The organism is Collinsella aerofaciens (genome assembly GCF_040915545.1).
Classification (GTDB): domain Bacteria; phylum Actinomycetota; class Coriobacteriia; order Coriobacteriales; family Coriobacteriaceae; genus Collinsella; species Collinsella aerofaciens_BE.
The window spans coordinates 1-57671 of sequence record NZ_JBCPDH010000011.1 but is presented as its reverse complement, the minus strand read 5'-3'; the positions used below and the strand labels follow the sequence as shown (position 1 = coordinate 57671).

The 57671-nt window shown below is 60.6% G+C and carries 40 protein-coding genes (1 of these 40 running past the window's edge); 10 read left to right on the top strand and 30 right to left on the bottom strand.

Annotated features, from left to right (window positions below; translation table 11 throughout):
• On the top strand, positions 1 to 1975 hold the 3' portion of the coding sequence (gene mgtA / locus AB5202_RS05295; protein WP_368143668.1) for a magnesium-translocating P-type ATPase. It extends 794 nt beyond the left edge of the window; only the last 1975 of its 2769 coding nucleotides appear in the window; its start codon lies off the left edge, out of view; it ends in the stop codon at positions 1973 to 1975.
• Between the two features lie 187 nt (positions 1976 to 2162).
• Here mgtA and AB5202_RS05290 read toward each other — a convergent pair whose 3' ends face one another.
• On the bottom strand, positions 2163 to 3698 hold the full coding sequence (locus tag AB5202_RS05290) for a helix-turn-helix transcriptional regulator (RefSeq protein WP_368147488.1): 1536 nt from the start codon (positions 3696 to 3698) through the stop codon (positions 2163 to 2165).
• A 385-nt stretch (positions 3699 to 4083) separates the two neighbouring features.
• On the opposite strand from AB5202_RS05290, the gene AB5202_RS05285 reads away from it, so the two are divergent.
• From AB5202_RS05285 to AB5202_RS05270, 4 genes are all read left to right on the top strand, one after another.
• Complete coding sequence (locus AB5202_RS05285; RefSeq protein WP_368143670.1) at positions 4084 to 4821, top strand: DUF4428 domain-containing protein; 738 nt, start codon at positions 4084 to 4086, stop codon at positions 4819 to 4821.
• Positions 4822 to 4845: 24 nt separating this feature from the next.
• Entirely contained in the window at positions 4846 to 6168 is a 1323-nt protein-coding gene (locus AB5202_RS05280; protein WP_368143671.1) for a hypothetical protein, read from the top strand.
• Positions 6169 to 6216: 48 nt separating this feature from the next.
• The gene (locus AB5202_RS05275; RefSeq protein WP_368143672.1) at positions 6217 to 7458 is read left to right on the top strand and encodes an SPFH domain-containing protein; all 1242 of its coding nucleotides are present in this window, start codon (positions 6217 to 6219) and stop codon (positions 7456 to 7458) included.
• An 82-nt stretch (positions 7459 to 7540) separates the two neighbouring features.
• Positions 7541 to 8383 carry a hypothetical protein gene (locus AB5202_RS05270; protein WP_368143673.1) on the top strand — a complete coding sequence of 281 codons (843 nt, stop codon included), beginning with the start codon at positions 7541 to 7543 and terminating at the stop codon, positions 8381 to 8383.
• A 111-nt stretch (positions 8384 to 8494) separates the two neighbouring features.
• Here AB5202_RS05270 and AB5202_RS05265 read toward each other — a convergent pair whose 3' ends face one another.
• The 4 genes from AB5202_RS05265 to AB5202_RS05250 all read right to left on the bottom strand — a co-directional run bounded on the left by AB5202_RS05265 (position 8495) and on the right by AB5202_RS05250 (position 14064).
• On the bottom strand, positions 8495 to 9115 hold the full coding sequence (locus tag AB5202_RS05265) for a response regulator (protein ID WP_195919558.1): 621 nt from the start codon (positions 9113 to 9115) through the stop codon (positions 8495 to 8497).
• A complete protein-coding gene (locus AB5202_RS05260) occupies positions 9112 to 10605 on the bottom strand; it encodes a sensor histidine kinase (RefSeq protein WP_368143697.1) in 1494 nt (497 codons plus the stop codon). Before AB5202_RS05260 ends, AB5202_RS05265 begins: the two co-directional genes overlap by 4 nt.
• Positions 10606 to 10607: 2 nt before the next feature.
• Entirely contained in the window at positions 10608 to 12407 is a 1800-nt protein-coding gene (locus AB5202_RS05255) for a histidine kinase N-terminal 7TM domain-containing protein (protein WP_368143674.1), read from the bottom strand.
• A 226-nt stretch (positions 12408 to 12633) separates the two neighbouring features.
• A complete protein-coding gene (locus tag AB5202_RS05250) occupies positions 12634 to 14064 on the bottom strand; it encodes a 6-phospho-beta-glucosidase (RefSeq protein WP_368143675.1) in 1431 nt (476 codons plus the stop codon).
• Between the two features lie 465 nt (positions 14065 to 14529).
• On the opposite strand from AB5202_RS05250, the gene AB5202_RS05245 reads away from it, so the two are divergent.
• Complete coding sequence (locus AB5202_RS05245; protein ID WP_368143676.1) at positions 14530 to 15636, top strand: ATP-binding protein; 1107 nt, start codon at positions 14530 to 14532, stop codon at positions 15634 to 15636.
• A 196-nt stretch (positions 15637 to 15832) separates the two neighbouring features.
• Here the strand turns inward: AB5202_RS05245 and AB5202_RS05240 are convergent, their stop codons facing one another.
• From AB5202_RS05240 to AB5202_RS05205, 8 genes are all read right to left on the bottom strand, one after another.
• Positions 15833 to 16477: a DUF4867 family protein gene (locus tag AB5202_RS05240; protein WP_368143677.1), complete on the bottom strand. Its 645-nt coding sequence runs from the start codon at positions 16475 to 16477 to the stop codon at positions 15833 to 15835.
• A 135-nt stretch (positions 16478 to 16612) separates the two neighbouring features.
• Complete coding sequence (locus AB5202_RS05235; RefSeq protein ID WP_099432485.1) at positions 16613 to 17101, bottom strand: S-ribosylhomocysteine lyase; 489 nt, start codon at positions 17099 to 17101, stop codon at positions 16613 to 16615.
• Positions 17102 to 17303: 202 nt separating this feature from the next.
• Positions 17304 to 18314: a LacI family DNA-binding transcriptional regulator gene (locus tag AB5202_RS05230; protein ID WP_368143678.1), complete on the bottom strand. Its 1011-nt coding sequence runs from the start codon at positions 18312 to 18314 to the stop codon at positions 17304 to 17306.
• Positions 18315 to 18496: 182 nt separating this feature from the next.
• Positions 18497 to 19915, bottom strand: a complete 1419-nt coding sequence (locus AB5202_RS05225) for a 6-phospho-beta-glucosidase (RefSeq protein WP_040360109.1) — start codon at positions 19913 to 19915, stop codon at positions 18497 to 18499.
• A 146-nt stretch (positions 19916 to 20061) separates the two neighbouring features.
• Complete coding sequence (locus tag AB5202_RS05220) at positions 20062 to 21510, bottom strand: PTS transporter subunit EIIC (protein WP_138374337.1); 1449 nt, start codon at positions 21508 to 21510, stop codon at positions 20062 to 20064.
• A gap of 70 nt (positions 21511 to 21580) precedes the next feature.
• The gene (locus AB5202_RS05215; protein WP_229030469.1) at positions 21581 to 22420 is read right to left on the bottom strand and encodes a PRD domain-containing protein; all 840 of its coding nucleotides are present in this window, start codon (positions 22418 to 22420) and stop codon (positions 21581 to 21583) included.
• Positions 22421 to 22661: 241 nt separating this feature from the next.
• The gene (locus tag AB5202_RS05210) at positions 22662 to 23636 is read right to left on the bottom strand and encodes a nucleoside hydrolase (RefSeq protein WP_368143679.1); all 975 of its coding nucleotides are present in this window, start codon (positions 23634 to 23636) and stop codon (positions 22662 to 22664) included.
• 4 nt (positions 23637 to 23640) lie between these two features.
• The gene (locus AB5202_RS05205) at positions 23641 to 24636 is read right to left on the bottom strand and encodes a ribokinase (RefSeq protein WP_368143680.1); all 996 of its coding nucleotides are present in this window, start codon (positions 24634 to 24636) and stop codon (positions 23641 to 23643) included.
• A gap of 186 nt (positions 24637 to 24822) precedes the next feature.
• Here AB5202_RS05205 and AB5202_RS05200 point away from each other — a divergent pair, with 186 nt between their 5' ends.
• Positions 24823 to 27039 carry an acyltransferase family protein gene (locus tag AB5202_RS05200; protein ID WP_368143682.1) on the top strand — a complete coding sequence of 739 codons (2217 nt, stop codon included), beginning with the start codon at positions 24823 to 24825 and terminating at the stop codon, positions 27037 to 27039.
• Positions 27040 to 27583: 544 nt separating this feature from the next.
• Here the strand turns inward: AB5202_RS05200 and AB5202_RS05195 are convergent.
• From AB5202_RS05195 to trhA, 8 genes are all read right to left on the bottom strand, one after another.
• Entirely contained in the window at positions 27584 to 28780 is a 1197-nt protein-coding gene (locus AB5202_RS05195; protein ID WP_055252163.1) for an Nramp family divalent metal transporter, read from the bottom strand.
• Positions 28781 to 28854: 74 nt separating this feature from the next.
• Entirely contained in the window at positions 28855 to 30699 is a 1845-nt protein-coding gene (locus AB5202_RS05190) for a magnesium transporter (RefSeq protein ID WP_368143684.1), read from the bottom strand.
• A 328-nt stretch (positions 30700 to 31027) separates the two neighbouring features.
• Positions 31028 to 32434, bottom strand: a complete 1407-nt coding sequence (locus tag AB5202_RS05185) for a polysaccharide deacetylase family protein (protein ID WP_226812408.1) — start codon at positions 32432 to 32434, stop codon at positions 31028 to 31030.
• Positions 32435 to 32506: 72 nt separating this feature from the next.
• On the bottom strand, positions 32507 to 33262 hold the full coding sequence (locus tag AB5202_RS05180; protein ID WP_342996702.1) for a PRC-barrel domain-containing protein: 756 nt from the start codon (positions 33260 to 33262) through the stop codon (positions 32507 to 32509).
• Positions 33262 to 33651: a YtxH domain-containing protein gene (locus AB5202_RS05175; protein ID WP_035136593.1), complete on the bottom strand. Its 390-nt coding sequence runs from the start codon at positions 33649 to 33651 to the stop codon at positions 33262 to 33264. The genes AB5202_RS05180 and AB5202_RS05175 overlap by 1 nt, the downstream gene beginning before the upstream one ends.
• Positions 33652 to 33787: 136 nt before the next feature.
• Positions 33788 to 34621, bottom strand: a complete 834-nt coding sequence (locus AB5202_RS05170; protein ID WP_368143685.1) for a cyanophycin synthetase family protein — start codon at positions 34619 to 34621, stop codon at positions 33788 to 33790.
• A gap of 24 nt (positions 34622 to 34645) precedes the next feature.
• Complete coding sequence (locus tag AB5202_RS05165) at positions 34646 to 36019, bottom strand: hemolysin family protein (protein WP_055285343.1); 1374 nt, start codon at positions 36017 to 36019, stop codon at positions 34646 to 34648.
• 110 nt (positions 36020 to 36129) lie between these two features.
• Positions 36130 to 36813 carry a PAQR family membrane homeostasis protein TrhA gene (gene trhA / locus AB5202_RS05160; RefSeq protein WP_172676303.1) on the bottom strand — a complete coding sequence of 228 codons (684 nt, stop codon included), beginning with the start codon at positions 36811 to 36813 and terminating at the stop codon, positions 36130 to 36132.
• 186 nt (positions 36814 to 36999) lie between these two features.
• On the opposite strand from trhA, the gene AB5202_RS05155 reads away from it, so the two are divergent.
• The gene (locus AB5202_RS05155; RefSeq protein ID WP_368143687.1) at positions 37000 to 37965 is read left to right on the top strand and encodes an alpha/beta hydrolase; all 966 of its coding nucleotides are present in this window, start codon (positions 37000 to 37002) and stop codon (positions 37963 to 37965) included.
• 164 nt (positions 37966 to 38129) lie between these two features.
• Here the strand turns inward: AB5202_RS05155 and AB5202_RS05150 are convergent, their stop codons facing one another.
• From AB5202_RS05150 to AB5202_RS05115, 8 genes are all read right to left on the bottom strand, one after another.
• Entirely contained in the window at positions 38130 to 39335 is a 1206-nt protein-coding gene (locus tag AB5202_RS05150) for a DUF362 domain-containing protein (protein ID WP_368143688.1), read from the bottom strand.
• 332 nt (positions 39336 to 39667) lie between these two features.
• A complete protein-coding gene (locus AB5202_RS05145; protein WP_368143690.1) occupies positions 39668 to 40312 on the bottom strand; it encodes a class I SAM-dependent methyltransferase in 645 nt (214 codons plus the stop codon).
• Between the two features lie 119 nt (positions 40313 to 40431).
• Entirely contained in the window at positions 40432 to 40992 is a 561-nt protein-coding gene (locus AB5202_RS05140; RefSeq protein WP_368143691.1) for an FtsX-like permease family protein, read from the bottom strand.
• Positions 40993 to 41382: 390 nt separating this feature from the next.
• The gene (locus tag AB5202_RS05135) at positions 41383 to 43098 is read right to left on the bottom strand and encodes an ABC transporter permease (protein WP_368143693.1); all 1716 of its coding nucleotides are present in this window, start codon (positions 43096 to 43098) and stop codon (positions 41383 to 41385) included.
• 8 nt (positions 43099 to 43106) lie between these two features.
• Positions 43107 to 43820 carry an ABC transporter ATP-binding protein gene (locus tag AB5202_RS05130; protein ID WP_271731181.1) on the bottom strand — a complete coding sequence of 238 codons (714 nt, stop codon included), beginning with the start codon at positions 43818 to 43820 and terminating at the stop codon, positions 43107 to 43109.
• 127 nt (positions 43821 to 43947) lie between these two features.
• Positions 43948 to 45153 carry an ABC transporter permease gene (locus AB5202_RS05125; RefSeq protein WP_271731179.1) on the bottom strand — a complete coding sequence of 402 codons (1206 nt, stop codon included), beginning with the start codon at positions 45151 to 45153 and terminating at the stop codon, positions 43948 to 43950.
• Positions 45140 to 46327: an ABC transporter permease gene (locus AB5202_RS05120; RefSeq protein ID WP_368143694.1), complete on the bottom strand. Its 1188-nt coding sequence runs from the start codon at positions 46325 to 46327 to the stop codon at positions 45140 to 45142. Before AB5202_RS05120 ends, AB5202_RS05125 begins: the two co-directional genes overlap by 14 nt.
• A 9-nt stretch (positions 46328 to 46336) precedes the next feature.
• Positions 46337 to 47275, bottom strand: a complete 939-nt coding sequence (locus tag AB5202_RS05115; RefSeq protein WP_152067463.1) for an ABC transporter ATP-binding protein — start codon at positions 47273 to 47275, stop codon at positions 46337 to 46339.
• A gap of 199 nt (positions 47276 to 47474) precedes the next feature.
• Here AB5202_RS05115 and AB5202_RS05110 point away from each other — a divergent pair, with 199 nt between their 5' ends.
• Entirely contained in the window at positions 47475 to 48620 is a 1146-nt protein-coding gene (locus AB5202_RS05110) for a sensor histidine kinase (protein ID WP_368143695.1), read from the top strand.
• Positions 48617 to 49246 carry a response regulator gene (locus AB5202_RS05105; RefSeq protein WP_148332880.1) on the top strand — a complete coding sequence of 210 codons (630 nt, stop codon included), beginning with the start codon at positions 48617 to 48619 and terminating at the stop codon, positions 49244 to 49246. The genes AB5202_RS05110 and AB5202_RS05105 overlap by 4 nt, the downstream gene beginning before the upstream one ends.
• Positions 49247 to 49823: 577 nt before the next feature.
• Here the strand turns inward: AB5202_RS05105 and AB5202_RS05100 are convergent.
• Positions 49824 to 57197 (bottom strand): Spy0128 family protein, encoded by a 7374-nt coding sequence (locus AB5202_RS05100; protein ID WP_368143696.1) that lies wholly within the window; start codon positions 57195 to 57197, stop codon positions 49824 to 49826.
• Positions 57198 to 57671 lie beyond the last annotated feature (474 nt).

Sequence of the window (57671 nt, the reverse complement as noted above, 5' to 3'; positions counted from 1 at the left end):
CAAGATGCTCAACGGGCGCGGCGAAAAAAGCGCGTTTGACCGCGGCGTCTCGAGCGTCTCCATGCTGCTGGTGCGCCTGATGCTCGTTATGGCGCCGGCCGTCTTTGCCATCAACGCCGCCACCAAGGGCAACGTCATCGACGCGCTGCTGTTCGCCACGAGCGTGGCCGTGGGCATCACGCCGCAGATGCTTCCCGTCATCGTGACCACGAGCCTGTCGCAGGGCGCCAAGGACCTCGCCCGTCGCCAGGTTATCGTCAAGGAGCTGCCGGCGATTCAAAACCTCGGAGCGATGGACGTCCTGTGCTGCGACAAGACCGGCACCCTCACCGAAGACCGCATCGTGCTCGAGCGCTATCTCAGCACCGACGGCAACGAAGACGCACGTGTGCTGCGCCATGCGTTTTTGAACAGCTTCTTCCAGACCGGCCTCAAGAACCTTATCGACCTGGCCGTAATCGACCGTGCCGATGTGACACCCTCGACCGTCGCACCCGATTCCATGCTGGGCCAGAGCCTGCGCGACCGCTATACCAAGGTCGACGAGGTGCCCTTCGATTTCTCGCGCCGTCGCCTGAGCGTAGTTGTAGCCGACGCCCAGGGCAAAACCCAGATGGTTACCAAGGGAGCTGCCGAGGAAATGCTCGAGATCTGCTCCTTTGTCGAGATCGATGGCATCGCTCAGCCGCTCACCGACGAGAAGCTCGCCCAGATTCGCAAGCAGATCGCCGGACTTAACGCCGAGGGCCTACGCGTAATTGCCGTGGCGCAGAAGACCAATCCGCGCTGCGTGGGCGAGTTTGGCATCGCCGACGAGTGCGACATGGTGCTGATGGGCTTTTTGGCCTTCCTCGATCCGCCCAAAGCAAGTGCCGCGGGCGCCGTCGCCACCCTCGAGGCCAAGGGCGTGGCGGTCAAGGTCCTAACCGGCGACAACGACCGCGTCGCCGCCACCGTCTGCGAGCAGATTGGTATCGATGCGAGCAACGTCTTGCTCGGCTCCGAGATCGATGCGCTCGATGACGCCGAACTTGCCGAGCGCGCCGAGAAAACCCACCTCTTCGCCAAGCTCTCGCCGCTGCAGAAGGCGCGCCTGGTACGTGTCATGCGCGAGATGCTCGGCCACACCGTGGGCTTTATGGGCGACGGCATCAACGACGCCGCCGCCATGCGTGCGAGCGATTGCGGCATCTCGGTCGATTCAGCCGTCGATATTGCCAAGGAATCCGCCGATATCATCTTGCTTCAGAAGGACCTGGGCGTGCTCGAGCGCGGCATCATCGAAGGCCGCCGCACCTACGGCAACCTGCTCAAGTACCTCAAGACCACGGTGAGCTCCAACTTTGGCAATGTGCTGTCCGTGACCGTCGCGAGCCTGTTCTTGCCGTTTTTGCCCATGAGCGCCCTGCAGCTGGTACTGCTGTCGCTGGTCTACGAGATCGTGTGCATCGCACTGCCGTGGGACACCGTCGATGACGCCTGGACTGCCCGCCCGCGTGCCTGGGACGCCGCGTCCATCAAGGGCTTTATGCTCGAGCTGGGCCCCGTGAGCTCGCTGTTTGACATCGTGACCTTCGCCGCGCTCTTCTTTGTCGTGTGCCCCGCCGCCGTGGACGCAAGCTGGTCCGAGCTTGCCGCCGCGGGCGACGTCGCGGGTATGGCGACCTTTGCTGCGCTCTTCCAGAGCAGCTGGTTTGTCGAGTCCATGTGGTCGCAGACACTCGTGGTCCACATGTTGCGCTCCCCGCATCTGCCGAGCCCGCGCGACCACGCCGCGCCCGCATTGTGCGTTCTTACCGTGCTGGGCCTGGCGCTCGTCACCTGTCTGCCGGCAAGCCCCATCGCCGATGCACTGGGCCTCATGCCGCTGCCGACGAGCTTCTTCGCGCTGCTCATCGGCATCGTCTCTGCCTACATCGCGCTCACCCAGCTGGCAAAGCGCCGCTACATTGCCCGCCACGGCGAGCTGCTGTAGCAAGTAGACGGAAAACACCCTGCCAGCTGCCGTTGCCACTACCACAGCTGCCAGCGCCCCTGCCGCTGCCGTTGCCTCTGCCGCCGCCGCAATCTATCCCCTCAGCAATTGCGGTGAAATAGTTCCTGTTTAAAGCCTCGTGACTTTAATTTAGGGACTATTCCACCGCAACTTATTGGAGGATTAGCTAGTCCTTGGGCGTCCAGGACCAGAAGAAGTTGATAAGGGCTACACGCGAGGCGGTACCGGCCTTTTTGTTGATCGAGGAAATGTGGCGGTAGAGCGTGGAGCGCGAAAGAAAGAGCGTTGTGGCGATGTCCTGAACGCTCTGGTCCGAAACGACCAAGACCTCAAGAATATCGCGCTCGCGCTCTGTAAGCCCAAAGGTGGCGACGAAAGCATCGAGGCGTTCATCGGACGTGAGCTCCGCTGCCTCCACGGGCTCGGGGTCGGAGCATGTGGGCGCAAGATCCCCACCAAGATCGTCGGTGGCAAGCGGCAGTCCGTCCCGCATCGCGGCATCATCGGCTCGTTGCCCCAACTGCCCCAGCAGCGTAATCGCAATGCCCACAAACATCACGAGCGCCGCACCGACCGCAGCCAGCACATTTTGACTCGAGATAATCGCCACTGCCGGCGCCGTCACGAACATCGAGCACACGTTGTTGACGACGCGACCCATGCACGGCCAAAAATATGACCAGCGCGCATAGAGCGAGACGGCGGCATATTTTGTGGTAAAGAACACCACGAAAAAGCCCGAGCCCAGATAAAAGATGATCGTGGCAGCAAGCTCGTTGCCGCCATTGCCATCGACGATGAGCACAAAGAACGAAAGCGTGGACAGTATGGCGGCACACGTCATGCCGATATTCATATACGAGCGGCCGTGCAGGTCAAATAGTGCGCCAGCGACCAACGAGCTCACGACAAGCAGCAGGCGCGGCCAATCGCCCAAATCGACGGCTCCGACAGCATGCAGGGTCGTGAAGCCCGCGTTGAGAGCGGCGAATACGCTGGAAAGATACGCCGTCGCCACGGTCAGGCGAACTACGGCGCGACGGAATGCCGCCTTTGCCTCGGGATCGTCATGCCACTTGGCGCCATATTCCAGAGCATCTACCGAAAGCCCGGCAGCACTGGGTTCAAAGTTGGGATCGGACTCGTCGCGCAGCTTGGCGCGTCGGGCACCGTGGAGCAACGCCACCTGCGCGATCGCACAGACGACCAGAACAGCCTGCTGAGGAATGCCGACAGGCATCACCATGTGGTTGAGAACCTGCACCAGAACGCCCATGGCGTAAGAAAGTGCGGCGGCGCGCGCCAAGCAGGGCGTTCGCGCAAAGCGCCTCGCAAAATTTGCATGGGCAGTCGATCCGCAGTAGCCCAGCGCGCAGCACGCCACCAAACCGCCGGCAATTACCACCTCAACCTGAACCGCCATAATCAACAGCAGCAATGCCGCCACCAGCAAAACGCCCGTGACGTCACTCGTTGCGTCGATAGCATGGGGACGGCGATAGTACAGAATGGGACGCACAAAAAAGCCAATCACGCTCGCGCCGATGACAAGGCTCTCATAAATAACGACCTCGTTCGGAGACACGAACTCGGCCATGCGCACATCAAAAAGATACTCGCACGCCAAAAACGTGAAGAAGAACAGCGCCAGGCATATAATCTCCCGAATGCCCCGACGCAAATATGCGGTTGTGTCTCCCATGCCCCTCATGGTTAACCCCCAGCTGCTCAATTGTCTGGAAATCTATTTTAATAAAGAACCAGTCTCAATATCGAAGCCAGGCTCGAAATGTTGCCAATTCGACCCCAGCCGTCCACATCACGCCGCGATTTTGAGCCGCATGGACCAGAAGGGACGCGCGCGATCTCTAGCTCGGCCAGGAGTGTCTCCAACTACCACTCATTTAAGTACGTCCCCAATGAGTGGCCCCGCGACTAGTCGTTTGAGAACGTCCCCAACGACTAGTCAAAAAATGGGCCATGTGTCCCAGTTGTGGAGACTCGTTGAGCCGTCTGGGTATCGTGAAAGATTGCCTGCTCCCCCATCATCAAAAGTGACACACGCTACCAGTTGATGGGAGGCAGCCATGGGCTTCTTTGACAAGATGTTCGAGAAGAAAGAGTGCGCGATTTGCGGTACCGAGCTGGGACTTTTGGGAAAGACCAAGATCAACGAAGGCTACCTGTGCAAAGAGTGCGTCGGCAAGCTCTCCCCCTTCTTTCACGGCTATCGTTCCAGCACCGCGGACGATATCCGCGAGCAACTCGCCTACCGCGAGGTCAATGCCGAGCGCCTGGCGTCGTTCAACCCCACGCGCACGCTCTCTGCCGGGCGCACCAACATCATGCTCGACGAAGACGCGGGCCTGCTGATCATTACCTCGCAGAGCCGCTGGCGCGACGCCAACCCCGACATTATCGAGTTCTCGCAGGTACTCGGCTGCGATATGGATATCGACGAGCATCGCACCGAGATTTATCGCGAGACCAAGGACGGCGAGCGCGAGAGCTACAACCCGCCGCGCTACGACCTGGATTACGACTTTAACTTGACCATCCACGTCAACACGCCGTACTTTACCGAGATCAACCTGCGCGTGAACGACTCCACCATCGATCAGCGCGGTTCCATCGAATACCGCGAGGCCAAGCGCCAGGCAACCGAGGTCCGCGACGCGCTGGTGCAGCTGCGTCAGGAAACGCGCGACAGCGTCGTGGCCGCCAAGGCCCCCAAGACCGCGGTCACCTGCCCCTTCTGCGGAGCCACCACCATTCCCGATGCCAGTGGGCGCTGCGAATACTGTGGCGGCGCCATCGGCGCATAGCCTCCGGCACGGAAAGGACCGATCATGGCCTTCGAGAGCGTTAACTATCAGTGTCCCGCGTGCGGCGGCCCCCTTCACTTTGCCAGTGCCGAGCAAAAGCTCGTCTGCGACTACTGCGATTCGCGTTTTGAAGTCGAAGAAGTCGAGGCCCTCTATCGCGAGCGCCAGGACAAGGCAGATGCCAAAGCCGATGCCGCAGCCGCGGCCCCCAAGCCTGCTGTCGACGATGCCGTGCAGGAGCTGGCTCAAAACGCCGGCTACATCTGCTCGTCGTGCGGCGCCGAGCTCGTGTCCGACGGCACTGTCGCCGTCACCACCTGCCCGTACTGTGGCAACTCCGCCGTGGCACCCGGCCAGCTCTCGGGCGACTTCTCACCCGACCTGGTGATCCCGTTTAAGCTCGGGCGCGACGATGTCATGGCCGCACTCAAGGAACACTACAAGGGCAAGATCTTGCTGCCCAAGAGTTTTGTCACCGGCAACCACATCGACGAGGTCCAAGGCGTTTACGTGCCGTTTTGGCTTTACGGCGCCCGCGTGGACGGTGAAGTGTGCTTTGATGCGACCAACGAGACCGTAACCGAGGAATCCGACCGCACCGTCACGACCACCGACCACTACGACGCCTACCGTAAGGGCAATATCTCGTTTGAGCGCGTGCCCGTCGACGGATCGTCCAAGATGCCCGACGGCCATATGGACGCCATCGAGCCGTTTGACTACGACGCGCTGCGCCCGTTCTCGGTCGCCTATATGCCCGGCTACATCGCCAACCGCTACGACGAGGATTGCGAAACCTGCAAGGCGCGCGCTGAGCGTCGTATGGAAGAAAGTACGATTTCGGCCCTGCGCGAGACCGTCGTCGACGAATACGATGATGCCACGGTCGAAAGCAAGCAGCTCGACTACACCTGGGAAGACAGCGACTACGCCCTGTTCCCCGTGTGGATGCTTTCAACCTCGTGGAATGGCAAGAGCTACCTGTTTGCCATGAACGGCCAAACCGGCCGCATGGTCGGCGAGCTTCCCTGCTCCAAGCCAAAGCTCGTCATCGCCTCGGTGCTGTTCTTTGTGATCGGGTTTGTCCTCTCCCAGATTCTCTTTATGGGTGGGAATGCCTTCGATCCGGACTACCTCACCTTTGATGTCGAGGGCATCCTCATCAACATCGTCGCGCCGTTGATCATCGTGGTCATCGCAGACGTGCTGCTGGTAGGCCAGCTCAAGACGGCCAACGAGGCAACCCACGCCGACTGCTACTGTGGCGAGCTCGACCTGACCGAGAAGCACGACACCTTCAGCCACACCGAGACCACCGTTGTCATGAAGGACAACAAGGACGATTAGCCATTCTGACCAATACCACCCGGCCTTTGACGAGAAAGGAAGATCACCATGGGACTCTTGAAAGCTGGATTGGGAGCTGCCGGCGGCGTCATGGCCGACCAGTGGAAGGAATTTATCTATTGCGAATCGATGCCCGCTGACGTCTTAGCCTGCAAGGGCAGCAAGCGCACCGGCGGTCGCAGCTCCAACACGCGCGGCGAGGACAACGTTATCTCCAACGGCTCCGTCATCGCCGTCAACGACGGCCAGGGCATGCTCGTGGTGCAAAACGGCAAGATCATCGAGGTCGCGCTGGAGCCTGGCGAGTTTGTCTTTGACACCGGCAGCGAGCCGAGCGTCTTTAGCGGCAACCTGGGCGACTCCATCAAGGAGACGTTCGCCAATATCGGCAGCCGCTTTACCTTTGGCGGCGACGCGGGCAAAGACCAGCGCGTCTACTTCATTAACACCAAGGAGATCATCGGCAACAAGTACGGCACCGCCTCGCCTGTACCCTTCCGCGTGGTCGATAACAACATTGGCCTGGATGTCGACATCTCCGTTCGCTGCAACGGCGAGTATTCGTACCGCATCACCAACCCGCTGCTGTTCTACACCAACGTGTGCGGCAACGTGACCGATAGCTACACGCGCGATAAGATCGACAGCCAGCTTAAGTCCGAGCTGCTCACCGCCCTGCAGCCCGCCTTTGCCAAGATCTCGGAGATGGGCATTCGCTACAGCGCCATCCCCGGTCACACCGCCGAGCTCGCCCGCGCGCTCAACGAGGTCCTCTCGGCCGACTGGCGCGACCTGCGCGGCGTCGAGATCGTGAGCTTTGGCGTCAACTCCATCGCCGCCTCGCAAGAGGACGAGCAGATGATCAAGGACCTGCAGAAAGCCGCGGTCATGCGCGATCCCACCATGGCGGCAGCCAACATTGCCAGCGCCCAGAGCGATGCGATGCGCGCGGCAGCGGCCAACCCCAACGGCGCGATGGCCGGCTTTATGGGCATGGGCATGGCAGGTGGCATGGGCGGCATGAACGCCAGCCAGCTGTTCGCCGCCGGCCAGGCACAGCAGCAGGCCGCCCCGCAACCGGCTCCGGCGCCCGCCCCCGCACCGGCTCCCGCCGCCGCCCCCGCGGCCGGTACGTGGACCTGCAGCTGCGGCGCCACCAACACCGGCAAGTTCTGCCCCGAGTGCGGCAGTCCCGCACCCGCCCCGGCACCGGCCAAGTGGTTCTGCCCCAACTGCGGCAGCGAAAACGGCGGCAAGTTCTGCAGCAACTGCGGAACGCCCCGGCCCTAACCCCTCTATCTGGTAATTGGCGGGGGGGGTCCGCCACCCCCGCATTTGCTTCTATGGGCTTTCACACAAGAAGGAGGACACCATGAAGACAACGTTCAAAAAGTCCGTACTCGCATTTCTGACATGCGTCCTGGCGCTCGCCTTTGCCCTGACGGGCTGCAGCGGCGGCGGCAAAGACCCCAAGGCCAACTTCGTCGGCAGTTGGCAGTACTCGGGTGGAACCTTGGACGGCGAAGAGCTCACCGATGAGTACATGGATATGCTCAAGGAGTGGGGCCTCAACTGTATCCTGATCCTCGACGAAGACGGCACGGGCGTCCTCGACATGTTCCTTGAGGTCGCCGACCTGAAATGGGAGGCCAAGGACGCCACCACCGTAACGATTACCGCCGAAGATGAGTCGCACGACCTGAAGCTCAAGGACGACAAGCTCGTCCTCGAGGTGGACGGCGACAAGCTTATCTTTACGAAGTCCGACAAGGATCTGTCCGGTACGGTGAAGAAGGATCGCGAGGCGGCCGAGAAGGAAGAGGAGATCGATGAGGCCGTCGAAGACGACGACGTCCAGAGCGTCGAAATCTCCCCCGCCGTCACCGTCGCCGATGACGATCTGTGCACCATCACCATCACCGAGAAGTTCAAGGACGACTGGGGCGACATCGGCTTTGTCGTCAACATCACCAACAAGAGCGACAAGGACCTGACCTTCTACGCTCCTTCCGGCAAGACCAACGTCAACGGCACCATGAAGGAACCCTGGTTCTCGGCTCACCTGATGCCCGGCACCAACGCCACCGAGGAGTTCACGTTCTCGAGCGGCGAACTTGACAGCCTTGACGACCTGGTCAACACGACCATCGGCATCGACGCCTACCTGACCGATTCCTACGAGGACGTCGCTTCCTACACCGCGACCATCGCGTAACGGCACGTAACATCAGCCGCGGATTGGCGGACACATCCGCGCACTTGCCAGGCGGGGCCGCAGGAGTTGATCCTGCGGCCCCGTCGTTTTTATGCCGATGCGTAACGAGCGCTAGCGCTCCATATTGGGAACGATGCTGCCCTCGGTCACCGCATGCACGGCCAGGCGCATGATGTTGTCGTAGCCGGTCTTGCTTAGGATCTCCGAGATGCGGCGCTTGATGGTGCCCTCACTCATAAACAGCTCGGCCGCGATCTCGCGGCGGCTCTTGCCCTCGCAGGCAAGGCGCAAAATCGACAGCTCGACATCGTCGAGTGCCGCCGTACCCGAAAAAATGCTCTCGGGCGGCTTGGGAAACGTGCAATAGCCCGCCAGCGTGGAGCGCATCACGGCGAACAGCTCGTCGATACCGACGTTCTTGTACACAAAGCTATCGACGCCCGCCTCGCGGGCCTGATCGACAAAGGTGATTTCGGGCATGCCGGTCATGATAATGATGCGGCACTCGGGCAGTTGCTCCTTGATGCGCGCCGCCGCCACGATGCCGTTGGAATCATGCTCGGTGCATACGTCCATCAGTATCATGTCCGGGCGCTCCTTGAGCGCGACGCCCAAGGCCTCGGAGGCATCGGCGATGGCGGAAACAACGGTCATATCGGGCTGGTCGCCAACGGAGCGCGCCAGGCTCTCGCGCAGGATGGCCTGGTCTTCGACAATTAACACGCGGATCATGAGCTTCTCCTCCGAACAGCAGCGTTGGGCGTAAGCGGAATGGTTACCGTAAGCGTAAAGGGCGGGGCGGCGTGGACCTCTAGGCTGCCACCCAGATCTTGCGCGACATGCCTCATACCTGGGATACCCGTTCCCTCGCGATACGATACGGGGGCCGGGGACCCGTCGTTAGAAATCGTCATGCGCGCGACGGCGCCAGCATCCGCCCCCTCCTGCCACAGGCGCACATGGACCTGATGGGCCTGTGCATGCTTGGTGGCATTGGTCGAGGCCTCGCGGATAATCTGCAAAAATGCGGCGGCGACACGCGCGTCCTCAGGCAGCGCACCCTCAACATCGATCTGCACACTCACCAGACCAAAAGCATGGACGATATCTCCCAGTTGCTCTGCCGGTTCGGTGTCGCCCCCGCTGCGCAGATCGGCAGCAATTGAGCGCAGCAACGGATCAATCTGCTCGATCGACTCATCGTCCAGACGCCCCTCCTCCAAATAGCGATGAAGAATGGACAGGCGCTGCCCGATCACGTCGTGCACGCGAGCGCGCATACGCAGATAGGCCGCGTTGTCGGCAACTTTTTTGACTTCTTCGATCTGGGCTTGGAGCTCTTGGCCCGCAAGCTCAAGCAGGTGGTTGGCTTGCGCCAGGCGGTCATGAGCATGCGCGTACTCTGTCACATCAAGACCGATAATGCGCTCGAACGAACGGCCCGAAACCATAACACGATCGCGCACAAATAGGCGAATCTCGGCGGGAGAGACCTCGACCACCGCACGCGCCCCACCAAAGCGGTCCAGATTAATCCTCACACGGTTTCTGCTGCTTTCGGGCATTTGCATGCTCAGTTTGCGCAGGTCGATCCACGTGCCGCTCATGTCGCCTAGGTCGGTGGGCATATGAAGTTCCACCAGGTTTTTGCGCATGCAGCGGTTCATGAGCAGCGGACGGCCCCTCGGGTCTAGATACAGGATGCCCACGGGAATCACGTTGATGGTCTCGATCGTCGAGAACATGGTGATATCCTCCTGGCGGTTGCGGACGTCCATCAAGAGCGCCGCGATGGAACGGAACAGGAAGAACGCTCCCTCTGCGATAAGGACAACGGTCCACGCCGAGCCCATGGCAAAAACCACCGGTGGTGTAACGGCGACAACAAGCAGCAGCTCGACCAGCATGACGGGGCGACGATAGTGCACCATAAGTACCACGCCATAGGCAAAGATCGCGGCATTGAGCCACAACGCTCCGCCCATTGCCCTGGCGCAAACGTCAAGCGGCGCCACCAGATACGAGCCAGACGACGCGAATAAGATGAGCGCCGAAATCATCAGGTGAAGCACAAGGCTCGCCTCGTAGGCGCAAATCACCTTACGGTTATAGGACGAGCGGCGCGATGCGATGAGCGGGACGTGGATCGTCTGCAGACACGCAGCCAGGGCAAAGACAACATCGAGCGCAACAATTTGGGGAAGGATGAGCGAAATCTGCATCGTCACTCACCCGCCCTCGGCATCAAGACGATCATGCGCAGCTGGCCGGGCTCGCCCTCAAAGCGGTATGCCACGTTGCGCCCTTGCAGAGCGCTTTCGAGCTCTTGCGCAGCGGGCGTCTGCGAAAGATCTTCATCATCGTTGGAAAATAACGTGGCACGCAGCTCGACACTGCATCGGTCATGGTCGCCCAAGTGATACATAAGCGCCGGATGGTCGGTGGTGTAGGCAAAAAACGCAAAGTCGTACACGCAGTCGTACAGGGCGCTTACCGTACTGGCGTGCAACGGGCGCCGTATGGCGATAATCGAGGCGCAATCGATATCGATGGTGCGCAGGTCGCTTGCGAGCTCGTTGGCAATGAGCTGAATACGGTCGCGATCAAAACCGCTCTCCCCGTGCTGCGCCAACGTGAGCGACCCCTTGCGCTTGCAATAGGCGACGAGCATCTTGGCGCGCTGCAGCATGCGGTAACGCTCGTGCGAAGACGCTTCGTCGGTCAACGGCGGCAGCGAGCTCAGCAGGTCGTACATCCCTTCGAGCGCGCGGGCAAGCGCTTGGTCCACGTCTTGGACCAGCAAGGTCTCGGCTTCTTGATCTGCCAAATGCGTCTTAAGGTCGTAGTCGGCGGCGAGCAGCTCGTTTTGACGCTGCAGCTCCATGCGACGATGTGCCAGTTCACGGTTAAGCTCGTTGAGCTCCGACACGTCTTGGGCAAGCAGCGCCGATCCACCCAGCAGCGGAAAGGCGCGATACATTACATCGGGATCGGACGCCACGGCAAAGGCATGGGCGCGGCCGTGCTCCTGGGTCCGCAACTCCTCGCGCACGCCTACCGGCATTGGCTTTGACACCGGCGTGGCATAGACCTCCTGCAGGTCGCGCGTTAGAACTTTGAGGTCGAGCGGTAAGGTGTCGAAGATGCCGGCGATGTCGTGATACGACGGAATGACACCGCAATCGAGACAGATTTCCATCGCCACCACGCACAGGACGCAATAGACGAGCGAAAAGTTGAGCCTCCATGCCCAGGGCACGCGCAACGCATACGAAATGGCAAAGAATGCGCCACCCAGCAGTACGAGCGCCGCCGTGCCCGAGAAACGCTGGATGCGAAAGGATGAGGACCGACCAACCAGGATAAAAAAGGCCACGAAGTCAAAGGCCGTCCACACGAGGACGGCGAAATAACCCCAGCCGTACGTGTAATCGTTGCTCCAGGTGTCGCTTGTGCGGTCAAAGCGAAAGACCTGCTGGTGAAAATCGTTGATGAGCACAAATCCGATAAGCAGGATGGCCACAATCCACAGCGCAGCGCAGTAGCGGCGACCCAGGCGGTGTTGTTCCAGGCCTGCAAGGCGCAGACCACACAACTGGTAGAGCAGCGGAATGAGCGTCATGGGCACGTAGTACAGGTACCACAGCTCGGTGGCATAGAACGGCGTGAACGACTTGTACTTGAGAATGACTTCGATCATCCACAGGGCGCAGATGGTGGCGATGGCAACAAGGCGGCGGCGCAACACGTAGTCCAAACAGCGCAGATAGACCGATACGCCCCAAATCGAAAATACAATTGCGGCGACAAGCAACGGGAGAGAGCTCGAATGGACGAGCGCATCCACGACCTCTTCGGACGCCTCGCTATAGGCAGGCACGGCGTTAGAAAGTTTGGGTTCGAAGGCGAACAGCGCCGGCAAGACTGCCAAAAGCATGAGGAACAGCGCGGTGATGGCGCCGGCGATAGCGAAGACGCGGTGACGGTACACCTGATGTGTTATGCCAACAAGGAATCGCGGCATGGCGAAGAGCCTGCCACCCCTGGGATCCGCCACGGGTGCGGATCGGGCGGCCGCATGGCCAGTATGTCGCTCGCGGGTACCCATAGTGCTTTTAGTGTACCGACAGATGGGTCGAAAAAGCGGGCCGCATGTCCCAAAATCCGCAGACGGCAAGGCGCCCGGCAAGCATTAACTGCTCGCCGGGCTCCTTGGTCAGGAGGCTATGAAGTTGAGTGTCTCAGCTTCCTTAGGAAAGGTCCTCACCATTAGAAGCGATAACCTTCTTGTACCAGTCGAAGCTCTTCTTCTTGGAGCGCTTGAGGGTGCCGTTGCCGGCGTCGTCGCGGTCCACATAGATAAAGCCGTAGCGCTTGGACATCTCGCCCGTGCCGGCCGAGACCAGGTCGATCGGGCCCCAGGTGGTGTAGCCCAGCAGGTCAACGCCGTCCTCGGTCACCGCATCGCGCATCGCGGCAATATGCTGACGCAGGAAGTCGATACGGTAGTCGTCGTTGATGGAACCATCCTCTTCGACAACATCCTTGGCGCCCAGACCGTTCTCAACCACAAACAGCGGCTTCTGATAACGGTCGTACAGGTCGTTGAGCGTAATACGGAAGCCCAGCGGATCGATGGCCCAGCCCCACTGGCTCTCCTGCAGGTAGGGGTTCTTGGCGCCGGCGAAGGCGTTGCCCTGGGTGCGCTCGACATCGGGGTTATCGGCACCGGCGGAGCAACGGGTGCTGTAGTAGCTAAAGCTGATGAAATCGACGGTGTTGGCGGCCAGGATCTCGCGGTCCTCGTCGGTCATGCCCACATCGATACCCAGACGCTCGAGCTTCTTGACGGCATAGGCCGGGTAGTAGCCACGGCTCTGAACATCGATGAAGAAGTAATTGTCCTGATTGTCGAGCTGCGCCTGGCGCACATCGCCCGGACGGCAGCTGTAGGGGTAGTAGCTACCTGCGGCGAGCATGCAGCCGATCTTGACCTCGGGGTCGATCTCGTGGGCAATCTTGGTTGCCCAAGCGCTGGCGACGAGCTCGTTGTGAGCGGCCAGGTACTCGACAGCCTCCTTGTTCTCGCCCTCCTCAAAGACCAGGCCGGCACCCATAAACGGCAGGTGCAGAATCATATTGATCTCGTTAAAGGTAAGCCAGTACTTCACCAGACCCTTATAGCGGGTGAAGATCGTGGTCGCGAGGTTCTTGTAGAAGTCGATGAGCTTGCGGTTGCGCCAGCCGCCATACTCCTTGATGAGGTGAATCGGGCAGTCGAAGTGCGTGATGGTCACGAGCGGCTCGATGCCGTGCGCCTGACACTCGCGGAACACGTCCTCGTAGAAGGCCAGGCCAGCCTCGTTGGGCTCGGTCTCGTCGCCGTTGGGGAAGATGCGGGTCCACGCCAGGCTCATGCGGAAGGTCTTAAAGCCCATCTCGGCAAAGAGGGCGATGTCCTCCTTGTAGTGGTGATAGAAATCGATGCCGGTCTGCGCGGGATAGTAATAGCCGTCCTCGAAGTCGAGCATCTTGCGCTGGCCGGAGACCACCGCATAGCGCTCGGGGCCGTGCGGAGCCACGTCCACGTTGGCCAGGCCGCGGCCGTCCACGTTGTAGGCGCCCTCGCACTGGTTAGCAGCCGTCGCGCCGCCCCACAGGAAGTCTTTACGGAAAGCCATGCATCAATCCTTTCATACGCCGCTTGTCGTGGTTTCAGTATCCCCGCAAATAGGGCCTCGCCCAACGACAGCGGCGCAGGTCGACACTTCTTTTCGCACGCGGGCGCTCGGCAGCCGCCCCCGTCTGACACTTTTTGATACCCGCCTGCCCAAACCACCACAAAGGGGACAGGCACCTTTGTGGTGGTTTGGGCCCGTTTTGTCTCGATCTGTAACAGGTAGGCCGCCAAAACCGAGCCTGGTGTTACAGATTGAGATTTTCGGGCGGCCCTCTACGGTTTGTCTCGATCTGTAACAGGTAGAGACGATTTAGCCCGCTAGATGTTATAGATTGAGACAGAAGATTCTAGTCGCAGGCGATGTCGAGGTTCTTGCCGATGAGGCCTACGTAGCCGCCTTCGCCGGCGGGATATTTGACTGAATAGGGAAAAAAGGAAAAAATAGGAAAAAAAGGAAAGGAGACTCATGACTGAAACCATCTTCTCCCCCTCATTTGGAAATCGCCCGTCCTATCTGGTGGGGCGCGGGAGCGTGATTTCGATATTCATCTCCGGCCTTGAGCAGGAGCCGGGCAATCGAGACCGGGCTATGCTCATGCTCGGCCAGCGAGGCAGCGGCAAAACGGTTCTGCTGTGGGAACTTGCCGATCGCGCACGCAAGCTCGGCTTTGTTGTCGCCACGCCCACCGTAGCCTCCGAGGATATGCTCGAGCGCATTGTTGAGAAGATCCAGGAAGCGGGCGAGCCCTACGCCAACAAGCATCGTCTCCCCAAACTTGCGGGCGGCAGCCTGAGCGTCTTCGGCTTCTCAGCCGGCCTTGAGTTCACGCGCGATGTGCAGGAAACCAAAAGCTTCCAGTTCAAGCTCACGCAGCTGGCGCGCAAGCTGACCGAGCAGGGACACGGCATCCTCATCCTCATCGATGAGCTCCAGGCCAATTCGCCCGAGATCAGACAGCTCGTCACCGCCTATCAAGAGCTGGTCGGCGAGGGGCTCAACGTCGCGCTCGTCATGGCGGGCCTCCCGGGAGCAGTCTCCGCGACACTCAACGACCGCGTACTGACATTTCTCAACCGCGCACGCAAGGTCACGCTCGAACCGCTTTCAGTCGGAGATGTCGATGCCTATTATCAGCGGGCTTTCGAAGAGCTCGACCTTGATATTCCAGGCGATCTTCGCCTCCGTGCCGCTCGCGCAACCCAAGGCTCGCCCTATATGCTGCAGCTCATCGGCTATAACATCGGCAATCGCTGCAAGACAGGAGAACACGTAACGCCAGAGCAAGTCGACGGAGCTATCGAAGCGTCAAAAGCCGATTTCGAAAACGATGTTTGTGAAACGACGCTCGCCGCGCTATCGGACCAAGACGTCGCGTTTCTCGACGCAATGACTGATGACGAAGACGCCGTTTCGCGCATTTCCGATGTAGCGAAACGTATGTCAGTCACACCCGACTATGCGCAAAAGTATCGCCGGCGCCTCATCGACGCCGGCGTAATCGAACAGGCGCGCCGCGGTTACGTGCGTTTCGCCGTTCCATATATGGCTGACTATCTGCGCAGCCAACTCTAGGCAGCCACCGCAATGGGGACAGGCACCTTTGTGGTGGTTTGGGCCCGTTTGTCTCGATCTGTAACAGGTAGGCCGTCAAAACCGGGCCTGGTGTTACAGATCGAGATTGTTCGGTCTGTCCCCTGCAGTTTGTCTAAATCTGTAACAGGTAGAGACGATTTAGCCCGCTAGATGTTACAGATCGAGACGGAAGATTCTAGTCCACGGTGATGTCGAGGTTCTTGCCGATGAGGCCTACGTAGCCGCCCTCGGCAGCCTTGGGGCTGTCGGCGTGGCAGAGGACCCACTTGTCAGCCTTCCAGTAGCAGTAGCTGTCGCCGGCCGCAGGCACGTCGGCTGCAGCCTCGGGGCGCGGGCCGTTGGTGCCGGCGGGCAGCGCCACCATCACCTGGAAGCCGCCGTCGTCGACCATGCAGGGCGTGTAGTGAAGCGTGGTGTTGAAAACCTCAACAAGCGTGCCGGCCGGCACGCGGAACGCCTTGACGCACGCGGTATCGAGCTTGCCGTCCTCGATCTCCCAGCGATGCGCCACGAGCAGGATAAAGTCGCGGGCGCCCAGGTTGAACTCGCTCGCGCGGTGGTACTCCAGGCAGTTGAGACGCGTGTTGTGGCCGTTGCACCAGCCCAGCTGGAAGGGACGACCGCCAAACATGAGAAAGCCCAGCTTATCGGCATCCATGACACCCTCGAGCTCGGGCGCGGAGGCCACATACTTGCTGCCCTCGGGGATGGGCGTGGAGGCAAGTGCCTCGAGCACGGGCGACGTAAGCTCGGACGGAACGTTATCCCAAACGTTGCCATAGGACTTGAACTCGGGATCAGAGACAGAGTAGATATGCATGTTCGCTCCTGTTCGTTTGTGTGACAGTATGAACATTCTAGAACAATCTCATTCTGTTTTGAGCACTCGGTATAAAAAAGCGCTCCGCAAAGAGCGGGAGCGCTTCTGGCGCAAACGCTATTCCTGCCAGCAGCCTTACGCCTGCTGATAGTGCAGGTGCTTCTCGTCGATATCGGCCAGGTCGCGGTCAAGGTAGCGGCGTGCGAGCCAGTTTGCCATGGGGAGGTTCTGGTCCAGGTAGTTACCGCACTCCTCAGGAGCAGCACCGGGGACATCGCCCTCAAAGCTGGCGACAAACTCGAACAGCTCACGCACGAGCGGCAGAATCTCCTCGCTCGTCAGCTCACCAAAAACAACCAGGTAAAAGCCCGTGCGGCAGCCCATGGGACCAAAGTAGACAATGCGGCTCGACCACTCGGCATGATTGCGAAGGAACGTGGCACCCAGGTGCTCGATGGTGTGGCACTCGGCCGTGTTCATGACCGGCTCCTTATTGGGCGTGGTCAGGCGCAGGTCAAAGGTGGTGACGGCGGCGCCGGTCGCCGGATCGCGGTCGATGCGGCTCACATACACGCCGGGCTCGAGCAGCAGATGGTCAACGGAAAAACTCGCGATACGCTCCATGGCAGATCCTCTCGGTAGTTAAATTGGGACGGGGCTCTTTTAGCTGGTTCGAATGGTCGCACCAATCATACCAGTCAAAAAAGCCCCGTCCCAAATGAGCTACCCGGGACGGGGATCAATGAGTTTTAAATCCCCGTCCCAGAAAAATCATTCTAGGTAATCTAGAAGGACTTTTCCGCTCTGGGGTCTGGCGCCGTTCCGACTAGATCTCGCGCACGCTTTGGCGCTCGACAAAATAGGTCGATACGGCCGTCTTGCAGGTATAGCTCTTGGGATTGCGGATGTTGCCCACCAGGCGGCGCACCGCGATCTCGCCCACCTCGTGCTTGGGAACGTGCACCGTGGTGAGCGGCGGGTTGGAAAAGGCGCCCAACGACAGGTCGTCAAAGCCGATGATCGAGACATCCTCGGGCACGCGAATACCGTGCTCGTTGAGCGCGCGCATGGCGCCTACGGCGAGCACGTCGTTTTCGGCAAAGAAAGCCGTCGGCAGGTCGTCGCGCGAGACGCTGTCGAGCCATGCGCCCATGTCGCGATAAGCACCTTCGAGCGTGGTGCCCAGTGTGACGCGCCATGTCGGGTTGGCCTCAAGATCCGCGTCCTCAAGCGCTTGGCGATAGCCGCGCTCGCGGTCCTTAAAGTTGCGGATCCGAAGGTCGCCCGCCAGATAGCCGATTTGCCTGTGGCCTTTCTCGATAAGGTAGTCCACGGCACGCAGCACCGAATCGGTGTTGGCAATGACCACGGCATCAAAGTATTGACGATCGCTCCAGCCGTCGAGCACGATCAGGTGGGCGGCGGCGTTGGCGAACAGGGCGTAGTCCTCCTCGCCCAGCTCGGTACCCATCAGCACGATAGCGGCGGACGGATCGGCGATCAGGCCCTCGACCTGCGGGCGCACAGCGTCAAGATCGCTAAAGTCGAGCGTGACAAAGCTCGTGCTCATGCCGTGGCGACGCGCCTGGCGCTCCACGCCCTCGATGACCGCGGGATGGAAGGTGCTCTCGTCCAGGATGGCGGCCGTCTTGCGCGCAAGCACAAACTGGATGCTCTCGAGCTGCGTCGACTGCTGGTAGCCGAGCGACTGCGCACACTCCAGGATGACCTTGGCGGTCTCCTCGCTCACGCTGCGCTTGCGGTTGAGCGCGTTGGACACGGTTGCGGGCGAAAAGCCGGTAATGCGGCTGATCTCGCGGACGCTTGCTTTAGCCATCGTTCCCCCTAGCATCGGTCGCGGCCGAGCATCGTGGCTTGACCGCCCCGTGGCTCGGCAACTAAACGACCGCAAATTCAATCTAAACAGAAGAGTAAATGTTTATTAGCTAGTTTAGCCTGTTGTCAAGCAAAGTGGCGCGACTATTCCCCCAACGGGCGCATTTGTCCATCTTAACGTTATTACGCAAGGTCTTCGCCATTGCTTGCTATTACGCGTCGGTACCATTCGAAGCTTTTCTTTTTACGTCTCTCAAACGAGCCCGCACCGCTATCGTCTCGATCGACATAGATAAACCCGTAGCGCTTACGCATCTGTCCTGTGGCGACCGAAACCAAATCGATCGGGCCCCAACAGGTATATCCCATGAGTTCCACCCCGTCGAGCTCGACGGTCTCCCTCATCGCCTCGATGTGAGCCCGCAGGTATTCAACTCGATAGTCGTCTTCTATTTCACCCGAATCTTCCGGCACATCAGGAGCACCCAAACCGTTTTCGACGATGAACAGCGGCTTTTGATAGCGATCCCAGATTTCATTCATGGTGACGCGCAGCCCTTTGGGGTCGATAAACCTCCCCCAAGGCTCCTGTTTTAGATACGGATTAGGCGCCGAGCGAAGAAGGTTCGAATCGAACTGACCTTCCGCATGCGCTTTTGCGACGCGCGTCGAGTAATACGAAAACGAGACGAAATCGACCAGGTTTGCAGCCAGTACTTCGCGGTCATCATCCCGATAGGGCACCTCAAAACCATGGCGGGCGTATTCCTTGAGAACATAGCTCGGGTACGCACCGCGCACCTGGACGTCGGTAAACATGTAATGGCTGCGATTCTCAGCCTGCGCAGCCAGCACATCGTCCGGATCACATGTAGCCGGATAGAAGACACCTGCGTTGAGCATGCAACCGATCTTCGCCCCGGGGCACAGTTCATGACACGCCCCGACCGCACGGGCACTCGCAACCAATACATGGTGCACGGCCGTGTGAACCGTTGCATAGCGATTCTCCCCTTGCTCGAAGATGATCCCCGCCGCCATAAAGCACGCCTGCGTCATGATGTTGATCTCGTTAAAGGTCAGCCAATAATTGACCAATCCCCGATAGCGCTCGAACACGGTACGCGAATATCGATCGAACAGGTCGACCAACCTGCGATCGCGCCATCCGCCATACGCATCGACGAGATGCATGGGGACATCATAGTGGTTGAGCGTCACCAAAGGCTCAATGCCATGCGCGCGGCACGTCCTAAAAACATCCTCGTAAAAGGCAAGGCCTTCTTCATTGGGCTCGGCTTCGTCTCCTTTGGGAAAAATGCGGCTCCAGGCGATCGATAAGCGCAGGCATTTAAAACCCATCTGGGCAAACAGTTCAATATCCTGCTTGTACCTATGGTAAAAATCAATGCCTTTGCGAGCGGGATAGAAGCTGTCGGGTGCCAACGCACGCGGATCAAGGTCTCCCCGCATGACGTCCATGCGCTGATCGCCAAACGGCAGCATGTCGGAATTGGCTAAACCGCGACCGCCTTCGTTCCATCCTCCCTCGCACTGGTTTGCAGCCAGAGCCCCGCCCCATAAAAAATCTTCTCTAAACATTATGGTGTCGTCCTTTCTATCAAATTCCCGGCCCACGCTGTCGAACGCAACGGACTCGGCAAGTGCCGCGCAACAGCACAGTACCGTTGCGCGGCCAAGGGGTCGGACCGCGCAACGGCTGGGGAGCATATTTGTGCAGTAGCCTCTTATGCCTCGACGGATTCAACAGCCTCAGAATCGCCGCTCTTGGACTTCAACGGCATCTTCTCCTGTCCTTCAAATCCAAAAACCATCGCCAACGCAAACGTCACGGCACCGCCAGCAAGACACCCGATGGTGCCGGGGATGATATCCTGAGCAAACATGAGCACGTTCATCCATGGGAAACCAACGCCAGTGAAGATATAGACGTTGGCATGAAGAAGGCTTACCAGCAGACCACCGACAGCACCACCAATCATGTTCCAGGCAAGAGCTTTCTTGTCGCGAAACAGGATGCCGTAGATGATGGGCTCACTCACGCGACCGAAGGCATAGGTGATGAACAAGTTCCAGCCCGTGGCTCGATTCTCCTTGTCCTTAGCGCGCAGGCCATAGGCGAGCGCGATGGCAAGCGTGGTGTAGGCTACAACCGCGGCGCCGGGGTATAAGATGGCGTCGTAACCGTTCTGGAGCGCGGCGGGCAATATGGCGGTATAGATCGGCACGTGCATGCCGGTGGCGATGATCAGATTCCAGAATGCGCCGATAACCGCGGTCGCAGCGGGACCGGCAACAGAGGCGAGCCAAATGATGAAATCGGCCACAAGGCCCATGACAAATTGGACGGCAGGGCCGCAGAGGCACAGCGCGACCGGCAACATCACGAGCACCGTACCCACGGGTACGATCAGAACGCGCAACATATCAGGCGAGATCTTCTTAAAGAAGCGCTCAACATAGGACTGGGCCCAGGTGATCAAGATGACCGGAAGAACAGCCTGGGTGTAGTTGACGAGCTGCATGGGGATGCCGAAGACGCTGAAAGGCTTTCCGTCCTCAACAATAGCGAGCATGTCGGGGTAAATCATCACAACGGCGATGAGCAGTGCCAGCACAGGGCTCGTTTTGAACTTCTTAGCCGAACTGTAGGCAGCAAATACCGGGAAGTAATAGTACGCCGCATCGCCCACCAGGGAAAGGATCCGATACAGGTCGCTCGTTTCGGACATAAAACCGGCGCCTTCGGGCCCAAACAGAATGACGAGCATCTTGAAGATACCGGCGACACAAAAGATCGGAAGGATCGGGGTGATAGCGCCGCTCACGGCATCGAGCAGCTGATTGAAGAGGTGCTTGGGTGCCAAGCGCTCCTTCCAGCTAAGCTGAGGGCCATCGAGTTCCTCGTCAATCGATACCGTGACCTCGAATCCGCCCTGCTTACAAACCTCGTCGTAGACCTTGTCGACCGTGGGCCCGATCACCAGCTGCACCTGCCCTCCGGCGTGCACGACGCTGATGATAGACGAGATGTCCTCAAGCTTCTCATCATTCGAGAGGCTTTCATCCTTGAGGCTGAAGCGCAGGCGCGTCATGCAATGCGTAACCGAAGCCACGTTTTCCGCCCCGCCCACAGTGGAGAGAATCTGTTCTGCCACCTTTTTGTAATTTGCCATCATTGGCTCCTTTGCACAATCTTGGCTTACTGTTCGAATCGGCAAAGGTCATGCCCCGAATGGCTACGGGTTACAATCCTTTTTTGGAGATGATCCGGTTGAGATGGATCATCAGATAGAGTTCCTCCTCCTCGGAGAGCGTGGCGTCCCACGTTTCACGACAATAGGAACCGATATGCTTCACGCACTCTGCCAACTGCGGAAACTCCTCACGAAAGTTCTTGTACATCTGCATGTTGGCGCTGTTCAGCGACTCGCCGGCTTGAATGCGCTTGAACAGGTACCGCAGATGCGTGGCGAAGCGGGTGAAATCAAAGGAATCGCGGTCGACAATAATGCGGAAATCGCTTTCGAGAATCTCGATAACGTCCTCGAGCATATCGTCGAACTGCTTTGCGGGCTCGGCCGTGGCTTTGACGGCTTCAACAACCCGTGCGTTCACGAGATTCATCGCAATACTGGCAATCTCATCCTTGGGAAGCCGCTCTCCGAGCTCCTTCTCGAGTCGCATGACGATAAACTGGGCAGCCTTGTATTCCTTCGGATACGTCTCCCGCACTTCATAGGCAAGAGGCATCGCGATGCGGACCCCCTTTTGGGCTCGCGCAACGGCAAACGACAGGTGATCAGCCATGAACAGCGTCGCATTGGTCGAGAGGTCGTAGGGCAGTTCGTTGGCAACGATGTCCATAACTTTCGCCGCAAACATCACGATATCCGAGGGAAGATCCCTCATGACATCTTGTCCTTTAGGATCAATGTCGTAAAACGTATGCTCGATTTTAGAAAGAGGGAGCTCTCGAGGAAAATCTCCGCCGAAACCGACGCCCCTGCCCATGGCGATGACATCTCGCCCCTGTCCGTCACGGCAAAGAACCGCGTTGTTGTTAAGCTTTTTAATTGCAAGCATGGTGAACCTCCTTTCAAGAACACTCACAGAAAAAGGCATGATAGCCAATAGCAGTGCTATTGCGGTCATGCCTTACGTAACAATCCGTGTTGTATTGCTCTTGGGCATGCCTCCACACAGGAGTAACAATCCAAGATGCAAAATGCGCTCTCCCCGCCCCGGGGACCATCGGGCTGGCGAACGGTAGATGTCGGCCCGCCAGCGGCCACATCGAGCAGATGGGCGTGCTTCGATCCCGAGCCTAGCCTAGGATGCGGGCCATGCGCGCCTTGAACTCGGACAGAAAGCGCGGGGCATCCACGGTGAGCGCCACGAGCGCGCTCTTATCCGGGTCGGACAGTCGGTGTTCGTCGCAGATAGTGCGGCCGCGATACTCGCCCAGCAGATCCACGCGCAGATTGCAGCCGAGCGCGCCCACGAGCGTTGGATCAATCGCCACGGCAACCGCCAGCGGATCGTGCAGCGCGCAGCCGCCCAGGTAGGGGGCGTTCATCTCGTACGAACCAATGTAGTGCTCGACCATGCTCGCAAACGCGCAACCGGCCATGGTGCCCGAGCCCGTCCAGCCGGCAATGTCGCGGCGCGTGAGCACCACGCGATGCGTCACATCCAGACCCACCATAGTGAGCTTGCGGCCCGAGCGCAGCACGGCATCGGCCGCCTCGGGATCGCTTGCCATGTTGGCCTCGGCGCCCGCGCTCACGTTTCCGGGCACGGTAAGCGCACCGCCCATCACGACCACGCGACCGATAGACATCATCGCCGCCGCATCGCGCTCCAAGGCAAGTGCCAGGTTGGAGAGCGGACCGGTCGCCACGTAGATTAGATCGGGGCCATAGGTGCGCGCGGCATCGATCAGATAATCGACCGCCGCGTTACCGTCGGCCGACGTCGCCCCCACCGGCTCGTACGGCGACGCGGGCACGCTCGCCCCGCCAATGCCGTTCTTGCCGTGGATGAGCGTGGTGGACGCCGGCGGTGTATAGGGCTCAGTCGCCTTAATGGGACGATCGGCGCCTAGGTACACCGGAACCTCGGGGCGACCCAGCAGATCGAGCACCGCCAGGCAGTTGTGCGCCGATTGCTCGACGCGCACGTTGCCAAAGCACGTGGTGATGCCCACCAGCTCCACCTCGGGGCTCGCGATGGCATAGGCAAGCGCCATCGCATCGTCCACACCCATATCCAGATCAAGGATCAGCTTCTTGGTTGCCATTGTTCTACTCCGCTTCTCCGTCTTGTACTAAATCGTCTAAATCAAACACGCGCTCTACTTCGACTCGCGTGGGAATCGACTGTTGAGCGCCCAGGCGCGACACCGTCACCGCCGAGGCGCGAGCACCCGCGGCCATGCACTCAAAGAGCGGCAAGCCCTCTAGACGAGCCGCCGCCAACGCGCCGATAAACGTATCGCCGGCGGCCGTGGTATCGACTACCGTGCTCGAAAGTGCCGGCATGCGCAGCAGCTCACCGCCATCGCCGAGCGTAACCGACCCGGCGCCGCCCAGCGTGATGACCGCAGCTCCGGCACCCTTGGCGAGCAGGGCATTGAGCGCCGCGACGCAGCTCGCATCATCCGCGGGCAAGATGCCCGTCAGCACCTGGCATTCGGTCTCGTTGGGACAAACCAGGTCGACCGCAGGCCAGGCCTCCGCAGGCAACTCGCAGGCAGGCGCTGGATTAAAGACCGTATAGAATCCCAGCTCGTGAGCGCAAACAAGTGCCTCGGCCGTCGCTGCAAGGTCACATTCGCCCTGGGCGATAAAGACGCTTCCGGCAGCCGGGACAATATCGCTGGCGTCGCCGTCGAGCTCATCGGCCACCAGACAACGCAGGGCGCAGGCCACATCCTCGCCCGCAAGCGCGTGGTTGGCGCCCGGCGACAGCACGATGCGGTTGTCGCTCTCGCAGCGAATGATAGTCGCGGTACCGGTCTCCACGTCATCGCGACGCGCCACAAACTCAACGCCCACGCCGGCATCCTGAAGCCCCGCCACGAGCGCATCGCCAAACGCATCGCGCCCGACCGCGCCAATCATGCACGTGCGCGCACCCATGCGCGCGGCGGCGACGGCCTGGTTAGCGCCCTTGCCACCGGCGTTGGTGATAAAACCGCTGCCACCAACGGTCTCGCCCGCGCGTGGCATGCGCTCGCACGCCACCGAAAGGTCCATGTTCATGCTGCCGAACACCGCAACGATGCCGCGATCTGCCATGGAAACCTCCTCATCCGCGGGCCTTATGCCCACCGTCGGCCGTCGATCGTGCGCCCTCGCACCTCTATAACTTTAGTTCACTTTGATGTGAACGCGCCCTTGAGGTTGCGCCAGCAGCAAGCATTCACAGGAGCAGGCAGCTACAATGAATATGTGCTGATTATTCTCGTCATTGGATGATGTTTTATGGAGCAATTCCCACAATCGAGCCCACGCGGCCCGCGCCGCGCGCCCGATAACCAGGCGCCGCACGAACGCCCGCGCGCCGACCGCCGCACCGGCGAGTCGCGACGCGGCCCAAGCCCGCATCGAACGCCCACCAACAAGGGCGCCCACACCAACAGCGCCGCAAAAGAGCAGACGCCCGCTCGTCCCAAGTCCCGCTACATTCCTGCGCTCGACGGCCTGCGCACGCTTGCCGTCGTCGCGGTGGTGCTCTATCACCTCAACCTCACGTGGGCTCAGGGCGGCCTGCTCGGCGTCACGATCTTCTTTGTGCTTTCGGGCTATCTGATCACGCGCTTGCTGCTCAACGAAGTCGCCAAGACCGGCCGCATCGACCTTAAGAGCTTCTGGATTCGCCGCATCCGTCGCCTGGTCCCCGCCGTGGTAACGGTAGTGTTCGTGACCTGCGCGCTGTGCACCATCTTTAACCACGTGATGCTCACCAAGATGCGCCCCGACATCCTGCCGTCGCTGCTGTTCTTCAATAACTGGTGGCAGATTACCCAAAACGTCTCGTATTTCAATGCCCTGGGCGACCCCTCGCCGCTCACGCACTTTTGGTCGCTTGCCATCGAGGAACAGTTCTACCTAATTTGGCCGCCACTGCTGTTTGCCATGGTATCCATGCATGTGAGCAAGCCCAACACGCGCCGCGTGGTTCTGGGCCTTGCCGCGGTTTCTGCCCTTGCCATGACGGTGCTTTACAACCCCGCCGCCGACCCCAGCCGCGTGTACTACGGCACCGACACCCGCGTGTTCTCGCTGCTGCTGGGTGCCTGGATGGCCTTTATCCCCGATCGCGACCTGGCGCCGGTGCGACTCGCTCATCGTTTGGGGTTCAATCGCCTGGCTGGCGCCGCCAAGCACGGCAAGAACGCCGAGGACAAGCCTGGCGAGAAGACCGACGAATCAGCCGAGACCACCCCGGCACAGCCGAGCGCCCTCGTACGCTTTTGGTCCTCGCCCGCATCCATCGATGTGTTGGGTGTCGTGGGCCTGGCTGGCCTTGCCGCCATGGTCGCGCTCACCAACGGCTACACCGCGTTCCAGTATCGCGGAGGCACGCTGTTATGCTCCATCCTCACGCTCATGGTCATCGCGGCCTGTGTGCAGCCCCAGGGAATGGTTGCCCGCGCGCTGTCCGCCGAGCCGCTCGTGTGGGTTGGCAAGCGCTCGTACAGTATCTACCTGTGGCACTATCCGCTGCTGTTGCTCATGAACCCGGTCGCCAACATCAACGATACGCCCTGGTGGCAGTACATTTTGCAGGTGCTGCTGGTGGTCGCCGTAGCCGAGTGTTCCTATCGCTTTATCGAAACGCCATTTAGGAAGGGTGCCTTCGGCCGCACCGTCGCCGAATTCCGCGATGGCACCACCACGCCCGCCAACTGGGCACGCGCGCACGTCCCCGTCTGCGCAGCCTGCGCTGTCGTGTTGGTCGTTGCACTGGGCGGTCTGATCTTTGTGCCCGAGACGTCTGCGCTGAGCGGCAAGGGCGCCGAAGTTCTGAACAAGGAAGCCGAAAACACCGCGCCCACCGACCAGCAAGCGGCCGACGACACCGACAAGGACAACGACGGCTTCCCCGATGGCTCCTACGACCTGTTGATGATCGGCGACTCCGTGTCGCTGCGCGCCGTTGATTCCTTTGACGGCGTGTTCCCGCACAGCCATATCGATGCCGAAAAGGGCCGCCAGTTTGATGCGGGCCGCGCGACATTTGAGGGCTATATCCAGCAGAACCTTGCCGGCAAGATCGTGGTCTTTGCCCTGGGCACCAACGGTTTGGTAACGGACGCCCAGGTTGACGCGATTATGGCCGACGCCGGCGAGCAGCGTATCGTCGTGTTTGTAAACACACGTAGCCCGCAGCCGTGGGTCGGGTCCACGAACCAGGCCATCGCCAACGCCGCCACGCGCTACAAGAATGTACGCGTTATCGACTGGTACGGGCACAGCGCCAACCGCAACGACCTGTTCGACGGCGACGGCACGCACCTGTCGACTACCGGCGTGACCGAGTACCTCAACCTGATCCACGATGCGGTCAAGAAAGACCTGCCCGTGCACCCCGAAGACCACGTCAACGATCCGCAGCCGGCAGCCGTCAAGTCCGCCGCTGACGCACTCGTCAATGCCCTCGCCTACAAGCCGCACAAGCTGGGCATCGACAAGTAACGCGCAGCAAAATCTGCGTACACCCGCAGGGGGCGTCGGCCACGGCCGACGCCCCCTGCGGCAGTTAGGGACACTCCTTTTGCACCAGCACCCGGAAGCACTCCTGGCGCAGCCAATGAAGACCTCTACGGATGAATTCCAAGCCGCTCCGCCCCTCCAGACATCGTTTCCGTGCCTCGCGCCTGCCCCAAACAATCAAAACAAGCCCTTTTCGCCGCAACCTCAAAGGCCTGTGGGCAAAAAAGGACAAATATGAGTACTGTTACCATTTTAGTAGCAGGCAAAACCACCCAAATTGACGTTCGGGCGACCCCTATAACCCCCTAAAGCAGCCAACCCGACTGGTTTAAGGCGTATTGAAGCCAATTTTAATGAACATACTATAGGTTATGTTCATTATCTTTTTGGATGTAAATGCTATTCACTTAGCAACAGTACTCATATTTGGCATTTTTTGCCCACCGCCATATAACTAACGCCCTATAGCAGACAAAAAACAGGCCGCAGCCCATCGCTGCGGCCTGTTCGGAAGCAAAAGTGGGCGCTACGCGCTGTAGCCCATCGCTTGCAGCACAAACATGACGACCGTCAGCACCGTAATCACGCCGATAGTCGCCCAAGTGAGCACGTTCCATACGCGGCCGTTGCGGTTGGCGCCCATAATGTGGCGATCCGCCGCGATAACCACCTGGAATACCAAGACTACGGGCAGCAGCACGCCGTTGATGACCTGCGAGGTCATCATAATCTGGAACAAATCGACGCCAGGCATGAGCACCAACACGGCAGAAATGCCGATGATGGCCGTAATGATGCCGCGGTAAACCGGGGCCTCGTCCCAGCTGCGATCGGCGCCGCGCTCCCAACCAAAAGCCTCGCAGATGGCACTCGACGTAACGCCCGGCAGCACGCAGGCAGCCAAAAAGCTAGCTGCGACCAGGCCCGAGGCAAACAGCACCGTGGACCACTGGCCCGCGATGGGCTCCAGCGCGCGGGCGGCATCGGCGGCATCGCTAATCTGAATACCCGCCGGGAACAGCACCGTACCGGTCGTGATAATAATGAAGCCCGCAATGATATCAGCAGCGATCGAGCCGCTCACGGTATCAATACGCTGCAGCACGATGTCGTCCTCGCCCGCATTCTTATCGACCACGTTGTTCTGAGCCAAGAAGATCATCCACGGTGCGATGGTGGTACCGATTGTTGCGACCACAAGCGACACGTAGCTGGGATCATTCTGAATATTGGGGACGACCAAGTCGACCGCGACCTCGCCCCAGTTGGGGCCGGCCATAAACGCGGCGACGATGTAGGTCACGAACACGCAGCTTACCAGCAGCAAAATCTTCTCGATGCGCTGGAAACTGCCCGACATGGTAAGCATCCACACCAGCAGCGCCACGAGCGGCACCGAGATGCTCGCCGGAACGCCAAACAGAGCAAGGCCACTCGCGATACCCGCGAACTCCGAGATGGTCACCGCCGTATTGGCGATCAATAGCGCCGCCATGGCCAGCACGCTCTTGCGCACGCCAAAGCGCTCGCGAATGAGCGACGCCAGGCCCTTACCCGTGACGCATCCGCAGCGCGCCGCGGTCTCCTGCGTCACGATGAGCAGCACGGTCATGACGGGAAGCATCCAGAGCATCTTATAGCCATAGCTGGCGCCCGCGCTGGAATACGTGGCGATGCCGCCGGCGTCATTGCCCGAAAGCGCCGCCAGAAGACCGGGGCCCATGGCGCCAAAGATGGCCGCGATGGTCAGCTTTTGCTTGGTGCTCGGCTTTTGCTTCGTATTTTGCACGCGACCACCTACCCCATGACCGACATGGTGAGCAGCACCGCGGCGATGCAGTACGCCACACACGAGATCATGACGGCGATGACGTTCATGGCAGTACCCGACGTATTGAGGTCGTGCTCATCGCGCCAGAACAGCACCATCAGGTAAATCACGGCGCTCATGTTGCCAACCAGGCAAATGACGGCAGCGATATTAAAGCAACCGGTAAAGAGCTGCTCCTCAAACATAGTGGCATCGGGGAACGCGGCGGTGCGCACCAGCTGCGCGCACAGGTAGGTCACGAGCGAAAGGATCAGGCCCATACCCGTGCTCTGGAAGAAGAATCCCAGGTACGGTTTGGGCTCGTCGTCGTGACCGTCGTACTCGAGAAAATAGTTCTTGACGAACGACACCATGCGCGAGGCAGCCAGCAGCACGAGCGGCATGGCGCACATGGGGAACACCACCAGATGCGCGGAGCCCAGCGCCGTCCCCAGCACGGTCGCCATAATGCACGAGGCGATGCCCCACACGACGACCCAGTACTGACGATGCACGAACCAGCTGAGCACGTTCGTCGAGTCGTCCGACGCGCTATCGCCCGAGCCGACACCGGCGATCTGCAGGTCCTCCTGATGCTCCTCGGCAATAACGTCCATGGCGTCGTCGAAGGTTACGATACCCAGGATATGACGGTTCTCGTCGCAGACAGGGATGGCAACCAGGTCGTACTTGGTCATCTCGTCCGTCACGTCTTCCTGGTCCTCGTCGGGCGACACATAGACCAGGTCGCGATAGGCCAGCTGACCCAGCGTGGCGTCGCGGTCGGCTACGATCAGCGTGCGCAGCGAAAGCACGCCGGTCAGCATGCCGCTCGGATCCTCGGTATAGACGTAGTAGACGCTCTCGAAGTCCTCGTCGAGCTCGCGAATCGCCTCGATGGCGTCACCGACCGTTGCCGTGGCGGGCAGGGAGACAAACTCCGAGGTCATGATGCGGCCGGCGGTGTTGTCCTCATACCCCAGCAGGTTACGAATCGCCTTCTCCTCCTTGACGCCCATCAGGCGCAGGAGCTTCTCGGCCTTCTCGTAATCGAGCTCGTCGATCAGGTCAGCTGCATCGTCCGGGTCCATCATGGCCAGCATCGACGATGCGTCCGTGTCGGACAGGCCCTCGAGCATCTCGGTCATAAGCTCGTCGTCATCGAACTCCGAGATGGCCTCGGCGGCCTGGGCAGTATCGAGCTGCGCAAACACCTGCGCACGTAGGCGCGGGTCGAGCTGCTCGATAATATCGGCGATGTCGGCAGGGTGCAGCTCGCCGAGCGTCTTGTGCGACACCGAAAGTTGAATGTTCTTGGTCGAGCGGTCGAGCAGGTCCATGTAGGACCAAGCGATGATGTCCTCACTGAGCGGCTTGCCCAGGTGCTTCATAAAGCCTTCGACGATATGCTCGAGCGCGGGGCTGATGGCGCGTAGCAGACCGCGGGCACCGACCTCGGCGCCCAGCAGGCGCAGCTGATTTTCGCCCGACATGGAAAACTTGATGTCGTTGACGCGCACGACCTTCATGCCCTGCGTGTCGACAATCTGCTTGTTGAGCACGTCACGGGCAAGCAAGAGTTCGGTCGGTTGCAGGTACGAAAAGCGAATTTCGGTAGCCGACGTCTTAAGGTGTACGCCCGTCTCGTCGATACGGTCGACCCATTTGCGCCAGCTGATCATAAACGGCGTCTTGCCGGGGCCGCGGAACGCGAGCGACGTCACGTGCGGAAAAACTTCGCCGGTAGCAATGCCAAAATCGTTGACCACGCCGAGCTTTTCGCCGTCGACGTCCAAGACCGGCAATTTGAGCATCTCACTCAGATAATTCAATGGTGCTCCCCATCATTATTCCCCCGGACGCGGCCGCGCGTGCGGCGTCCGGGGGCTTCTGGATATGTATACGCATGCGCGGGCGGCACGCCGCTCGACGCTTACACCCCGTGCATGCGCAAAAAGCACCTGCACGGGGTCATCGACTGTATGGTCGAGGTTTGGATTTCACCTGTAACCTTTCTCTTGACCCTCATTAACCGCAGTAACTATAGCATCAGCATCGCCCTGCGGCATCGAATTTATGCGCTGCACATTGCAGGCATACCAAACGCTGACGCATCCGTGACATAGCCGTTGGGGACGTTCTTAAACGACTACCCAATGACTACTCTGTGGTGTCGTCGTCCTCGGCAAGTTGGGGGAACACGGCGTCCTTGGGCATGGTGACCTTCGTCAGCGAGGTGAGCTTTTTGCTCAGCGACGTGTCCGTCTTGACCAGGTCGCTGAGCGTCACGATCTTGTAGCCGTCGGCAATGAGTCCGTCGATAATCTGCGGCAGCGCCTCGAGCGTCTGCTCGGCGCATTCGTCTCTATCGGTGAGCAGCACGATATTGCCCGGCGTCACCGAATCGAGCACCGTCGAGACCTGCTCGTCGGCACCGTTGAGCAGCCAGTCGCCCGAGTCAATATTCCACGAGACCACGGCGGAGACCAGGTCCATCGCATCAATCCAGTTTTGTTCGTCAAAGGCAGCGTAGGGAGCACGCAGCAGCATCGTCTTCACGCCGGTCGCCGACTTAATCGCATCGGTGCCTTTCGTGATCTGTTCGCGTACCGCCTCACGGTCCTGACCCTTGAGCGAATCGTCGCTGTAGCTGTTGGATCCGATCTCGCACCCGGCGTCGACAATCGCCTTGGCCGTGGCAGGCGAGGCCTCGGCCGCATCGCCCGAAAGGAAGAACGTCGCGGTGACGCCCTTTTCCTTGAGCACCTGCAAGATCTGTTTGGTGGCGCCGCTCGGACCCTCGTCAAACGTCAGTGCCACGTACTTTTTGTTGCCCTTGGGCGCCACGCTGGCGCACGCAACAACGCAATCGGTGGCGGGCACAACCTCGCCGCGGTCTTGCGTCTTGCCTGACTGCTCACCAACCCACACCTCGGATCGGCCCTGGACACCCCATGTCTGCACATACTCGATAGCGCCCGTGCCCTCGACCTTGAGCTTGGGCTCGATAACCGTAGCCTGAACCTCGTGCTTCTCGTAAGTGTTACGGCCATCCTTGACCGTCACCTTCTCGCCGCCCTCAAGTTCGCGGCTATCCCATTTGCCCTGTTTCACGCGCTTGCCGTCGACCTTCACCGACAGCTTTTCGCCCCCATGGCGCTTGAGCACGCTGTCATCGACGGCCAGCAGGTCGCCTGCGTCGTAGGTGTCAGTCAACTCCTGGTCGTCGATGAGATTCTGCAGCGTAGAGCCCACACGCACCGCGGTCTTCTGGCCGTTGAGCTCCACGTCCACACTGCGGTTGACGTAGCCCACGACGGCAGCGATAAACAGCACGAGCGCACAGCCCACGGCAATGAGCGCATAGGGCAGGCGAGACGAACGACGGGGCGTACGGCTGTTGCCGATGCGAGCGCTGCGGTCGCTAAAGCCGCGGCTATGGTTGAGATACATCGCGCCGGGCTTACGGTGACGCTTGCGCTGACCGCTGGGCAGCTGCCCCAGGTCGCGGCGCGCCGTCGGACGCGCACCCGAACGCCCGTTTAAGTTGGATCCGTTTTGGCGCATGTGCCCTCCCCCATAAACACAGCAAGCCGGAGCAACAGGTCTCCGGCTTGCCTCCCATCATTTGGTACGTCGCTATTTTGTAGCTTTTGACGAGCCTCCGCTCGCCTTTTGGTATTCGTCCTTAAAGGCCTTGAACATGCCGCGCGTCTTGCCGAGCTGCTTGCCCAGTGCGCGACTGCCCTTGTCCACGGCAACCGATCCCTTGTCGTCGAGCACCTTGGCGCCCTTTTTGACCTTGTCGCCCACCACGACGCTGGCCTCGGCGGCCTTGGCAGCCGCACCGCCCGAATACCCGAGCGACTTGACCTCGTCTGAGACGACCATCGCGCCGTTCTCGTAGCCGCGCAGCATCGTCGGCGGCACCTGCGTGTCACCAACCAAAACACTCGAAGCAGCACCGGCAGTCACATAGAATGCCTGCACGATGCCCGAGCGTGGCTTGAACTCCACATCCGAGCAATAGCCCACGACGTCGCCCGATTCCGTGCGCACGTCCATACCGACCCAGATGATGCAATCGTCCAGGTTGATGTCGAGGCGCTTGGCAGCGGCGGCATCGTAGGTGCCCTTGACGTCATCGACCGCAATGGCGCCCTCGTAGACACCAATGGCGTCGAGCGCTACAAATCGGTCGGGACGCTCGATCATGCCCGCGATATCGGACTGGCGGACCATAAAGCCGACCACGCGCGTACCACCCGGGGTAAAGACCGGAAAGTGAATCTTTCCGAGCTTTTTAGGGCTGCGCGGCGTGCCGTCCTTTTTGGTGCGCTTGTCCTCGGTAGGCTTGCGATAGATCTTGGCGCCGACAAAATCCCCGGCGCGCATTATGCCTCGGTCGAGGGCTCCGCAGCCTCGGTATCAGCCTCGACGGCGTTCTCGACCACGACGTCGGCGGCAGGCGTCACGTTGCCGCCCGAAATGGCGTCGTTGAGCTGCTCGCGCAGCTGGTCCATGCGCTCGCGGGCCAGATCGACCTTGGCGCGCAGGTCATCGGTCTTGGCGTCGACCATCGGGCCAAAGTCATTCACCGCAGCACGGGCCTCCTCGGCGCTGTGCTCGTAGGTGTCGCGCATATTGTCCCAGGCGTCGTTGGCGATATCGGCAGCCATGGCGCGGGTCTCGGCGCCCGAGCGCGGGGCCAGAGCAACGCCGACAATAGCGCCGGCAGCGGCACCAAAAAGTGCGCCGGAGACAAAGCTGAAAGTCTTACCCATGATCATTCCTCTCCTGCGGGCACGTCGGTGCCCACCGTTTGAATGCTGTCCATTATACCCGCAGCGCATCACTTGCCGCTCCGCTCATCTGCGTACGGCAAAGGCGCAGGTACGTGATGGTGATAAACGCGTAGGCCTACTCCTGAGGCATAGCCGGCATGGCCATCGTGGCACCCGGGTCCTCGCCGGCGCCGTCCACGAGCGGCAGGCCGCCCTCATGCGCAGGTCCTGCCGGAACCGTCGCAGCACCGCCAAAGACGGCAGCGGATGCCTCGTGGTTCTCGGCAACCGCGCCCTCGGTATCAATCGCCACCTGGGGCTCGTCGTCAAAGTTGGGGACGCCCTGGGGCTCGGCGGGAACGGGCTCGGCGGTCGCATCGGCAACGAGCTCGGCGTCGACCGGCACATCGCCCTCGTCAGCGCCCTCGTCCTCGGCAGCATCTTCGCCGTTCGCAGCGGCGACGGCCTCGCGAGGATCCTTGCCCTCGGCCTCGGCGCGCATGCCCAACACCAGGTTGCGCAGACCCGCGACCGTGCCTTCCACGTCGGGGGCAGGCTGGTCGGCGTGCAGGTACGCCCAGTCCATCATAAAGGTGGCCGAAGACAGCGCACCGATGGCCAGCGCGTCGTCGGGGCACGAAAGCTCAACCTCAAAGACGCGCTCGTCGTGCTCGCTTACGCGCGTGCGGCCGCACGAGATGCTACCGGCAAGACCGGTCTCGTTCATGAGCTCGACCGTCACATGCTCAAGCAGATGGCAAAGCTCGGTCTGGCCCATGCAGTCCTGGAACTCGCGGCCGGAATCACCCAGGCACAGGTGCTTGGCAATCGCCGGCACCAGGTAATACACGCGCGCCGTAGCCTCGATATCCTCCGAGGTCATGAGCGGCATGCCGGGGTTCACCAGCACGTGCGCGCAGATCTTGTCCTCGCTGACGGTGACCTTAAGGATGTTAAACAGGCCTGCCATAACTCTCCCCTACTCTTCCTTGTCCTACTCGTCGCCGTCGTGCGGATTCGCGGAACCCGCACCCGACGTCGTCGGCTCGTCTACCGAAGACTCGGAATCCTTCTTATCGGTTTCGGCCGGAGCGATCACGCGAATGAGCGAGATGCGCTGGCCACGCATCGACTGCACTTTAAACTTGTACCCCGCAACCTCAAACACCTCTCCGATGTCGGGCACCGAGTCGCAAAGCTCCAAAATCCAGCCGGCGATGGTCTCATAATCATCGCTTTCCTCAAGCGGCCAACCAAGCTCAATCGCGTCATCGCACGAAAAACGCCCATCAACGAGCCACTCGCGGCGCGAAAGGCGCGTGAGATACTTGTTGTCGGGGTCGAACTCGTCCTCGATCTCGCCGACGATCTCCTCGACGATGTCCTCGATAGTGATAATGCCGGCCGTGCCGCCGTACTCGTCCACGACCACCACGATCTGGTCGTGCGAGGTCTGCATCTCGGACAGCAGCGGCAGGATGTCCTTGGTGTCGGGCACAAAGGTGGCGTCGCGCAAAAAGCCGGCGATGGGCTGGTCGCCTTTGCCGTCGAGCGCGGGCTGAATCAGGTCCTTGATGTGCGCGATGCCGGCGACGTTGTCGGGATCCTCGTGATAGACGGGGATGCGGCTAAAGCCGGTCTGGCGCATGGTGGACAGCACGTCGGCGACCGTCTCGTCGTCCTCGCACATGGTGGTGTCCACGCGCGGCACCATGACCTCGCGGGCAACGGTGTCGCCCAGGTCGAAGATCTCGTGGATCATGCGCTTTTCCTCGTCGAGCAGGTCGTCCTGCTCCGAGACCATGTACTTGATCTCTTCTTCCGAGACGTTCTGGCGGTCGTCGGCACTCTTGATGCGCAGGATACGGGCCAGGCCATCGGAGCAAGCACCAGTTAGCCACACGAGCGGACGGGCGATCTTTTGGAAAAACGACAACGGCCCCACAACCTGCTTGGACACGCCTTCGGCGTTGGCCAGGCCGATGCGCTTGGGGACGAGCTCGCCGATCACGATGGACACGAAGGCGACCGCGACGGTGATGATGACCGGCGCCAGGCCGCGTGCGATGGCGGAGAGCGGCGCGATGCCAAAGCTCATGAGCCACGTGGCGAGCGGGTCGGACAGACTCGTCGAGGCGACGGCGGACGAGGCGAAGCCCACGAGCGTGATGGCGACCTGGATGGTGGCGAGCAGCTGGTCGGAGTCGGCAGCCAGCTTAATGGCACGCTCGGCGCGCTTGTCGCCTTCCTCGGCCTCGTGCTCCAACACGGCGCGCTTGGCCGTGGTGAGCGCCATCTCGGACATAGAGAAGTAGCCGTTGATGAGGGTCAAAACGAGGGTGGTGATAAGGGAGATGGTTATGTCCATCGGGAGTTTCTCGAACCTCCAAGATTCGGGACGTCAGGTTAAAACGTTGATGGCGGATACGGCAATTGCACCGGCGCCCAAACGAGAACGCGGGCGCGCAGGCATGGTCGCTAGATTACGAAGAGGATCACCGCCATGAACTGGAAGATGCTGCCGGCGAGCACCCACAGGTGAAACACGCTGTGCAGATAGCGCACGTTTTTGGCGATATAGAACGGCACGCCCGCGGTGTAGCACACGCCGCCGACGGCGAGCAGGGCAAGTGCCACGGGGTTGAGCAGCGCCACAAGTTCAGGCAGCTTAAAGACAACGAGCCAGCCCATCAGCAGGTAGACCAGGCCGCTTACCCAATGCGGCTGGCGCTCGCGTAGGAAGCACTCGAGGGCGATGCCGATGATGGCGATGGCCCATACGGCAAAGAACAGCACAGCGCCGCCGTCGTTTGCGAGCGTGATGAGGCAAAACGGCGTATAGCTGCCGGCTATGAGCAGGTAGATGCAGCTGTGGTCGATGATGCGAAACACGCGCTTGGCGCGCGCGGGCTGAATCGCGTGGTAGAGCGTGGAGGCTAGGTATTCGAGGATAATGCTGACGCCATAGACAATCGCCGCGGCCATATGGGCCGGGCCTCCGCCGCGCAGGGCGGCGAATACGATCAGGAGCACCAGGCCCGCGATACCCAGCAGGCAGCCGACACCATGGGTGACGGAGTTCATGATCTCCTCCCCCACTGTGTAGTGTGGAACGGCCGCGGTCTTGGGTCGCGGCTTAGAACTGTCGCTCGAATCGGACATGCCGGTTACATCCTCCAACGTAAAGAGTTCTCAACACTATATCAAAGCGTCTAGGTACGTGCGAAATTTGCACCATACGTGACCCTTTGTTTACCCATTCTTTGCCTGTTGACTCATCAACGGCGAACGTCCATAATGCGCTTGCATTAAATGTTGATGTATTAACATCTTATAGGAAAGCTTCTTATGTCTCAAAACGCACGTTCCCATCGAAAGCTCAAGATAGCCGGCATCGTTGCACTGGTGGCTGTCGTTGCGCTGCTCGGATTTGCCGGCAACTTTCTGTTTGACTTCGCGCTGAATCCCCGCGCGCCATACACCATGAAGATGATGCAGGATGGCAAAGACGACAAAAAAGGTGAGCAGCCGGATGCCGAGGAAACCGAGGCGCGGGCGTGGTTTAAAGAGAATCGCGAGAGCAGCAGCCTCACCGCGAACGACGGGACCGAGCTTGCCGCCTGGTATTTTGCTGCGTCGGAGAGCACGCACGACTACGCCGTCTGCCTGCATGGATATACCAACGAGCCCATCGGTATGGCCCGATACGTCAAGCGATTCCACGACCGCGGCATGAACGTACTCGCACCCGCCGCACGCGCCCACGAGCGCTCCGGCGGCGACTATATCGGCATGGGCTGGCCCGAGCGCCTCGACATCGTCGCATGGATCGAGCGAATCGTTCAGGCTGACCCCAAGGCGCGCATCCTGGTCTTTGGCGAATCCATGGGTGCGGCAACCGCCATGAACGTCGCGGGGAAACCTCTGCCCGCAAACGTGAAATGCATTATCGAGGACTGCGGTTATACGAGTGTTTGGGACGAGTTTTCTCTGCAGCTCAAGAACGTGTTCGGCTTGCCCAGCTTTCCCTTGCTCGATGTAGCAAACTTGGTATGCAACGTGCGCGCGGGCTACGACTTTCATAAGGCGAGCAGCGTGGAGCAACTCAAACACGCGACGGTTCCCATGCTGTTTATCCACGGCGACCAGGACACTTTTGTGCCGTACGATATGCTCGACCAAAACTACGACGCGTGCGCCAGCAAGGTCAAGCAAAAGCTCACCATCCATGGCGCCACCCACGCCAAGAGCGCGCAGGTCGACCCCGAACTCTACTGGAACACGGTCGACAACTTCCTCGACGAGTATTTTTAGGCAAAAAGCAACGTCTGGGGTTTTGTTGCCAAAAAACGGTTTGTGGTCGGCGGGATTCGATTTTTCGCCGCACTTCCAAAAAGCCGCCCGTGAGCGCTGTGCTCACGGGCGGCTTTTGCTCAACTAACGCTACAAAGGCGCTTATTTTGTCCAATAGCTAGGCGCTACTTGACCTCGATGAGCTCATACTCGCTCGTGCCCAGGCCAATCTTCTCGGCGTGCGCGATGCACACGCGCCAGTCGGTGTCGGGATGCGTGATGCAGAAGGGATCCTTGGCCTGCTCGCCCTCCAGATGCTCGTGGTTGTGCTCCATCTTGGCCGCGCTATCGGTGAGCTCGGTGTTGGGCAGCGGCTCGGATGCCATGACGGCATCGGCGCAGGCCTGGTCAATGGCGACCGGGTCGAAGCTCGCGAACATGCCGATATCGTTGACGATAGGCGTGTCGTTTTCGGGATGGCAATCGCAGTTGGGGCTGATATCCATAGCCAGCGAAATGTGGAAGCTGGGACGATCCTGGACAACGGCCTTGGTGTACTCGGCGATCTTACAGTTGAGCACGTCGGCCGCGGCTTCATAGCCGGGCTTGATGGCGTCCTGGTTGCACACGCCGATGCAGCGGCCGCAGCCCACGCAGCGATCGTGGTCGATAGCGGCCACGTGCACCGTGCGAGTAGCGCCGCCGGCAAGCTCGCGCTCGCGGGTGCCATCGAACGAGATAGCGTTGTGCGCGCAGATCTTTTCGCAGGCATGGCAGCCAACGCAGTGCTCGGTCGCGACGTTCGGCTTGCCGGCGGCATGCTGCTCCATCTTGCCGGCACGGCTGCCGCCTCCCATGCCCAGGTTCTTCATGGCGCCGCCAAAACCGGCCTGCTCATGACCCTTAAAGTGGGTGAGGCTAATCACGATATCGGCGTCCATGAGCGCCTGACCGATCTTGGCCTCGTGCACATACTCGCCGCCCTCAACCGGGACGAGCGCCTCGTCGGTGCCCTTGAGGCCGTCGGCGATGATGATCTGGCAACCCGTGGCATACGGGGTAAAGCCGTTCTGGTAGGCGGTGTCGATGTGCTCGAGCGCGTTTTTGCGGCTACCGACATAGAGCGTATTGCAGTCGGTGAGGAAGGGCTTGCCGCCCAGCTCCTTCACGACGTCCGCGACGGCGCGGGCGTAGTTGGGGCGCAAAAAGCTCAGGTTGCCCAACTCGCCAAAGTGAATCTTGATAGCGACGAACTTGTTCTCAAAGTCGATCTGCTCAATTCCGGCGTGACGGATGAGGCGCTTGAGTTTGTCGAGCTGGCTCTCGCGAGCATGCGTGCGCAGGTTGGTGAAGTACACCTTAGCGGGTGCTGCGGGTGCAGTTGCGGTCATAGATATATCCCCTCGGTCTATATGGCGTTACAGACATAAGAGGATGGTACCAGTTAAAGCAGAGTTAAAGTCAAGTACGGCACCCAGTCATTGGGGACAGACTTAAATGACTGAAACCACTCATTGGGGACGGACTTAAAACCACTCATTGGGGACGGACTTAAATGAGTGCCTCGCCACCTGGCAGCTAGGGGCGCGCCGTCACGTTTGTGGCGGCGCGCCTTGGTTTGGCGGCGCGTTCTAGCGTGGCCATAATCTGGTTTGATGGCGTGCCCTGGTGTGGCGGCGTTGACGGCGTGCCCTGGCGTGACGGAGCGTCCTGGCGCGGACCGCTAGCCCTTTCGCGCGACCAGATGCGCGCGGAATCCCTTCTGTGCCTCGAGCTTGAGCGGGGTGAGCCCGAATTCCTCGACGAGCGCGCGTAGCTCGGACAGCTTGAGGATGCGCACGTCGCCATGGCCCAAGAGGCGTGCCAGCGGTAGCTCGATGTTGTTCATGAGCCAGACCGCGACATCGTTCGAGGTGTAGTCGCGAAGGACCAGTCGCCCGCCGGGCCGAAGGACGCGTGCCACCTCGGCGAAAAACCTCTCCGGATGCGGGTAGTGGTGGAAGCTGTTGGAGCAGAGCACGGCGTCGAAGCTCCGGGGCTCGAAGGGCAGTGCCTCCGCGTCTCCGACGACAAAGCTGACGTTATCGAGCTGCTTTGCCCGAGCGACGTCGATCATCCCGGGTGTGAGGTCGAGTCCAGTCAAGTGCTTGCTGGGGTACCGGGCGTGGAGCAGTTCTAGGACGGCTCCGGTTCCACAGCCCACGTCGAGCGCGTCCTCGAACGGTTCGAGCTCAAGCTCCTCGAGCATTTGCGGATAGTCGTCCTTGCACATCTCGTAAATGCCGGCATGGCCGGATTCGTAGACCTTTGCCGCCTCGGTGAACTCCTTGATGGAGAGCTGCTTGAGCTCCTCTGCCGATCTTGCCATGGGTCTCCTTCTGTTCGGGGAAGTCTGACGTTGCGCGCGTTTGCCCACGTCGGGCCTGGCGGGCAAATAACGCGAGGGCACCCTTCCTTCGGTTCGTGCCCCCGCGTGCGGGCGGTTCTCTATTCCTGGATCTTCAGCGCCTCGGAGAGGCTCACGCGCTTGATGGAGCGCGTGTGCAGCAGCGCCACGACCAGGTAGGTCGCAAAGCCGATTCCTGCGCACGCCACCATGGACCAAGCGGGCACGTAGATCTCGATATTGCCGTTATAGGCGAGCAGCATCGAGCGGAAGATGGCCGTTAGCGAGCCAATAATGACCGGCAGGCTCAGCACGAGTGACGCTGCCACGCACAACGTGATCGAGCGGATGTACAGATGCGAAATCTCGCTATCGCGATAGCCAAAGACTTTCATGTAGCTGATCGAACGGGCGCTGTGGTCGATCACAGCCTTGGTCAGCAGGTACATAAACAGCAAGAAGATGAACACCGCAAGCCCAACCATCATGCCGATCATTTTGCTCATCATGCCGATGAACTGGTCGCCCACGGCGCGCATGTCGTCGGGCGTGGTATCGCCGGCAAAGTAGCGCGCGTCGAGGTCGAGCTTCTCATCGCTCACATAGCCGTTAAAGTAGGCCGCATCGTTGTCAAACAGCTCGTTAAAGTCTTCGATACTCATATAGACATTCATATCCGACTTAGAGCCCCAAACGCAGTCCTTGCCCACGTACTCAAAGGAATAATTCTCGCCCTCGTACTTGTCGCGAAGCTTAACCTTCTGGCCCTCGCTCCAGCCAAACTTGTCGAGTAAGCCACCGCCAAAGACGACGCGTCCGTCGCCGACGTCCAGCCCTTTCCAGTAGCGCGAATCGGGCGAGATGCCGTAGACAGAAATCGTCTCCTCGCCATTACCATCGCCGCGGTCGTATTGCAGCTGGTAAACGGCATATTTCTCGGCCTGCGCGATTGCGCCCGCGCCGTTGTCAATCGTGTTGACCGGGTGAATGTCGTCGTTGTCGGTGTCGATCTTAGAGGCCTTGTCAATCAGGTCGATAGCCTCGTCGCGGTTTCAGCCGAGGATATCGGCAAGGTCATCGAGGCGCGCATAAAGCGCATCCTTCTTGTCCTGAACCTTGGCGAGCGCGTCCTGCGCCGCGGCCAAGCTCTCGGCAGACGGAGCGCTGGTCGCGGCATCGGCTGCCGCCTGCGCCGCATCGGCCGCGTCGTCAAGCTCGTCATCGGCATCCTGAGCGGCGGAAAGCAGCGCGCCGTCAACCGACTGCAAGCGCTCGAGTGCCGACCACTGCTCGCGCTCCTCGGCAGTACCCTCGAGCTCCAGCGGCGCCTTGAGCGTGTACTGGTGTTCGGCGACCAGGCTTGTCTCGAGGTTGTCCGCATAGTGCGTCATCGTGGGCAAAATCGCCAGGCCAAAGAGCAGCAGCAGCGACGCAAACGCAATGCCCACGAAGAGCGTGGCGAAGTTGCCCAGGTTGCGCAGGAAGATACGCAGGCGGAAGCGGGAAACAAAACCCATGCGCTCCGGCAGCTGCAAGCCGCGCTTGGTGCCCGATTTGCCGCTCGCCTCGTGACGAAGGAACTGCAACGGCGTCTTGCCCATCTTGCGAAGCAGGCCCACCAGCGTGATGAGGATGAGCGCGGCGGCGGGAACCACGGCGCACTTCACAAAGATCTCCCAGCTCCAGTACACCTGGAAGGGCGGCAGGCTATACGAACCGTAATAGAGGCTGCGCATGGGCTCGGTAAAGAACACAACGCCGAGCGCAGTGCCCAAAAGCGCCGCGACCACGCCCACGATAGCGGGAAGCGCAAGGTAGTGCAGCACGATCTCGCGTCGAAGATAGTCGCTGGCGAGCAGCGTGCCGATGATGGCGCTCTCCTCCTCGATGGTGGCGTCGGTAAGGACCACAAAGACGAACGCCATGATCACGATGATGATGTCGAGCAGCGTCATCCACATCATGGAGTCGCCGTCTACGTCGTCGCGCGCATAGCCAATGCCCTGGTTGGAATCGGCGTCGATGAGGTCATCCACGCGCGCATCGGCGTCGGTCAGCGCCTCGACCATATCCTGCTCCGCATCGATGCGATCCGCGGTGGGGAGGTCGCGATCGGCAAAGGTAAAGGAGTAGGTGTAGGCGGGCGCGCCGCCGGCATCCTCGAGCGCGGCAAAGCCGGCATCGGTGACCTCGGCCACGCCGTACGTGATGGTGTTCACCGTAAAGTCCGAATTGTTGAGGAACAGCGCCTGGCTATCGGGCTGGGTCATGATGCCGCAGATGGTGTAGGTGCGGCCCTCGAGCTCGACCTTATCGCCCACGGCGAGGCCGTTGTTGGTGGCAAAGACACGGTCGATTGCCACCTCATCGTCCGTTTTGGGCTCCTTGCCCTCACAGTAGGACGCGATATCGACCTTGGTGCGGTGCGCATAGGTGCGCAGCGTGCGCTTGGTGCCGTCGTCGCCGGACACCTTTTTGATGATGGCGTCGATGGAGAAATTCTTGTAGAGCGTGACGCCGCCGACGTCGCCGGCTGCATCCTCGGCGGCCTTGAGTTGATCGTCGGTAGCCTCGAAGGAGGTGGTCACGCGGCCGTCCTCAATCGCGTACGCATCGCGCATGTCATCGATAAGGCAGCCGATGGAATGCGCTGCGAGCAAAAATCCCGAGGTGAGAGCGGTGCTTCCGCACATAAGCAAAAAGATGCCCAGGTATTTGCCGATATTGCGGCGCAGCTCGCGCGGGAGACGTTTTGCGAGAGGTGTCATGGCGCCGCCTACCAATCGAGCTCGGCGGCCGCAACGGGCGACTCGTTGAGCTCATCCTCGACGATGTGCCCGTCGCGCAGGCGCAGCACGCGATTGGCCATGTGCGCGATGGCGGCATTGTGGGTGACAATGATGATGGTGCAGCCGTAGGTGCGGTTGACATCCTCCATGAGCTGCAGGATTTCCTTGGACGTCTTGTAGTCAAGCGCGCCGGTGGGCTCGTCGCACAGCAGCAGGCCCGGGTTTTTGACGAGCGCACGGCCGATGGCACAGCGCTGCTGCTGGCCGCCCGAGACCTGGCGCGGGAACTTGTTGCGGTGCTCGTAGAGGCCCAGCGAACGCAGCAGGTCGTCGACATTGAGCGGGTTTTTGGACAGGTGCGCCGTGACCTCGATGTTCTCCTTGATGGTGAGATCGGGCACCAGGTTGTAGAACTGGAAGACAAAACCCAGCTCACGGCGGCGATACTCGCCCAGGTCGGTAGGCTTGAGCACCGTGAGGTCGCAGCCGTCCACCATGATGGAGCCGCCGTCGGCATCCTCCAGGCCGCCGATCAGGTTAAGAAACGTCGACTTGCCCGAACCCGAAGGCCCCAGCATGACGCAGATCTCTCCGCGGTTGATGGACGTGTCGATGCCGTCGAGCACCGTCAGGCGTGCATCTCCATCGCCGTAGTGCTTCTTGAGCCCCTTGACCTGGACGTAGGCTTGCTTCGTCGCCATGCTATCCCCCATTGTTAGCCTATTGCTACTTTATGAGCGTAATAGTAAACCATGGCGAACTATTTTGGAGCGAGGCTCGGGATTTATTTCAGACTGGTCATTGGGGACGCTCTAAATGACTAGGTGGCTAGGCGCGGGATTTGGCGCGTGCGAGGGCCAGACCTACGGCGGCAATGGCGGCGGCGAAGAGCACCGTGACGCCCAGATCGCAGGCGATGTCGCTCAGCACGGCAGACGTCAGATCCGAGGCAAGTGCCTTGCTGATCGCATCGTTCACCCAATATGTCGGCACAAAGTGCGCCACGGTCTGCACGGCCGAGCCCATGAGCGACAGCGGCATCCAAGCGCCGCCCAAAAACGTCATGAGCATGCCGAGCAGGTTGCCCACACCGTTGAGCAGCTCCTCACGCGCACCCAGGCTCGAAAGGGCAAAGCCAACGGCCAGCGGCGTGCACGCCAGGGCAAACGTCGCTGCCAGCGCCAGGCACACACGGCCCACGCCGACCTCGGCGACCGCGCCGGCAAAGCCCACAACGCCCATCATGCTCGACACAAACCAGATGCAGACGGTGAGCACGGCGGCGGCCGCAAACACAGCAAGCGAGCGCTGGCGCTCGGAGACCGGGCCGGCCTCCATGCGGCGCACACGCTCGGGCTCGTTCATGCCCGAGAACACCAGTCCCACCGACACGATGACCGACGAGATGATCGCGTACGCGCCAAAGTTGAAATACGACTCGAGCGTGGCGGCAGCCGTCGAGTCGACCTTGACCTGCTCGATCTGGACCTCCGCGCGCTTTGCAGCGGCATGCTCGGCGGCCTTGGCAACATCGCCGTTAGAAGCAGCGGGCTCAAGCGCCGCCGCAGCGCCCGCGAGCGAGATCCAGCGCGAGGCCTCGGCAGACGAAAGCGCCGCCGCCATGGTGCCGGAACCGTAGGTCACGTCGAGCTTGGGCAGGGCCTCCCTCGCGCGGGCAGCCGCGACCAGGTCGTCCTCGAACCCCTCCGGGATAAAGAACACGCAGTCGGCGCTGCCCTTGGCACTATTGCTCTTGGAGAGCGCGTCCGCGAGGTCGTAGGTGTCGTCGCCGACGCCCGTGACCAGCTCAAAGCGCGAACCCAGATGTTTGGTAAGCGCACGCGAAAGATCGCTGTCGTCGCGATCGATCACGATCACGTTGGTGTCGTAGGGCTTGTACTCGGTGAGCTGCGACGAGTTCCAGCTCACCGATGCCGCGATGAATACGCCCATGAGCGAAATGAACACCGTGTAGATAAGCAGATAGAGCGGGTGTGCGAGCGCCATGCGAAGCGCGGTCTTAAAGGTGCTCATAGCGGCTCCTTCCAAAGATCAGCGTAGCGGCGGCGACAAACACCAGCGTCATGAGGACCAGCGCGCCGGCGCGAACGACAAAGGGGCCCAAGTCCTCAAAGAAATACAGGCGGTTGAACATGTCGCAGACAAGCTTGACGGGGTTGAGCCAACACTCGGCCGGGCAGGCGCGGGCGACGTCGTCGGCAAGCGCCATCGCCGGCTCGCCGTAGAGGCCGGCGAACAGGGCGCACGTGGTGGCAAAGCCCGTGAGGATGCCCGACTTGGACGCCTTGCCGCCCTTAACGGGAAGCGTGCCCACAAAGAGCCCCAAGCCCGTGGCGGCAAGCGCGGAAGCGGCGGCGCCCACCAAACACAGCCCCTCGCGCCCGCCAAAGTCGACGCCCACGACTAGGCGCACGTAGCCGATCGCGATCACCATCGAAGCAAAGGAGACCAGCCACGAGCCGACAAAAATGCCGGCCAGCGACGCCGTCTTGGAAAGGCCGCCCACGCAGCGGCGCGCGCCAAGGCCCGACAGATTGGGCTGCAGGTCGACAACGCTCAAGGCGGCAAACTCGGCAGACATCATCGCGACCAGGCCAAAAAGCGCGTAATAGTAGATGACCGTGCCGCCGGGCGTGGTGCGCGTAAGGCTCACGCGACGGGTGCCGCCCTCGAGCGACAGGGCGCGCGCAACCGCCTCGGGGTCGGCGAGTGCCGCCGGGTTGTCCTGGGCAATCTGGGACATGAGCTCGGCATTTTGTGTATACGAGCTTGCCACCGTCTCCAGGATGCTGCGATCGGTGAGCACCGATGATGCGCGCGAGCTGTCGTAGCTCGATAGCAGCGTGAGCTTGGGTGCGCCTGCGTCGTCGACCGTATAGATGCCCGCGACCTCGCCGGCCTTAAGCGCACGGTTCGCATCGGCTGCGTCGTCGCACTCGTGGATCTCGAGCAGCTGATTGTCGCTCTCCTTGGCAAGCGACGTCGCCACGTCCTTAAAGGTCGAGGCGTCCCAGGCCTCGTCCGCTATGACGGCAACCGGTACCGGGTCGACCGTGCCGTCGGAGCTCAGATTCGCAAACATAAACATGAACATCGTGGAAAGTGCGATGGGAAAGAGAGCGCCCCAGACCCACGTGCTCGGCCGGCGCAGCAGCGTCTTGACCGTAGTGATGATGGTGTTGAACATGACTGCCCCCTAGTCGCGCAGCTCGCGGCCGGTGATCTCGAGGAACACGTCGTTGAGGGTCGGCGGCTCGCTCCACACGCGGCCGAGCGCCACATCGGCGGCGCGCAGCGTGTCGAGAATGTCGACCAAATTGTGCGGGCTCGCTTCGCAGGTGCAGACGAGCTCGCCGCCGGACAGCTCAACCGAAAGCACGTGCTCGAGGGCGCGCAGCCGCTCGACCGTGGCGGTCTCGACGGCGCCGACCTCGACAGTCACGCGCTCGCCCATTTGAATCATGCGTTTGAGCTCGTCATTGGTGCCCTGCGCCAGCACACGTCCGCCGTCCATGATCATGATGCGGCTGCAAATCTGCTCGACTTCCTCCATGTAATGGCTGGTATACACCACCGTGGCGCCCTCGTCGCGCAAGCGGCAGATGCCCTCCAGGATGGCGTTGCGACTCTGCGGGTCGACTGCCACCGTAGGCTCGTCAAAGAAGATGAGCTCGGGCTTGTGCGCAATGCCGCAGGCAATGTTGAGGCGACGCGCCAGGCCGCCCGAGAGCTTGCCGGGGCGAAACTTGGTAAAGTCGCCCAAGCCCACAAAGTCGATCGCCTCGTCCACCAGCGCGCGGCGGCGCTTGCGGTCGTTAACGTAGAGGCTACAGAAATAGTCGATGTTCTCGCGCACGGTAAGCTCGTCAAACACCGCAACTTGCTGCGGGACCACGCCGATGCGGCGCTTGAGGTCGTAGCGGGCGGGCGTCATGGGCTCGCCGAACAGCTCGATGGTGCCCTTGTCGTAGGCGAGCAGCTGCAGGATGCAGTTGATGGACGTGGTCTTGCCCGAGCCGTTGGGGCCCAGCAGGCCAAAGATCTCGCCGGGGGCGATGCTCAGGTTAAAGTGGTCGAGCGCGATAAGATCGTCGTAGCGCTTGACGAGGTTTTCGACGTGGACGATGTCTGTCATGAGGCGGCCCTTCTGTTGCTTGCGGCCCGGTACGATTGCATCATCGCAGGAGCGGACGGCGCGCACCAGTGAGCTTTGTCACGAGTGCGGGGGCTCGGTCGCGTGGCCCGCTGACGCGACCGCCCCACCGTGCGGGAGGAATGTCACGGTTGCGCTAGGCGGCCCCTCCACCACGCGCAGCTTCGCGTACAATACCCGTATGAACAGGCTATTCGACAAATCGATCGTGCTGGCGTGCTGTATCGCAGCCGCCACGGGCCTTGCTGTGGACGCTCGTCTGGTTGCGGCGTTTTGCCTTGGCGTTATTGCCACCTCACTGGCCGAGGTCGCACAGGGAAACCGCGCCCGCCGTGTGAGTGAGGCCGCGAGCTACGCCTGCATCATCGCGGCCGTCTTCGTGCCGCCGTTTGTGCCGTTTGCGCCTCTCGCCTTCTATGACATCGCGCGGCGCGTGCGCCGTGAGCACGCCTGGGTCGCGCTGGGCATTGGCTCCGCTTTTGCCTTTGCGCTCGTCGCGGACCTTCGCGCCGATGCGCTTACCGCACGAACGCTCCTGCTGACCGCCATCCTTTCGGTTGCCGCCACCTTGCTATCGCTACGTACCGCCCAACTGGAGCGCGAGCAACAGCGCATGCGCCGTACCCGCGACGAGCTACAAGAACGAGCCCTCGCGCTCGAAGCGCGCAACCGCGACCTCGCCGACCGCCAGGACTACGAAGTCGAGCTCGCGACGCTCGCCGAACGCGCCCGCATCGCGCGCGAGATCCACGATAACGTCGGGCACCAGCTCACGCGCGCCTCACTGCAGGCCGAAGCCCTACGCGTGGTCCACGCCGACGAGCCTGGCGTCGCCGCCGATTTCGCCGACGTTAAACGCACGGTTGACGAGGCGCTCCAGCTTGTGCGCGCCAGCGTCCACGCGCTCAACGACAACGCCGTCGACCTTTCCGTGCAGCTCGAACGCATTGTCGAAGGCACACGCTCGGACGGCGGCCCGCAGATTGAGCTTGAAGTTATGGCCGAACATGCGCCCGCAAACGTCGCCAACTGCTTTGCAGCGGTCCTGCGCGAAGCGCTCTCCAATACCATACGCCACGCTTGCGCCCAGACCGTCACCGTACGGTGCATGGAGCATCCGTCGTTTTACCAGCTCATTGTTACCGACGATGGCGTGGGTGAGGTCCAAGCAAGCGGCCGCGGCACCGCGGAGGGCATGGGGCTCGCCTCCATGCGCGAGCGCATCGAGACGCTTGGCGGCACCTTCACCGCCGGCCCGCGTGCCGGCGCCGGCGGCTGGCGTGTGTTTGCCACCGTTCCCAAACAGCAAGGAGATGAGGGCCGATGAGGCTCATCGTTGTCGACGACGACCGCTTGGTGGTCGATTCGCTCAAGATTATCTTGGGCGCCCAGCCGCAGATCGAAGTGGTGGGCACCGGTGCCAACGGCAACGATGCGGTGGCGCTCTACGCCGAGCACGCACCCGATATTGCGCTGCTCGACATCCAGATGCCGGGACGCGACGGCCTTTCGGCCGCGCGCGAGATCCTTGAGCACGACCCTGCGGCGCGCGTGGTGTTTCTGACGACGTTCTCGGATGACGAGTACATTGTGTCGGCGCTCAAGCTGGGCGCCCGCGGCTACCTGATCAAGACCGATGTCGCTGCCATTCCGCCGGCGTTGGCGCAGGTCATGGACGGCAAACGCGTGCTCGAGGGCAAGGCGATCGAAGATATCAACTTTGATGGGGCGGACGTCGAGGCCGGCGCGACCCGCCGGCCCGCCGCCTTTGCCGGCCTGACCGACCGCGAGTTCGAAGTCGCCGAGCTCATCGCCCGCGGCCTCGACAACAAGGAGATCGCTGCCACCGCCTATATGGGCGAAGGCACCGTGCGCAACCACATCAGCTCGATCCTAGCCAAAATGGGGCTACGCAACCGCACCCAAATCGCCATCGCCTATCTGCGAGGCTAGCCGCTGGCTGCCGCCAATTTGATGCCATTTCAAAACTATGCCGGTTTACTACGATGAACCGCATATCTCCGACCACGGCAAATTGCGCACTTACAAAACCGCAGGTAGAACACTTGCGATATTTGCAAAAATGCGGGTGTGGTCAGGAATCTCGGATTCATCGTAGTAAACCGGCATAGTTTTGTTCGGGCGGCCCTGCACGAGTGTCTCCGCCAGCCTCGCGGGACCAAAATGAGCCGTTTTCCTCCGTCCCCAATGGATCAGCCGAAACCGCCCGCCACGAAATCGGCCCATCTACTACGTTTGACTCGATACCCCTGACCATACCTTCGTTTTGAACAAAACCGCAGGCGTTCTACCTGCGGTTTTGTTTTTGCGCTTTTCGGCATGGTTGGGGGTAAGGGGCTAAACGTAGTAGATGGGCCGGTTTCGTGGCGCACCCTCCTCCCCCGGCACACAAAAGCGCCGTCACGGAGGAGGGAGATACCTCCGTGACGGCCGGGGGTGGGGTGGGGGCTATGTTCTGGCTCCCCGCCGGCCGCCCGGGGCCTTTTGGCCCCGGGCGCTGCCAGCGTGCCTAGCGCTTACGGATACCCCAGACCAGGGCACCGACACCGGCCATGGCAATAACAAATGCCATGAGCAGTGCGGCGGCCTGTTGGTCACCCGTGGTGGGCAGGAAACCCTTGACCGTCTTGACGATGTTCGTCACGGTCTTGGGCGTGCCGGGGTCGGGCGTCGGCACGGGCGTCTCGGGCTTCTTGTACGTGTTGTTGAACACGATACCCTCGACGCTCTTGTCGCCCTTGGTAAAGGCAACGTTCGCCTTGAGGTTGCCCTCGCCGTCGTCGACCACGTTAACGGTCGCGGTAAAGACGGACTTGTCGTAGGTCATACCGGCCTCGTCACCCTTGACCTCGCTGATGGTGTAGACGTACGTACCGGGCTCGTCGTACTCGAGCTTGTCGAAGTTGATCTTGCCGTCGGCATCGTTGGTAACCGTAGACTCGATGTTCTCGCCAACGAGCTTAAAGCTAAACTCGTCCTTCTTGAGCTCGCGTCCCTCGAGCACCTTGACCGCGCCGATGGAAACCTGCGTGGGCATGGCGTGATACTTGTTGGTAAAGCCAGCCGACTCGGTAGTTCCCTCGAGCTTGTGCGTCGCGGTCAGCGTGCCGTCACCATTGTCGGAGACGGCGGTCACGACGGTGTAGGTCGTGCCGTCATAGGTGACGCCCTTGTACAGGCCGAGCGCGTTGGGGCAAGCCTCGCGCAGCGTGTACGTGTGCGTACCGGGTGCCTCGTAGCGGATCGGGCTCAGCGTAACGTTACCGTTGACGTCGTTGGTACCGCTAGCGACAGCCGCACCGTCCTCGAGCAGCTCAAACGTGAACTCGCCAGCTGCAAGGTCGCGGCCGGTCAGACGCTTGACCGTCTTGACCTGATCGGTCACGGACGAATCGGTAGGCGTCACGCTGTAGGTGTTGGTGAACGTGAAGGCAGCACCGTCGTCGCCTTCGCGCTTGACGCTCAGATGTCCGGCGCCGTCGTCAGTCACGGTATAGGAAACCTTGCGCGTGGCGTTGGCATCGTTGGTCACGCCAGGGGCGCTGCCGGTCTCGGTCACCGTATAGGCAAAGGTGTGCGAGCGCGGAGCGGTGGGGGCCGCAGGCTCGGACTCGTCGTTGGACTCGTCGGTGTCGGCAGCGTCGGCGTCAACCTCGGCCTCGTCGGCGTTGGCCTCGGCATCGCTCGATGCGTCGTCAGAAGCATCGGCCTTCACGCCCAGAGCGCGGTTGAGGTCCTCGAGCGTAAAGTGGATCTTGCCAAAGTCCACGTTACCGGCTGCGTCGTTGGTTACGGTCGTGCGCTCGGGCATCGGGGCACCTGCCTCGTCGGCGGTCACGGTAAAGGTGAACTTACCCGTGATGTCGGCCGGGGTCAGGCCCTCGGCAACCTGGAGCTTCTTAGTACCGGTGAGCGCGGCATCCACGGCGTCGGCGCCGTAGACGTTCTCGAACAAGGGCTCGACGCCGCCGTAGTCGACCGTCGCCGTCAGGGTACCGTCACCGTTGTCGACGACGATAACCTTAAAGCCAAAGCTCCACGTTGTAGCGGAAACGCCATTCGGCAGCCCGAATAAATCTTCGTAGGCCGTGTAGTTAATGGTCCAGGCAAGCTTACCGTCCTTATCGGTACGATGGGCAAGCCCAGCAGCCTCAAGATTAGCAAGCATCTTAGTGTCGTAGTGCAGCGTATCAAAGCTCACGTGCCCGCCGATATTGGGCTTGAGGTTTTCGTATGCCACAAGCTCACCCTGATAGGCGATGCCGAACCAGAACTCGCCGTCGGCCATCGGGCGGCCGGTCAGAGTCTTGGTGGCAACGACCTGAGCGGCGGTGCCGCCAGGCGTGTTGGTCGTAGCGCTGTAACTGTTGTGGAACGGCACCAGGGCCTTCTCGACCTTGTTCTCGCCACTCTTGTGGACCGTCTCATGCGTGCCCTCGGGACCGCCGGAAACGGTCGTCGTAGCAGTGAGCGTGCCGGCGGTGTCGTCGGCGATGGCGATCGTCACCGTGCGCACGGCGTCGTCGTAGGTGTAACCGGGCTGGCCGTCGTTCTTCTCGGCCACGGTGTACATAAAGGTCTTGCCGGCGTCAGCCTGCGTAAATATAACCTCATGACCAGCCAGAATGTCGATCAGTCCGACCGTTGCCTCTGCCGCTGCGGGGGACTTGAAGCTATTAGCCCCGGGCAGCAGACCGAGCGCGCGAGCCGAAGCGTCGTCAGCAGGTGTCACGGTAAAGGTGAACTGACCCTCGGTCATGGGGCGGCCATCCAGATACTTGCTGAGCCACAGACCGCCGGCAGCGGTGTAGTTAAGCTCAGTGCGGTACGTGTTGGTAAAGCGTCCGTTTTCCTTCTTGGTGACGTTGGCGGTCAGGCTGCCATCGCCGTTCTCGGTCACGGTCACTTCGGCGGTTGCGACATGCGCGTCATACGTCAAGCCGACCGTGCTGCCCGCGTTCTCGCGAATCTCGTACTTATAGGTTCCGGCGGCAGCGTAGTGAATCTTGCCGAACTTGATGGCGGCAATGCCGTCCTTCGCGTCCTTCTTGCTCACGGTTACGGTTGCGGGATCGGGCAGTGGGGCGTCTTCGGGGGCGGTGATGGTAAAGCTGAACTCGTCCCCATCCGTCCAGTCGCGGCCGCTGATGACCTTGCCCAGGTCAAAGTCGAGCTCCGCATCGAGCGGGGCCACGCTGTAGGTGTTCTTGAAAGTCGCAGCCGTGGCGTCCTTCAGGACATGCTCGGCCTTGAGGGCGCCGTCGCCGTTGTCCGTGATGGTGGTCTCGATGGTGTACTTGGCGTCACTGTAGGTGATGCCCTTGCTGGTGGTTCCGCCCTTGATCTCGCGCAGCGTGTAGGCGTGCTTGCCGGCCTCGGTGTACTTCACGGCGTTCATCGTGATCTTGCCATCGGCGGCATTGGTGCCGGTGGCGACGACCTTGGCGTCCTCGTCCTCGCCCTCGACGAGCTCGAAGGAGAACTCGCCGTCCTTGAGGTCGCGGCCGGTCAGGGACTTGGTCGCGGTGATCTGGTCGGTGACGCTGAACTCACCAGGATTCGGCTTGTAGCTGTTGCTGAACTTCGCCTCGCCGTCGCCCTTCAGGACATGCTTCGCCTCGAGCGTGCCGTCGCCCTTGTCGGTGATGGTGGTCTCGATGGTGTAGGTCTTGCCATCGTAGGTGATGCCGTTGCCGGCGTCGCCCTTGACCTCGCGCAGCGTGTAGGCGTGCTCGCCGGCAGCGGTGTACTCGATGGGGCTCATCTTGATCTTGCCGCGGGCATCGTTCTTGCCGGTGGCAACAACATCGTTGCCCTCGACGAGCTCGAAGGAGAACTCGCCTTCCTTGAGATCGCGCCCGGTCAGGACCTTGGTCGCCGTGATCTGATCAGTAACACTGAAGCTCTTGGGGGTTACGGTGTAGGCGTTCTCGAAGGTCGCCTTGTCAACATTCTGCAGCTTGTGCTCCACGCTGAGGGTGCCATCGTTGTTATCCTTGACGGTGGTCACAATAGTGTACTCAGCGGTGCTGTAAGTAATGCCATTTTCGGTGGTGCCAGCCTTGGTCTCGCGCAGTATGTAGGTGTGCTCGCCAGCCGCAGTGTAGGTGACAGGATCCATTACGATCTTGCCGTCGGCATTGTTGGTACCGGTGGCGACCACGTTATTGCCCTCGACGAGCTCGAAACGGAACTCGCCAGCCTTGAGGTCGCGCCCGTCCAGGACCTTGTCCGCGGTGATCAGGTCGGTGACGCTGGAGCTCTTGGGGGTCACGTTGTAGGAGTTCTTGAACTCGGCAACCTTGACGTCCTTCAGAACATGCGTGGCACTGAGCGTACCGTCGCCGTTATCGGTGATGGTCGTCACGATGGTGAACTTGGCATCACTGTAGGTGACGCCCTTGCTGGTGGTTCCGCCGTTAACCTCGCGCAGCGTGTAGGTGTGCGTTCCAGCCTTGTCGTACTTCACGGGGCTCATCGTAATCGTGCCGTCGGCGGCGTTCTTGCCGGTGGCAACGACCTTGGCGTCCTTGCCCTCGCCCTCGACGAGCTCGAAGGAGAACTCGCCCTCAGTCATGTCGCGCCCGGTCAGGACCTTGGTCGCCGTGATCCGATCCTCGACAGGCTTCACGTTATAGGCATTGGTGAACGTAAATGCCACATCGCCGTCTGGCTTGTGGGATACGCTCAGATTACCCTTGCCGTCATCGGTCACGGTGTAGGAAACCTTGCGCGTGGCGTTGGCGTCGTTGGTCACGCCAGCAACCTTACCGGACTCGGTCACGGTGTAGGTAAAGGTGTGCTCGCGCTTCTCGCGCTTCTCGCCCAGAGCCTTGTTAAGGTCGTCGAGCGTAAAGGCGATCTTGCCAAAGTCGACCTTGCCCTTGGCATCATTGGTCACGCTCGCGTTCGCGGGCATGGGTGCGCCCTCTTCACCGGTCACGGTAAAGGTGAACTTGCCGGCAATGTCAGCCGGGGTCAGGCCATCAGGAACCTGCAGATTCTTCTTGCCCACAAGCGATACCTCGACAGGCGCGGCAGTGTAGGAGTTCACAAACTCGTTGCCGGCGTCGCCGTAGACAGCCGTCGCCGTCAGGGTACCATCGCCGTTGTCGGCAACGGTCACACATGCGTCAATTGCCGCCGTGGTAGCGCTCACGCCCGCAGGCAGCTCGCCGGTCTGCTCGGCAGCAATGTAATGAATAGTCCACGTGGGCTTATCTGCGCTGGCGTCAAACAACGCCTTGTCTTCCTCGACAAGCTTGACAAGCGCCTTGGTCGTGTACGTCAGCGGACCGAACTCAACCTTGCCACTCTTGTTGGTTGCGTTCAGCAGGACCTCGTCGTGCCCCGCGTAGCTCAACGTAAACTTGAATTCACCGTCGGCCATCAGGCGCCCCGTGAGTGTCTTGGTAGCCTCAAGAGTCAGCGGGGTTTCCGTCTTGGCGCTATAGGTGTTCGTGAACTTAGTCTCACCCGAGGTCTTTTCAACGTCAGCCTTAAGCTCGCCCTTGGCGTTAACCGTCACAGTCACCTTGAACGTGACAACGTTCTTGCTGTAGGTAATGCCACCGGCGTCGCCCTTGACCTCGCGGACCTCATAGGTGTACTCGCCCGGCTCGACATAAGTAATCTTGCCAAAGTTAATGGCTGCCTTGCCCTTGTCGAGATCGGCATTGGTCACAGTTACGGTCGCGGGGTCGGGCATCGGGGCATTGTTGTCGGACGTCGCGGAGAGCTCAAACTCAAACGCATCCGTATCCGCCCACTTGCGGCCCTCGAGCACCTTGGTCAGACCAAAGTCAGTCTTGGTATCCACCGTTGTCGGCTTGGTTGCAAGGCTAAAGATAATCTTGCCGTTGTTGCCCAGGTGCGAATGCACGTGCGTGGAAGTCGCAACGGAGGAAAGGTCATTCCACCTGGGGTTAAGCACGTCGCGCGCGGTCTCGGTCTTGTTGCCGTTCGCCTCCACATCGTCCTTGGTGGTATGCAGCTGGTCGATATAGGCCAAGCGCGCGGTTCCCTTATTAAAGGACCAATAGCCGTCATCTTTGACCAGAGCGCCGTCGTAGTTGGCGATCTCGTGCCCCTCAAACTCCACAACGGCATAGTCGTCCTTCGGCTTGTCGTTTGCGCCCATCGCCACAAACTCGTCCTTGTAGTAATAGACGTCGTTGCCCTGCGGCTTTACCGTCGCGCGCTGGGTGCATTCCTTGTCCGTGTAGATAGGCGTGATTTTTTGGAAGTAATAGTAGCTGTTGGTATCGGCGGGCTCAAACTCGGCGACAACATCGCCCAGCTCGCCGCCCGACCACTTGTTGGCCAGGAAGTAGACCGTCTGGTTGTCGGCGTCCTTGTGGTCATCGATATACTTCTTGAGCACCTTATCGGGCGTAAACAGGTTGTTGCGTGCTTCGTCCTTGACGCTCGAGGTGTATTTAATCTGAATAGGCTTGATGTCATTGAGCGACGTGCGCTCAAAGATCCCGTTTTCCATGTCCACGTGATAGCGGATCAGCGGAATCAGCGATGCGGGGATCTTAACCGTCACGATATCGCCCTGCTGCGCATTGGCAGAGCGCTCGACGGTGATGGCCAGGTCCTTGGCCACGCCCGAAAACTCGTACGTGTCCGTATTGCCCTTGGTTGTCTTGGTCACTTCATCAAAGGGGACGCCATTAATCTGAGCGCTGACAAACGTATCGACCTGCATAAAGTCGCCCAGCTCATCACTGAAGGTGATGTAGCCGGACTTGCTCTCGTCGTAACCATCCTCGATCTGAGTGGGAGAGCCCTTGCCCGAGGTGATAGAGCTCGAGATATCATCAAACACCTTCTTGAGCTCATCGGCATTCGACGCAGCCTTGTAGAAATCGGAATTCTCGGTGCGCTTACCAAGCTCATTGGTTGTGTAGGACGTGGCGTTTGGATAGTTGCTCGACACGGCGTGCATGAACTTGTTTTCGTCGCTCGTCCAGTAGTTCGTAGGCTCGTCAGCGGGATTCGCATCATCAAAAATGCCGATGGTGTAGACCGTAGCGCCTTTCCCCTTCATTTTCTTGGCGGCGACTATGGCATTATTGGCAACCGTAGGGTTAAAGTTCCTGACGTCTGTGGGCGTGCCGTCCGTAAAGAACACAACTACCTTCTGGGCATCCTCGCGGCCCGACATGTCGCGAGCAAGTTCAAGGCCGTAATCAGCCCGCGTGGCACCGGCAGGCTCGATGTAGCCGACCGTATTCTTAAGTTCCGTCGCAGCGCTATCAACACACGGCGTCAGGCTCTTCATGGTCTGCGAGTAGTTGTGCGTGTATCCCTGACGATCGCGATACGTATCGTTGCCGATCTCGTTTTTCTTTGCACCCGAAAACTTAACGATGGCAACCTGATGCCGCTTATTCGTATCTTTAATGCTCTTGTTTTGCTCGGCGATGGTGTCGATAAAGGAACTGGCAGCTGCCTTGAGTGCGTCGATGCGTTTGGTCGAATCGCTGTCACCCATGTCATTATCCATCGACCCGGAGGCATCAAGCACCATCACGATATCGAGCGGTTTAGTGACCAGCGACGTTGTGTCAGAAGTCGAAGACATCGTGGAGAGCGTCGTCACAAAGTCGGACTTTTCGTCCTGCGCTGGCTCGACCGTCTTGTCCGTCCAGATTCGGCCTACATAACGTGTCGTCAGGTCCTGCTCGCCGCCCGACGCCCAGTACTGCCAGCGGCCGGTGGTGTCAGGGTCGACTATCTTTCCGCTCACCGTCGGTCCGTCCATTCCGGTGCTGGACCTGGCGTTGGCCTCGGGCAGCATGGCAAATGCCGCAGCCGGCAACACCAGCACTACGGCCAGTATCACCGCCAAGAGACCCCTCGTGTACTTACTCATCGCGTCTCCCTTCTCGCGGTCTCAGACCTTGCAACAGCCTAAAGTTACGAAATGAGACACAATTTGGGCAGGTGACACATGTTCCAGATTCTGTTTTGGGCGTGAGACAAATGTCTCACCAAAGTTGAGACACGGCGTTTTCGCAGGAAAACGGGTGCGACTCAAAAGTCGTGAGCGCGCACAGCGGCAAACGGCGCTATGTGGGGCCTTGCGGGAGCAAAATGATCCGTTTTCCTCCGTCCCCGGGGAATCAGCTGGCGATGCCCGCCACGAAACTGGCCCATCTACTACGTTTGACCCGATACCCCTGACCATACCCACGTTTTACTAAAAACCGCAGGCGTTCTACCTGCTGTTTTGTTTTTGCGTTGTTCGCCATGGTTAAGGGCAGCGGCTTAAACGTAGTAGATGGGCCCATTTCGTGGCAAACGGGTCACGCGGCAGCTCTCGCAAGGCCAAAATGATTCGTTTCCC

What these genes read in the sequence shown, in the direction of transcription:
- AB5202_RS05230 (WP_368143678.1), bottom strand. Translation starts at nt 18,314, where the DNA reads ATGGCTAAAGCAAGCGTCCGCGAGATCAGCCGCATTACCGGCTTTTCG.
- AB5202_RS05290 (WP_368147488.1), bottom strand. Translation starts at nt 3,698, where the DNA reads ATGGGAGACACAACCGCATATTTGCGTCGGGGCATTCGGGAGATTATA.
- AB5202_RS05125 (WP_271731179.1), bottom strand. Translation starts at nt 45,153, where the DNA reads ATGAGCACCTTTAAGACCGCGCTTCGCATGGCGCTCGCACACCCGCTC.
- AB5202_RS05265 (WP_195919558.1), bottom strand. Translation starts at nt 9,115, where the DNA reads ATGATCCGCGTGTTAATTGTCGAAGACCAGGCCATCCTGCGCGAGAGC.
- AB5202_RS05180 (WP_342996702.1), bottom strand. Translation starts at nt 33,262, where the DNA reads ATGCGCGCCGGGGATTTTGTCGGCGCCAAGATCTATCGCAAGCCTACC.
- AB5202_RS05130 (WP_271731181.1), bottom strand. Translation starts at nt 43,820, where the DNA reads ATGGCGACGAAGCAAGCCTACGTCCAGGTCAAGGGGCTCAAGAAGCAC.
- AB5202_RS05175 (WP_035136593.1), bottom strand. Translation starts at nt 33,651, where the DNA reads ATGGGTAAGACTTTCAGCTTTGTCTCCGGCGCACTTTTTGGTGCCGCT.
- AB5202_RS05245 (WP_368143676.1), top strand. Translation starts at nt 14,530, where the DNA reads ATGACTGAAACCATCTTCTCCCCCTCATTTGGAAATCGCCCGTCCTAT.
- AB5202_RS05110 (WP_368143695.1), top strand. Translation starts at nt 47,475, where the DNA reads ATGAACAGGCTATTCGACAAATCGATCGTGCTGGCGTGCTGTATCGCA.
- AB5202_RS05285 (WP_368143670.1), top strand. Translation starts at nt 4,084, where the DNA reads ATGGGCTTCTTTGACAAGATGTTCGAGAAGAAAGAGTGCGCGATTTGC.
- AB5202_RS05155 (WP_368143687.1), top strand. Translation starts at nt 37,000, where the DNA reads ATGTCTCAAAACGCACGTTCCCATCGAAAGCTCAAGATAGCCGGCATC.
- AB5202_RS05140 (WP_368143691.1), bottom strand. Translation starts at nt 40,992, where the DNA reads ATGAGTATCGAAGACTTTAACGAGCTGTTTGACAACGATGCGGCCTAC.
- AB5202_RS05195 (WP_055252163.1), bottom strand. Translation starts at nt 28,780, where the DNA reads ATGGGCCCCGGTCTTCTGGCGGCGCTTTCGGGCAATGACGCCGGCGGC.
- AB5202_RS05210 (WP_368143679.1), bottom strand. Translation starts at nt 23,636, where the DNA reads ATGGCAACCAAGAAGCTGATCCTTGATCTGGATATGGGTGTGGACGAT.
- AB5202_RS05205 (WP_368143680.1), bottom strand. Translation starts at nt 24,636, where the DNA reads ATGGCAGATCGCGGCATCGTTGCGGTGTTCGGCAGCATGAACATGGAC.
- AB5202_RS05250 (WP_368143675.1), bottom strand. Translation starts at nt 14,064, where the DNA reads ATGGCTTTCCGTAAAGACTTCCTGTGGGGCGGCGCGACGGCTGCTAAC.
- AB5202_RS05270 (WP_368143673.1), top strand. Translation starts at nt 7,541, where the DNA reads ATGAAGACAACGTTCAAAAAGTCCGTACTCGCATTTCTGACATGCGTC.
- AB5202_RS05275 (WP_368143672.1), top strand. Translation starts at nt 6,217, where the DNA reads ATGGGACTCTTGAAAGCTGGATTGGGAGCTGCCGGCGGCGTCATGGCC.
- AB5202_RS05215 (WP_229030469.1), bottom strand. Translation starts at nt 22,420, where the DNA reads ATGCTTGCAATTAAAAAGCTTAACAACAACGCGGTTCTTTGCCGTGAC.
- AB5202_RS05260 (WP_368143697.1), bottom strand. Translation starts at nt 10,605, where the DNA reads ATGCAGATTTCGCTCATCCTTCCCCAAATTGTTGCGCTCGATGTTGTC.
- AB5202_RS05240 (WP_368143677.1), bottom strand. Translation starts at nt 16,477, where the DNA reads ATGCATATCTACTCTGTCTCTGATCCCGAGTTCAAGTCCTATGGCAAC.
- AB5202_RS05170 (WP_368143685.1), bottom strand. Translation starts at nt 34,621, where the DNA reads ATGGCAGGCCTGTTTAACATCCTTAAGGTCACCGTCAGCGAGGACAAG.
- AB5202_RS05225 (WP_040360109.1), bottom strand. Translation starts at nt 19,915, where the DNA reads ATGTTTAGAGAAGATTTTTTATGGGGCGGGGCTCTGGCTGCAAACCAG.
- AB5202_RS05165 (WP_055285343.1), bottom strand. Translation starts at nt 36,019, where the DNA reads ATGGACATAACCATCTCCCTTATCACCACCCTCGTTTTGACCCTCATC.
- AB5202_RS05145 (WP_368143690.1), bottom strand. Translation starts at nt 40,312, where the DNA reads ATGGCAAGATCGGCAGAGGAGCTCAAGCAGCTCTCCATCAAGGAGTTC.
- AB5202_RS05255 (WP_368143674.1), bottom strand. Translation starts at nt 12,407, where the DNA reads ATGCCGCGATTCCTTGTTGGCATAACACATCAGGTGTACCGTCACCGC.
- trhA (WP_172676303.1), bottom strand. Translation starts at nt 36,813, where the DNA reads ATGTCCGATTCGAGCGACAGTTCTAAGCCGCGACCCAAGACCGCGGCC.
- AB5202_RS05185 (WP_226812408.1), bottom strand. Translation starts at nt 32,434, where the DNA reads ATGCGCCAAAACGGATCCAACTTAAACGGGCGTTCGGGTGCGCGTCCG.
- AB5202_RS05200 (WP_368143682.1), top strand. Translation starts at nt 24,823, where the DNA reads ATGGAGCAATTCCCACAATCGAGCCCACGCGGCCCGCGCCGCGCGCCC.
- AB5202_RS05120 (WP_368143694.1), bottom strand. Translation starts at nt 46,327, where the DNA reads ATGTTCAACACCATCATCACTACGGTCAAGACGCTGCTGCGCCGGCCG.
- AB5202_RS05280 (WP_368143671.1), top strand. Translation starts at nt 4,846, where the DNA reads ATGGCCTTCGAGAGCGTTAACTATCAGTGTCCCGCGTGCGGCGGCCCC.
- AB5202_RS05100 (WP_368143696.1), bottom strand. Translation starts at nt 57,197, where the DNA reads ATGAGTAAGTACACGAGGGGTCTCTTGGCGGTGATACTGGCCGTAGTG.
- AB5202_RS05150 (WP_368143688.1), bottom strand. Translation starts at nt 39,335, where the DNA reads ATGACCGCAACTGCACCCGCAGCACCCGCTAAGGTGTACTTCACCAAC.
- AB5202_RS05235 (WP_099432485.1), bottom strand. Translation starts at nt 17,101, where the DNA reads ATGGAGCGTATCGCGAGTTTTTCCGTTGACCATCTGCTGCTCGAGCCC.
- AB5202_RS05115 (WP_152067463.1), bottom strand. Translation starts at nt 47,275, where the DNA reads ATGACAGACATCGTCCACGTCGAAAACCTCGTCAAGCGCTACGACGAT.
- AB5202_RS05105 (WP_148332880.1), top strand. Translation starts at nt 48,617, where the DNA reads ATGAGGCTCATCGTTGTCGACGACGACCGCTTGGTGGTCGATTCGCTC.
- AB5202_RS05220 (WP_138374337.1), bottom strand. Translation starts at nt 21,510, where the DNA reads ATGGCAAATTACAAAAAGGTGGCAGAACAGATTCTCTCCACTGTGGGC.
- AB5202_RS05135 (WP_368143693.1), bottom strand. Translation starts at nt 43,098, where the DNA reads ATGACACCTCTCGCAAAACGTCTCCCGCGCGAGCTGCGCCGCAATATC.